Here is a 57,671-nt window from a genome sequence, read left to right as displayed (position 1 = left end):
TAATCTTTCGTACAACATTTCTCCTCGTTTCATTCTTTTTATTCCTTTTTTAATGGAAAAGACCCTCGATTGTAAGCGAGGGTCTCCTGATTTTTCAAAGATTACTGCACGTTGGTATTGCCTGCGTTTGCCAGCATCACCTGACGGAGCATGTTCATGGCTTCTGTAAACTCCTCAAGGCTTAAGCCCGGCATTTTTTCAGCCACCAGCTCGTAGCCGGCCTCAAAGGTCGGCGCCACATTGACATTCGCCATTAAATCAGGATCGCCCAAAAAGGCATCTAATATTTCTTTGAATCGTTCTTCTGTCATTTTAGTTCTCCTATTTTTTCTTTTTAAAAAGCCTTGTAAAAAAGGATTCCTTCTTGGCCGCATCGCCTTGGATCTTTGACCGGGCGGCGTCCGCCTTGTCCGGCATGTCCAGCTTCTCATAGGCGTCGGCCAGAGCGCTGTAAAGATCATTACTGCCGATGGGGCTGACCTCATGGTTTTTCAGGCGTTTTTCGCCTTCTTCCAAAATACCAGCAGCCTTTTCAAAATCCGTTTCATGCCTTATCCCATTTGTGAAGGTTTTGGCATAATCAACCCATACGGTCAGATCGCTCTCCTTGTTTTTCATCAGCTCTTTGTAAAAAGCGTCGCCCTTTTTCAGGTCACCCTTTTCCAGATATGCGGAGGCGAGGGCGTTGTTGATAATCCGGCGGCTGACATTGCTGATATCGTCATAATTTCTCAGCATGGTCTCACAATAGGTAATTCTCAGATCCAGCCGTCCATAGTTGACGAAAGCGTCCTCGAAATCAGTCATCCATGTAACGGGCGACGTATCCCATCCGGACCAGCCGTCCAGTACGCCGTAAAAGCTGCGGCTGTCATTTTTCTGGTTATAATTATTAATTTTAGTCCATACCTGCCACCAGTAGTTAACGGATTTTTCAGGGCTCTCTGAAAAAAATTCATATCCTTTTTTGATGGCGGTGTCCATTTTTCGATAATCCTTCTCAGTCCACTGCATTTTTATTCCCCACTTATACGTTATAATAGTGCTATTATAACGTATAAAGGAAAATAAATCAAAACCCAGGCCCGGAAACGGCCTGAAATCTTGAGTTTTGCTTTATTCCTTATTGGCCGGACTGTTTTCGGGATGGTAAAGCGTCCGGGCTACCACAATGGAGTCCCCACGCTCGTACAGACTGTCGAGATAGTCCAGATAGGCGCCGGGTGTGATGATCCCATTTACCCTTAACAGGTCGATCCCCGACTGGCCGACAATGCTGTCCGCAAGCTTTACGCAGTTTGTGCCTACCGCATAATAGGTTTTGAAGGGATTTCCCTTTTTAAATTTATAAAAACGTCCCTTTGAATTATGATAGGTCTGGCTGGCCACATCCTGATAGCCCTCCGGATTTCCTTCGATTTCGCCCTTTTCTGCCTGTAGTGCCAGCGGTTCCCAGGGGATCATATCGGCTTTTAATTCCGCGATGCGCTTCAATATGGCGTTTTTCTGCTCTGGCTTCAAAGCGAGGCCGTAAACCATCAGAACCTTTTTCTCAACCTCCAGCGACATGCGTATGTGCGTCTCCCGGTCCATCTCAACCATTACGCCATCGGCGAAGAAGCCTCCCATCTTCCAGGTAGCGTCATCATAGTTCCCGTAGGTGTATACCTGATCGCCAACCGCGATGTCCACGTGCCCCATACCCGGGATCAGGCCCTCGCGCGTATGAATATAGATTTCCATATCCGGCTCATGGCGCTGCGCCGGCTCCTGTACCAGCAGCAGCTCGTCAGGATCTTCCTCGACCAGACGGTTGACAGTCCTCAGCATTCTCATCGGTAAAAAAGCAGCGATAAAAGCCGGCAGCGGCACGCGGACCTTCCGTTTATATTTTTGAGCCGCGGTGTTGTTTCCCATCAAAGAAACCAGGGCATCGCCAAAAATATTAAAAGAAAAGACCACCAGATACAAGCCGAGCAGCACGCTGAACAGACGCCCTCCCGCCTCCGCAAAAAACATGGCGAAGCCGATGACCAGGTAGGCGGCCGCTGTGATCAGGGTCCCGATCCAGCCCGCACCGTCTCTGCGCAGCTTAAAAGCATTCAGCAGCACCAGCAGGCCAATGACAACTGCCAGCACAGCGGATACCAGTCCGAAGGTGCCGCCGATTAAACGTGGCATGGCAAACAGCGCGGCGCTGCCCAGAACACAAAGCACCCCCAGCCCAAAGGCCTTTAATTTCTGCTCTGTTGTCCTGATAAAAACCGAAAACAGGTAAATCAGCCCAACTGCGAGAATCAGGGCTGCGACGCTCCATTCGATAATGCTCCAGGCCAGCGTTGTGTTAAAGATAAGAACCAGTCCCGCGCACAGAACCAAAACAGCGATAATGATCCAGACCACTGGTGCGGTGTTTTTTAGTGTATGCATAATACTCCCCTTAACAATAAGTTTATCAGATTTATTATACAATAAAACCGCGCTGCCATTTCTTCAAGACTTCTTCAAGAATTAAGCGGCAGCGCGGTCGTTTTTTACTTCATTTCTCCCATGTTTTTGCCATAGGGCAGCTCAAAGGCTTCTTCCTGCGGCATCTGCAGATATTCATAGGCCATCACAGCCGTGGCGCCAATAAGCTTGAGACAGGCCTTTTTCCGGTCTTTGCTGTGCCAGTCGTCATATTTGGAACAGATTTCCCTGCAGAGCACACCGTCATTAGCTGTCTCAAAATCATGAACCATTTTGTTGTAACGGCGGTAATACTTCGCAGCGACTTCATGGCCTCTTTCCTCATCCGGCACCGCCCACGGGTCTGGCCGGCCATACACGGCGCTGTTTGCCATGACCGCACCGGATAAAGCCCCGCAGGTATAACCGCTCAGCCCGATGCCGCCGCCAAAAGCGGTGCACATCGCCCTTGTTTCCGGCGCAACCTCCAGCACCCCTGCCCTGATCAGCGCATCGTAAACACACTCCGCACAGTTCAGGCCGCTTTTAAAGTTTTCAACCGCATAACTGAAAATCTGATCCTTTTTTTCCTGGTTTTCCATTTTTCTGCTCCTTAATTAAAATTTTGTTCTTCAAAAGTAATATCCGGCACCGGTCTTCCAAAAAGATATCCCTGAATAAAATCAACACCGTGGGGTTTTGCAGCTTTGTACTCACCTTCTGTCTCCACACCCTCCAGGCAGACCTCAATGCCCACATCATGGCACAGCTCAACAATGAATTTGATAAACGTCAGATCAAAATGGCTTGTCTGAACATCTTTTACGAAGATCCGGTCAATTTTCACGATATCCGCCGGAATTTTTTTCAGAATGCCCAGTGAGGAGTAGCCCGTTCCAAAATCATCCATGGCGATTTTCATACCAAAGCTTCGGATTCGTTCAAAGACCCCCTCGATCCGGTCTATATTTGAGGCGATATAGCTTTCTGTCATCTCCACCACCACATTCGCCGGCGGAACACCGCTGTTTAACACGGTTCGCTCCATAAAATCAATGAACCCGGCATCCTCAAGCTGAACATAGGACAGGTTAATACTGATGACAAAATCCGGATCTTTTTCAATCCAGCGGGCACAGGCCTCAACCGCCTGTTCAAAGATCCATTTTCCCACCGGAATAATAAGGCCGCTTTCCTCCAGAATAGGGATAAACTGATCTGGTGGTATCTGCCCATACTTTTCACATTTCCAGCGCGCCAGCGCTTCGGCCCCCTTGAGCTTTCTGGCCGCTGCATTGACCTGAAGCTGGTAATACACCTCAAAGCCCTCAAACTGATGCTCCGCGCTTTCACGCAGCAGCTCGGTCAAATCAAGCTGGCGGGTTTTCCCGGTTAAAATGTCCTTCGTGAAAAAGGCGATCTGGTTTTTACCCTTGCTTTTAGCGTATTCCAGCGAATAGCCCGCGTATTTGATTAAATCCAGATAGGTTTCGCCGTCCTGCGGATAAAGGGTGCAGCCCGCGGAAAGCGTACAGTAAAATTTCTTGCCGTTAAACTCCTGCTGATGGTTGACAGCCTGATAAATTTTTGCATAAATGCGCTTTAGGCCCGCTACGGTCGCATCTCTGAGAATAATGCCAAACTCATCGCCGTCCATCCGGTAGACTGTGGCATCTGGCGGCAGGAAGGTCTGAATTTTCTGAGAGGTGATTCTTATAACCTCATCGCCAAAGCTGCGGTTATAGAGATCGTTAATACGCTTAAACTCGTCCATTCCCAAAACCATGATGCCGATGGGCTGCTCTGGTTCTGAACGGATCAGCCGCTCAACCTCCTCCTCGAACTCAAATTTATTGAAAAGCCCGGTCAGGTGGTCTATTTTATTTTTCTTGCCCAAATTAGTAATAATACCGGCAAAAAGGGTCGGCTCTCCGGTCTCGTCACGTTCCAGATGGCCCCTACACCGCATCCAGACCCACTCGCCCTTCCGGTTCCGGGCACGGTACTCGACGCTGTGGCAGTCTGTTCTGCCATCGGTTATTTCCTGGTTCGATTCAAGAAAGGCGTTTTTATCCAGATCGTGAACCCGGGCGCCCCAGACGGCTGCGGCATTCTCAATCACCTCACCGGGAAGATCAAACTCCTCTACCATGGCCTTTGGATAGCGGAAGGTGTTTGTCTTCATATTACACACATAAATATAGTCATCCGTACTCTGGACCAGCGCGTCGTAGAGATGCTCCTTATCATAGCTGAAGGCTTCGGCGCGGCTCTGTTTTTCGCCATTTTTTCGATACTTTTCTTCCGCCTTCCGGATATGGAACAGCCGCTTCTTCTCGTACATCTTTTCGTCGACGCCTGTCAGAATCTCTGTGAGCGTCCTCCGGTCCTGGGGTTCGACCTCTGCATAACCACAGCAGAAGTCCATCTCATAGGGCTTTTGGTGCTCCTTCCTGAAAGACTGTATCTGCTCTCTCGCATGCCGGATCTTTTTCTTGGAGGCGGCAAGGCTGGTATCCCAGAAAACAATGATAAACTCATCGCCGCTCAGTCTGAAGATATAATCCTGCGGCGCCAGGCACGCTTTAATGCTTCTGGCAATGGTCTTCAGCAAGACATCCCCCTCTGCGTGCCCGTAGGTGTCATTGACTTCCTTCAGGTCGTTAACGTCGTACATGGCCACAATCACCCGGATTTTGTCTGCCCTGGCCTGGCTCAGCGTGTGGCTCAGCGCCAGCTTCCCGGCTCTCCGGTTCAGCAGATCGGTCAGCTCGTCAATGGCCGCGGCCCTCTCGAGCTGCCTGGTCAGCGTATTGTCAACGGATTGCTGGAAGTGCACGGTCCGGCCGTCTATCCAGTGCATAAAGCTGTCATAATTTTTATAGTTTATACCGGTTAATGTGTTTTTTTCTTCCCAGGTGATGGACGGGTGCTCATCCTCATTGCTCAGCAGAGCCGGTACCGGACAGAAGGGGCAAGGGCCGTCCATTCCTTTCTGAAGCACCTGCCAGCAGATTTTACCCTCGGGTTTGTCAACTCCAAAGGTTTTCTGCATGGCCTTGTTCATAAAAAGGATCTCATTGGTCTCGACATCTGTGACATAAATATTTGTGCTGGTATTGTCCATCAGCTCATTGAAAACATAGCCCTGGAGAGCGTACTCCTCATAACGGGCGCGGTTAATCAGCGTCACGCTGATCGTGGACACCATTAATTCCAGCAGGACGATCTCCTCATCTGTCCAACGGCCGGCCCGCTCCGGCTTCTGCACCAGCAGCGCACCTGCCAGCCCATCATCACAGGTGACAGGAAACAGCGCGTAAGCAGAAGCGCTTTCGATGCCCGTCTCCGGTTTATCGGCCTCACATGCCGCGCGCTCCACAGTCTGCCACCTGTCCAGAGCATTATGAATAACAGCTGTCCAGAGCGCCCTATCCTGGCCATCTTTCCAGAAAACGCCTTCCTTTATGCCACCTTCCCGGGAGATCTGCATAACTGCCAGCTGGCTTATTGGAAAGTAACGCCTGAGAAATTCTGCCAGATAACTGACACTTTCCTTTAAAGTCTTATTGTCGATCAGCAGAGGCTTCAGCTTTAATAAATCTTGACCAATCTGTAATAAATAGTCTTTATATTTTTCTCGTTTGTCCATTGGATTCATATCCTTCATTTATCCTCATCGTTTGTCTTAATTGTTTACACTCAGATTAATTCTATTATAACATTTACTTAGAAAGAATAAAAGCTGACAATATAAAAAAGCTCTGGGCTGGCCGTTTTACCTCCCTTGTACATTCAGGGGAAAAAGGCTATAATTAAGCTTATCTTAATTAGAAACAGGTGACTATTTTGTTTATTTCCGATTTACATATACATTCCCGCTACTCAAGGGCCACCAGCAAGGAATGCACGCCAGAGCACTTGGATCTCTGGTCGAGAAGAAAAGGCATTGATATTCTGGGGACCGGCGACTTCACCCATCCTGCGTGGCGGGAGGAATTGGGCGAAAAGCTTAAACCAGCTGAATCAGGCCTCTATACCTTAAAAGATGAATTTCGTTTAAAGGATGATACCGCAGGCGTCAAAGCCGATCCACGCTTTGTGATCTCCGGCGAGATCAGCTCGATTTACAAAAAAAATGGAAAGGTCCGCAAGGTGCACAGCGTCATTCTACTGCCAAGTCTGGAATCCGCTGAGCTCTTTTCTAAAAAACTGGAAGCCATCGGCAACATCCACTCCGACGGACGGCCCATTCTGGGGCTTGACTGCCACGACCTTTTGGAAATCATGCTTGAAACCTGCCCAGAGGCTGTCTACATCCCTGCCCATATCTGGACACCGCATTTTTCGCTTTTCGGCGCTTTCTCCGGTTTTGACACCATCGAGGAATGCTTTGAGGATCTCACGCCCCATATCCGCGCCCTGGAAACAGGCCTGTCCTCCGATCCTCCTATGAACTGGCGTCTTTCCGCCCTCGATGGCTATCAGCTTATCTCAAACTCCGACGCCCACTCCCCCGCCAAGCTGGGGCGTGAAGCCAATTTAATGGACATCGACCTCAGCTATGAAGGGCTGGCGGGCGCGATCCAGGAGGGTAAAGGGTTAGCTGGAACCATTGAATTCTTCCCCGAAGAAGGCAAGTATCATTACGATGGACACCGGAAATGCCATCTGTGCTTAAGCCCAAAGGAGGCGGAGCCCTATAATGGGAAATGCCCGGTCTGCGGCAGAAAGCTGACCATTGGCGTCTCCCACCGTGTCGAGCAGCTCGCGGACCGGGACGAAGGCTTTACGCTTAAAAATGCCCGCCCCTACGAAAGCCTGGTTCCTCTGCCGGAGGTTATCGCCGCATCGACAGGACGTTCCGCGGCCAGTGTGAAAGTACAAAAAGATTACATGGAAATGCTGCAAAAGCTGGGGCCGGAATTCTCAATTCTGCGTGAAGCACCCATCGAGGAAATCAAAAAAGCCGCAGGGTTTCTTATCTCAGAGGGCATTAACCGCCTCAGAAAGGGTGAGGTTGAACGGATACCCGGCTACGACGGCGAATATGGCAAGGTCAAACTGATTGATGATTCTGAGTTAAATGCCCTGGACGGCCAGGTCAGCCTTTTTGCGTCTTCAGAACTGGCGCAGATGTCCCGGAAAGAAAAGGCCGCAAAACAGCTGCCTGCCGCAGGCAAACCCGAAGAACCCGAAGCAGCCCAGCCTCCGCATCCCATTATGACAGAATCGCTAAACGCAGAGCAGCTGGAAGCTGTTATAACCGCGCGGAGAGCCATCGCCGTCATCGCAGGTCCGGGAACCGGAAAAACAAAAACCCTGGTTTCCCGTATCCTTCATTTACTCAATGAACGGCGCGTTAAGCCAACGGAGATCACTGCCGTCACCTTTACGAACAAAGCCGCCGCCGAAATGCGTGAGCGGCTCGAGAAAGAGCTGGGAAAACGCGCTGCCAGACAGGTAAACATCGGAACCTTCCACAGCCTGTGCAATAAAATCTTAAAGGAGCACCGCGAAAGTTTTACGCTGGCCGACGCCCTTGAAACCCTTGAAACCGCAGAAGAAACCATTCGCCATTTTGGCCTGACCCTTTCCGCAAAGCAGTTTCTGAAGGAAGTCTCTCTTTTGAAAACCGGCCTGTCAAGGGAATCAAACGTCCTCTCAGAAGCTGCCTTCGATTATTACGGCCAGCAGCTCAAAGCACTGTCTGTCCTGGATTTTGACGATCTTCTCATCGAAACGCTGGCAATGCTGGAATCCGAAGATAAAAACAGCATCCGTAAAAACCACTACAGCTTTTTATTAGTCGATGAGTTTCAAGACATCAGTCCCATCCAATATGAGCTTATCAAATCATGGAACCGCGATGGCCGAGAGCTTTTTGTTATCGGTGATCCCGACCAGTCCATCTATGGCTTTCGCGGCTCAGACGCCCGATGCTTTGAGCGCCTGAGTGCAGATTACCCTGAGCTCCAGACCATCCGGCTTGTGCACAATTACCGTTCCACTCCAGAAATTGTCACCTCGGCCTGCCAGGTCATCAATCAAAATGGCTGCCTGACACGGGAGATACAGCCATTCCGGCCAAAGGGCGCTCCGCTTAAGCTGGTGAGCGCTCCCAGCGAGCTGTCAGAGGGGATTTTTGTCGCCCGTGAAATCAACCGGCTCATTGGGGGGATCGACATGCTGGACACCGAAACCGCCGATAACCGCCAGGACAGCCAGACCATGCGCAGCTTTTCAGATATTGCCGTGCTCTACCGTACGCACAGACAGGCCGAAATGCTCGAAACCTGTCTGAAAAAGGAGGGCATTCCCTATGTAATCACCGGCAGGGATGATTTTCTTACAGACCGGAGCGTCCGGGGAACCGTCTGCTTTTTCAGAACGCTCCTCGACCCCAAAGACCAGCTTTCCCTCAGACTGTGTTTGAAGCTTCTCTGGGATCTGCCGGAGGAAACAGCGGATATCCTGATTAAAGCCCCTGACCAGATTGATGCCAGCCGCTGCCCCTATGTCTATCTGAAGGAAAAATACCAGTCCAAAACAAAGCGCACAAAGCCACAAAAGCTTCTGGAGGACTGGGCTGCCGAGTTGGGCTTAAACGAGAACAAGGCCTTCACAAAATTTCTGGACATGACGGTCTTTTACAAAACGCTGACAGAGTTCATGGACACACTGACCTTTGGCGAAGAAGGGGATCTTAAAAGAAGCGCAAATAAAACCTATGCCTCAGATGCGGTTACCCTTATGACCCTCCACGGCTCCAAGGGGCTGGAATTCCCCATTGTATTTCTCTACGGCGCCAAAAAAGGGATGATGCCTCTGGAGGTCGGCAAGCTGTCCTCCGATCTTCAGGAGGAACGCCGCTTGTTCTTTGTGGGTATGACCCGGGCCAAAGATGAGCTGATCCTCACCACCTCGTCGGAACCTTCTCCATTTTTAGACGAATTGCCAGAAGCCATGCTGAAACGCCAATTGGCCGGTAAGCCGCTGAATCCAAATGAAGGCAAGCAGATCAGCCTCACCGACCTTTTATCCTGAGACAATGAATAAAGCCGATGTCTACAGACCAAACGCTGCATTCACCGGCTTATATTTTATTTCTCCTGCTGGGCAGCCGGCTTCCGTTCCTGCCTTCTCGCATAGATAAAACGGACAATGGTCAGCAACGCGCCAACAAAAACGACAAGCGCCAGCATGATATAGACAGAATGCAGACCGTATAAAAAGATATCCGGCTGACCAGGAATATAATTCGTGACCCGGTACCCTGCCATATCACTCATCCGGCTGTACAGCAGCGATGTCCCGGCGGTGATCCCCACCGACATACCCATATTCCTCACCAGGCCAGCCAGACTGCCTACCAGGCCCAGCTCGTCCCGGGAAACACTGCCCATAACCAGAGAATTATTGGGAGACTGGAACAAAGCGCTGCCCACTGCCACCACTGCCAGAAAGAGGATAATCACTGCAATGGTCGTATTAATGCCAAGCATTGTCATCAGGGCCAGCCCGACCGTCGTAAAGATCAAGCCGATCATGGTCGGCAGCTCACTGCCGATATGATCCGACATGGTGCCGCTGATGGGGCCCATGACCGCTGTGATCAGCGGGATAACCGTCATCAAAAGTCCCGCCATTCCAGGGCTGAACTGCCGGGCGTCCTGGAGATAAAAAGGCATGATAATATTGTTTGCGCCAATGGCGATAAAAGCTGTCAACATGGTAAAAAGATTCAGGGAAAACATCTTGTTTTTAAAAATACCGATGGGTACCAGCGGATCGTCCATCCGCTTTTCAACCATAATAAATAAGACCAGAAATACCGCGCCTACGATAATGCCAATGATAATCGGAATGCTCACGCCATTTTGCAGCAGCGTAGCCGAACCAAACAGCAATAGTATTGACAGCAATAACAAAACCGAGCCCTTTGCGTCCAGACGTCCCGCTTTCGCCGGTTTTTTATTCGGCAGGGTTCTCAGGCCAACTAAAAAGGAAATCACGCCAACCGGTATGTTGATCAAAAAAATATAAGTCCAGGGAAGCACTGTGAGGATCATCCCGCCAAGGGTCGGGCCAGTCATGCTCCCCAATGCTACAAAGGTACTGACAAATCCAAGGGCTTTTCCCCGCTCATCCGGCGGGAAGGACTCTGTGATGATTCCCTGGTTGTTGGCAAGCGCCGCCGCGCTGCCCAGCCCCTGCACCACCCGCGCGCCAATCAGGAGCGGCAGCGTACCGGAGATACTGCACAGCAGCGATCCGATGGTAAAAAGAATGACACCCAGCTGAAAAATCCGAACCTTGCCGATCATATCACCCAGACGGCCAAATATTAAAATCGTGGCGCAGGTTACCACGAGATAAATACTGGCCACCCACTCAATATCACCCATGCTTGCGTTTAACTCGCCTGACATAACCGGGAGCGCCACGTTCACAATACTTCCGTCCAGCGTTACCATAAAAGTCATAATCAAGACCGTGAATAAAATACTCCACTTACCGTATGTCCTGTTCTTGTGCATTTACTCATCCCTTTTCTCTTAAAATCGTGCTTTTGATTCATTCTTTTGGTTTCTTTTTTGTTTAATAATATATACCTTTTTGAAACCGCATTCTATCATACAACTTCTGAAAATATTCTGAAAAAATAAATAGTCGTCTACCATTGAGGTTTTCAGCAGACCATGTTAAAATAAGAGAAAGAAAAGTATCGCTAAACACTTTCAGGAGGTAACTTTGTGAAAATCAAAGAAAATGACACTGCCCGTCTTAAAGAAATAAATGAACATTTTGAAACCCTTGAAGCCATTATGTCCAGTCTGTCCCCGGAAACACTGGCCGCTCTCAATGCGTTTCATGATGAATCATTCTCGATTCCTTACTGTGTAAAATGGGGCGCAACCGGTATAGCCGAAGTGCTGGAAGCTGTTAAATCTGAAAACTAGTCAACTGGTCAAAAAACCCCCTGTCTTTTATCGACAGGGGGTTTTTTATAATGACTTTATAAACCTGAGTCCCTCAGCATTGAAGTTTTCACCCAGATGCTGCGTAATATCCGGTTTGTAGCCATGCTTTTTATAAAACATGCAGGCCTTTTCATTTTTTTCAAAAGTCCAGATAAACATTTCCGAATAATGCCGCTGTCCTGCCAGTGCTTCTCCGAATGCCAAAAGCTTACTGCCGATCCCCTGCGCCTGAAAAGCCGGATCAACATAAATCCGCCAAAGCTCAAAGGCCTCAGGCTTATCCGCATCCTCGCTTTTTCCACAGGAGAGAATAGCTTTTACTCCATTCTCATCAAAAACAAAATTCTCCAGCCGGTTTGTCTGGAATTCGTCCCTGATGGCCTCTCTGCGTTTGCCGCACCACACTTCACCCAGCTGTACAGGGTCCACGTAGCCCGCATAAGTAGTTTTCCAGCAATGGTTGACGATATCCGCTGCGCGGTTCATATCTTTTTGTATGAGCCTACGGACAGGGCCCTCCCTTATGGTAATCCAATAAATGCATATGGGCTTTCCATCAATATAAGGTTTTTCCTCTTTCAATACACCGCCACATTTCAGCATCGTTTTAATTGATCCCACATTATCTGCGTAGCATCCCAGCATCACTGCCTCAAGCCCCAGCTCCTGAGCCGCCTCCAGCGCCAGCGATAAAACCTGCACCGCATAGCCTTTCCAGCGCTCCGAAGGACGGACAGCATAACCAATATGTCCGCCGTATTCCGCAAGAAAAGACTGACCCAGGCTGTGGCGGAGATCAACAATCCCCACGATCCACTGATCTTGTTCACGGACTGCCAAAAACGTCGAGGACACCACCCAGTCCTCCCGCACTGTTTGAAAATCTCTATTTCTTCTAATGTTTTCCAGCCACTCCTCATAATCCATCTGATTGAGAAGCGCGCTGCCGTTGATGACTTTTTCGCCGGCTTGAAAAAATTCATTTTTGAACGCCAGTATTGCAGTTTTGTTTGCTTTGGTGGGTGGGATGAGGGTTAAGCTTTCCATGAGGTGTCCTTTCTGTTGGGTTAAGGTGTTCTTTAGACAGCATACCGTCTCCACATGTGATTGTTAGACTATTCTACACTTTAATACAATATGCGAGTTCCCCCTGTATTTAAGCGTTTTTCAACAATCTTATCAATTCACTAAAGTGATTTTTGATTAGGCTATTTTTCATTCACGGAAGCTTGTCCTCAATACAACTTTGTCATTCATCTTCCTTTTTAGTAAGCATTGTTAACCCTGTCATTGTCAAGGATTCCATCGTTTTCATCTGTTTAACCGCCAAATCACGCAACAATACCAATCGCTCTGACTGTGTTTTGCCTTGTTCAATCAACACAGCATTGCAACTTTCCATATTTGACAATACCAATAACTGATTAAGGTTCGCATCATCACGCATATTTCCTTTTTTATCAGGATTCATTTCTCTCCATTGCTTTGCAGTTATACCAAATAAAGCAACATTCAGCATATCCGCCTCATTAGCATATGTATAGGCAATCTGCTCTTTCGTTAATTTCGGCGGAATCAGATTCTCCTTAATAGCATCTGTATGAATACGATAATTTAATTTTGATATCTCCCTATTGAGATTCCAGTTTAATGACAAACGGCTGTTTTCATCTGTTTTTATTCTCTGGTAATCCTTAATAATATACAGCTTGAACTCAACAGATATCCATGATGCAAATTCAAAAGCAATGTCTGAATGTGCATATGTGCCACCATAACGTCCGGCTTTTGATACAATTCCTATCGCCGAAACATTGTTTATCCACTTAGAAGGAGACATCGTAAAAGCATTTAGACCTGCCTGGTTTCTAAACCCCTCGAATTCGAGGGGTTTAAAATCTGGATTGTGAAGGCTTTCCCACAAACCGAGAAATTCCAATGTATCCCTATTCCGCATCCAATTGCAAATCGTTGCATTCGGATCGTCACTTCGGTATTTCGCTATATCTGTCAGTGAAATGAATTCGTTTTGAAAATCATTTGTATATATCCCAATGTCGATTCCTTTTGCGTGTATTGTTTCTTTTATTGTTTTTTTAGGCATGGCTATCTCCTTCCCGTTTATTATTCCCGCTCTGAGTTCCCAAATATATCTTGCTCAAGTTCTCTATACGTTTCTGTATCAGGGGTAACAAGTGGAGCCATTGTATCCCGCATAAAAGAATCTGCATTGTTTCCGCATCGCGAAAGACTCAGAGTCCTTTTTATGGTTGTATATATTTCGCCACTTGCAGCTTTAATATCATCACTTGCTCTCCCGCGTGAAATTGCGCTTTCTATAGCATTCTCCTTTAGCATTTTGCACTCATTAAATTTATCTGGCAAACCAACTTTGTCACAAAGTTTCCTAATAATTTCATCATCAAGCAAATATGCTTCCAAATGCCGTCTAGATGTAGTTCTTATTCCCCTTTGAAACAATTCACGGACTTCTTGCTCACTTCGATCATCACGATCAACTATTTTTATCACCTTTGTATTTTTCAGTAGTGTACTCATTATTTCGCCAAGCCTATTTTCAATATTCTCAAGTTCGCTACAAGAGCCTCCTGAAATAAAGAAAGAATCCGGGTGCGTATCTCCAAACAATTGTGTAAAAATCGTCTTATCGTAATCCTTTCTAGATGTTCCATTTGGATTACCCTCACAAAAAATTATCTCTTTTGGAAGCATCAATTTCGCAAAATCTCCAAATGCTAACTCATAAAACTTGTTCATGACTGCTTTCCCAATATGAGAAGGAGAAATCAATTGCTCTTCATCAAAATTTCTCCCATCGAAATCCAAAAAAGTAACGCTTCCTGGACTCTCATTTTCTATATTCTCAGCTTCTTGAAGCATACCAATTGAATGAGTAGAGACCCATAATTGCGATGATTTGGGTGTTAAATTATATAATTCGCGAAGTACCTTTCCTTGAAGTTTCGTGTGCATATGTGTCTCTGGCTCATCGATACAATAAACTGCATCTGGATAGTAATTTGATTGAATTACCATGTCCAATATTAAATCAAATGCCGATTTTTCGCCAGCAGAAAGATTACGGTAGTGAAAATCCTCTATGTTACCCTTTGTAAAATAAAAGTTGCCATCTCGTAATGGGTCACCAATAGATGACAGTACTAAATCGTCAAAAACGCGTGACATTGCTGCCTGTATTTTCCCAACCAATTCTTCTCGCAATGCCTCAACAGTTTTACTATCGTTTTTAGAATCATAAACACCAGAAATTGTATTGGCCACAAGCCTCTGATAATTTGCTGACACTGTCTGATCATTTTGTATCAACGTCGAAAGACGTACCTCTTGGGTTGGATCGGATTGCCGTTGTAATAAATCAATTTGAAAGTCTGGTTCGTTCCTGTAAGCGCTCCTAAAGTAGAAATGTCCCTTTATATCATTATTACTCCCGATATTTTTAGGAAATGAAGCATCATAAAAACCAATATCAACTGTTTGAAGAGTTTTACTATACCACTCCTGATGTTGTAATTCCGCTTCTTTTCCAGCTTTATATAAATAATGATAGTCGCCTATATCACCATATCCAGAATACTTATAGTAATGATTTATGGCTTCCAGAAAAGAAGTTTTTCCAGAACCATTTGGTCCTACTAATACAACCAACTTTGCTGTCAAAGGAATATTTTCAACTATCAAATGAGTAAATCGTTTAAAATTGTTAAGTTCAATCCTTTCGATATGCATTATGTAATTTCCTCCAAATTGTTATCACATATTTCTCATGTTCTGTTTTAAGCAAGCTATATACTCAAATACTTTTTGAACTGTATTTCTTGCTTTTCCTCTTTTTATTATTCTTATCGGTCACAACATTACTCCGCCTTGCCTTCTCAATCTGTACCGCTTCAAATGTTTCCTTTGATATAGTCGCCGGATTATTATCTGTGGACAAATATTGTACTTCACTGTTTCCATATTTCAAAAGCTTAACATCACATGTATACTTTTCATTACTCAGCATAACATCAATCGTTCTTTTGCACCATTTTTTTCCGGTTGGTGATAGAATCTTTCTCCGTTCCAACTCTTTAATAATTCCTATAATACTCTGTCCGCTTAGATACAAATCAAATATCAGTTTCACATTCTTTGCTGTTTCCTCATCAATTATTAATCGGCTTGGAGCTATACTATAAAAGTAGACACAAATATGCATAGTCTGTTACAATAAATCATACACAAAACAGGAGGTTTCTCATGGCTACCAATAACTACACCAAATACGATGAGGATTTTAAAAAATCCCTTGTCTCCCTTCACCAAAACGGCAAAACTCAGACTCAGCTCTGTAAAGAATACGGCGTTTCTTCCTCTGCTCTTAGCAAATGGGTCAAACAGTACTCTACCCTTGAAATGGATGACGGGGAAGTCCTTACCGCTAAACAGGTGAAAGAACTTCAAAAGCGTAATGCCCAACTTGAGGAGGAAAACCTCATCTTAAAAAAGCGATTGCCATCTTCACGCCACACTCAAACAGAGATTAGACGCTGTCCATAAGCTCCGTTTTCAACATTCGATCAAAACGCTCTGCCGGGTTCTCAAGGTCAACAGAAGTACTTATTACAAACATTTTTCTGCTGTTCCTGCTCCGCGTGTTAAAGAAAATCAGCACATTGCTTCTCTGATTCTCCACATTCATGCCCTTTACAACAAACGGCTCGGCGCTTATAAAATCACTTATATCTTAATGCGTGACTATGGCATTAACATCAGCGTCGGGCGAGTGTACCGGCTGATGAAACACCTTCAGCCCCCAAAAATGTCAACGGATAAACCTTCGCTTTCCCGCTCGCATTCAGATGACGCTTCTTGCTTTAATCATCTGCAACAGAACTTTCAACAGAAAGCTCCCAATCTTGTATGGGTTAGCGACATTACCTACCTCAAAGCTGGTGGAAAGTGGTACTATCTCTGTATTGTGATGGATCTTTACTCCAGGAAAGTCCTTTCCTGGCGTCTTTCTGCCCGGGCAGACACCAATCTTGTCACCTCTGTTTTTCAGAAGGCTTACGAAAAACGCAAGACTCCTTATGGTCTGATGTTCCATTCGGATCGGGGTACACAGTATACTGCCTTTTCTTTTCGTCAGCTTCTGGATTCCCTGAACGTTGTCCAGTCTTTTTCAAAAAAAGGCTATCCCTTTGACAATGCCTGCTGTGAATGTTTCTTCAAATATCTCAAGAAAGAAGAAACAAGCCGCAAATCTTACCATTCTTTACAGGAGCTACAGCTCTCTATCTTTGAGTACATTGAAGGCTATTATCACTCTAAAAGACCGCATCTTTCTCTGAATATGCTCACGCCTAATGAAGCTGAGGACTTGTATTGGGAGCAGCTTCACTAGCCTGCTCCTCGAATTTTTTTCCTTTTTTGTGTCTACTTACTTGACTATAGTCCAATAATCTTTTAAACCCAATCATTACAGCCATTTCTACTCATCCAAACTCTTCATCGTCGAGCAAAAAATATCATCATCTACAAACTAACGCTTAGATTGCAAATAACCATTTTTGAATTATTAAAATTTCAAACGCATAAGGTAATTTTTGTTTACTGGATTAATTCTCATCAACAAATGGCATTAGGGTTGAATACCATATTTTTCAGAAATCCTTTTTAAAAAATCTTCTTGTTGTTTTGGTTTTATAAACACAAAATCAAATAATTCTTCCACTAATTCTAACATTACTTCTGCTTCACCTTTTTCTATTTCAACAATCTCGTTACTATTGGTGCTTTTTTTGGGGTGAGCACCAAAGTTTGCAATTTTACGAAAAACTTGCAACATGGCAACTAATGTAGATGGAACACTTTGTTTTTCCTCCAATTCGTTTATTTCCTCTGCTAAATTTCTTTTCTTAATTTTTAGCTCCTCATGTAGAACATTCTGTAATAAATATCGACTTAAAGTTGCACTTGCTCGTGGACTTATATTATTAACCTGAGAAGCTTCCTCATATAAATCAGCATATTTTGCAGGCACATACTGACTTAGTTGCTTAGTTTTGGGAAACTTTGGGTACAATAGTATTTCATCATCTATTTCTGACAATTCACTCCCATACTGACTAGAAACATATCCTGTTCCATGCTGTAATCTCACAATAAATTTTCGACAATCGGGGCAAAATACTGAAACCAAGTTATAACCTTCATCAAATTCTTCCTCTTCATTAGGTACCGGATAAGCTTCCTCTATCCATTCATCCCAATCTATACTAATTCCAATACCACAATATGGACATCTCATATTTCTTTCTCCCTAGTTTTTATTTTATATAGTTCCAAAATACCTCAATGCTTCCTCTATGGCCTTTACCTTCTCTTCCGGGCACCCCGGGTATTCCCTTTTCGGCACATCTACCTTATTTGGTGCGTCATGCATAGGCAATCCATGTTTTCTCTTCACTTCCGCAATATACTTCGTATGCACATTCAGCCCGTACTTTTCCTTCACATACTCCTTAATCTTCTGATACGTGGCTTTCTCCGTTACATCTTCCTTGTCCACAGTCATTTCAATGTCGATTCTTTCTACATCCTTTTTACGGGTTAAGAGCGCAACCGTCTCCACATGCCCCGTCCCGGGAAACAAATCCACTGGCTGAACTTCCTGCACCTGATACCCGTACTCACGCAGAATTTTCAGGTCTCGGGCCAGGGTGGAGGGGTTACAGGAAACGTAGACGACCTTGGGGACGGCCAGGTCTTTGATCATTTCCAGAAGGGCGGGGTCGCAGCCTTTTCTGGGCGGGTCGAGGACAATGACATCGGGGTGGACGCCTTCATTTGCCAGTTTTGGGGCTTCGGTTTCAGATTTCCCTTGAATGAAGCGGATATTTTCAATCTGGTTGCGCTTGGCGTTCTCCTGGGCGTCGAGGACGGCGTTTTCCACGATCTCGATGCCATAGACCTGGGCGGCTTCGCGGGCCAGGTACAGGCCGATGGTGCCTGTGCCGCAGTAGAGGTCGAAAAGTGTTTCGGCACCGGTTAAGGCGGCCATCCTTTTCACCAGATCATACAGCACCTTTGTCTGGCGGGTATTGACCTGGAAAAAGGAATTGGGCGAGATCAGAAAGCTCAGGTCACCAATGCGTTCCTCGATCTGCGGTGTGCCCAGCAACAGGTGATTTTCTCTGCCCAGCACAGCGTTCCCTCTGGTGGTATTGACATTCAGGTAGACGGAGCGTACGTCTGGAATTCTCTCGGTAATGGCCTGAAGAATTTTATCTTTATGCTTGAGTTTTTTTCCGTTTCCTACGATGACAATCATATTTTCGCCCTGCTCGTTGGTTCTCTGGACAATCCCTCTCAGAAAGCCGGTATGCTTCTGCTCGTCATAAAGCTCAAAGCAGCCGTCTTTCAGCAGCGCGTTGAAGGTTTCAATAACCTGTACACAGCTTTCGGGCTGGGTCAGGCAGTCTTCAATGGGCACGATCTGATGGCTTCTCTTGGCGAAAAAGCCCATGCCTTCTCCGCTGATTTTAAACTGGGCTTTATTGCGGTATCGGTATGGCGTCTCCATGCCGATCACGGCATTTACCGGGACGTCCTTAATCCCGCCGATTCTTTCCAGGACGTCGGTGACGATTTTATGCTTGATGGCAAGCTGCGCATCATACTGCACCTGCAATATCTGGCAGCCGCCGCAGCGCCCAAAGTACGGACATGGCGGCTCCTGCCGTTTCTCGGAGGGGGTAATCAGTTTTAACATTTTTCCGGTCATATAGGTTTTTTTGATGGCTGTTATCTCTATTTCTTCGGTATCACCCGGCACGCCGCCGTCCACAAATATGATCATATTGTCGATCCGGCCAACGCCCTCGCCGCTGTGGGTAATATCCTCTAAGGTGATGGTAATTCGGTCTTTTATCTTCAATGGTTTCTTTTCCTTTCTTAGTTAGGCTTATTGTAACAGAAAATGGCTGGTCTGTCATATAAAAAACCGCGCCGCTCTCGGTGAACGGCACGGTTTTTTTATTCGTTATCCTTCAGATAGGTCTTCATCTTTTCAAAGGTTTCATCACTGATAATATGCTCGATGCAGCAGGCGTCATTTTCGGCCACCTTTGGGGTGACATCCAGAACCTGATTTAAGAACTTGGTAATGATACAGTGCTTTTCATAGATTTTGATGCCCATGGCCTCGCCGCTGTCGGTCAGATAAATCTGGCCGTAGCGCTCATGCTCTACATAGCCCAGGGATTTCAGCTTTTTGACGGCGTCGTTGGCGCTGGCCTTGCTCACTCCCATGGCCTGGGCAAGGTCGGTGATGCGGACACCCCGGTTGTCCTGTGAAAAATCCAAATATATGGTTTCAATATAATCTTCAATTGATTCGGTTAGTTTTTTTTCTATTTCCATTTCTACCACCATTTTTTCTTTTATTTTTACCCTTGGTTCCCAGCTTTTTCCCGGGATCTTTTCCCTCAGCCTTTTTTATACCCCAGGGCTTCTCAGGGATCAACGCCCCTTTGTGGCTGCCGATCAGGTCGCGCCGTCCGGCCTTTAGCAGGGCCTCGCGGACGAGCTTATAGTTCTCGGGCCGGTTGTACTGGATCAGTGCGCGCTGCATCAGCTTTTCCCTGTCCTTTGGAATGTGCATGGACTCCATGGTAAAGGGATTATAGCCTGTATAATACATGGCTGTGGCGATGCTGCCCGGCGTTGGATAAAAATCCTGCACCTGCTCGGGCACTGCGCCGTGATCCCGGATGTACTCGCTCAGGGCGATGGCGTTGCTCAGGGTACAGCCTGGATGGCTGGTTATAAAATAAGGAACCACAAATTGATTGGTCTTGAACTGTTTATCGTACTGGACAAACTCCCGCCGGAACCGCTCGTAAGCCGAAAAGTCCGGCTTGCCCATATTATGGAGCACAGAACTGACCACATGCTCTGGCGCTACCCTCAGCTGTCCGCTGACGTGGTATTTCACCAGCTCTTTAAAAAAGCTTTTATTTTTGTCCTTCAAAAGATAGTCGTAACGAATGCCGGAACGGACAAACACTTTTTTGACGCCCGGCAGCTGTCTCACAGCGCGCAGCACCTCCAGATAGTCGCTTTCATCCGTATTCAGGTTTTCACAGGGTTCGGGAAACAGGCACTCCCTGTGCGGGCAGACGCCCTTTGTTTTCTGTTTCTCGCAGGCCGGATTCCTGAAATTAGCGGTCGGACCGCCAATATCGTGGATATAGCCCTTGAAATCCGGATCCTTGATCATGCGCTTGGCCTCGTCCACAATGGAGGCCTTGCTCCGCTTTTGGATATACCGCCCCTGATGAATGGCAAGGGCGCAGAAATGACAATTTCCAAAACAGCCCCTGTTGGCTGTAATACTGAATTTTATTTCCTCGATTCCCGGAATTACACCGTCCCCCAGCGAGCTTTCGCACTGGCGGAAAGTATAGGGCAGTCCGTAGATTTCATCCATCTCTGCCTCAGTCAGCGGCATCTGCGGCGGATTCTGGCACAGGTACCGGTTGCCGGTCGGCTGGATAAAAGGCTTTGGGTTGAAGGGATCATTGCTCCCATGAATTTGTCTCGCGGCTTCGGCATAAGTTTTTTTATCCGCTGTCACTGCTTCACAGCTTGGCAATTCCACACAATCCGAAAGTATTTCTCTAATGATACAGGCTGTACCTTTAATGTAGTTTAATTCCGCTGCCGGAATACCGGCATTTAGGCTGTCGGCAATCTCGACAATGGCTTTCTCGCCCATGCCATAGACCAGCAGATCGGCCCGGCTGTCAAAGAGGATCGAACGCCGCACCTTATTCTGCCAGTAGTCGTAATGGGCAAAACGCCGCAGGCTCGCCTCGATTCCACCGATGATCAGTGGAACATCCTTGTAAGCCTCCCGTATTTTACCGCAGTAAACAATGGTGGCCCGGTCTGGCCGGAGGCCGGCCGCTCCTCCCGGCGTATAGACGTCTTTTTTTCGCCTTTTTTTATTGACGGTATAGTGGCTGACCATGGAATCGAGATTTCCGGCGGTCACCATAAACCCGAGGCGCGGGCGGCCAAAGACCTCAAAGGCCCCGGTGCTGTGCCAGTCAGGTTGGGCGATGATGCCCACCCGGTAGCCGTGGCTTTCCAGCACCCGTGAGATCACCGCCGCCCCGAAGGAGGGGTGATCCACATAGCCGTCTCCTGTGACCAGGGCAAAGTCGACTTCGGGCCAGCCCCGGTCACGCATTTCCTGCCGGTTGGTCGGTAAGCATTGGTTTCTCATATCCGTCACGCTGCCAGAAGCATCCAATTCGCCTGGATAACGGCCAGAACCACCAGGAAAATCGTCTGGGTCAGTTCAATGGTCAGGCCAATGGTATCGCCGGTGATTCCGCCGATTTTGCGCTGCAAATAGAACATGAGCACAAAATTGATGAGCATGGTTCCCAGCGCTGCAAAGAAGGCCACCGGCCCGATGGCAAACCAGGCAAAGGGCAGGATCAGAAGCAGATAGACAAGCACATGCCAGGGCTTGGTCATCTCGACAATCCGGCGTCCCAGTCCGCCGCCGCCCTCGGCGTAGGTGGAAAAGCAGCAGGTCTGTATGGCGCAGTAGCGTCCGATGACCGGCATGAGGATCAAAATCAGCAGGTTTTCCGGCAGAATGACCGTGTAGCAGGACCAGATGGTCAGAAACAGCAGGATCAGCCCGATGGCACCAAAGGACCCCAGACGGCTGTCCTTCATGATCTCCATCATTTTCGCGTGGTCTCTGGCTGAAAACAGGGCGTCCACCGTATCGGCAAAGCCGTCGAGATGCAGGCCGCCCGTAATCCAGATATAGACGATCATGGTAAAGAGGGCCTGGAGCTGGATAACATGAATATAGGATAATACCCAGGAGACCGCGAACAGAATCGCCCCAACCAGCAGACCCACAAGCGGCATGAAAATCATTGAATTATAAAATTCTTCCTCGCTCACATCCTTCAGCTTTATGGGAAAGCGGGTAAAGAAGGAAATGGCGATCAGTATCTTGCGCATAAAAACTCCTTTGTTGTCATAAGATCGTAAAAAGCGCGGTAAACGCCGTGTGAACAAAAGAAAAGTATGAATGAACCCATCCATACTTTTCTCAGTTTACATTTTGTTAAGATTCATCGGGCAGACCGAATTTATTATTAATGAGTTCTATTAACTTTTCGACCGCGAGCTTTTCATCATCGCCCGAGGCTTCGATTACGATCTCATCGCCCTTTTGAACAGCTAAAATCATTACTCCCATAATGCTTTTAGCGTTTACACGTGTTGAGCCTTTACTGATGTAAATTTCGCTCTTGAACTTATTGGCCGTTTGTACAAATAAGGATGCTGGTTTTGCATGGAGTCCAGCACGGTTTTGTACCACTACTTTGTCGGTTATCACATTATACACCCCTTTATAGAAAATTCCCCTATCGTTTATATTATACAACGGCCTCTTATTTTTTTCAAGTAATTGCCTTTCTTTTTTCTTTATACTCTTGCCAAAATCTTTTTCAAACTATATAATAGGGGTATAGTATGATTATCATAACCATTTGGAGGTGAATAATATGGATAAAGTAACAAAAGATATGGGCATCTTAGAAGCCGTTGAAAAATATCCTGATTCTGTGCCGGTTTTCCAGGCATACGGAATGCACTGCTTTGGCTGCATGGCTGCCCGCTTTGAAAATATTGAACAGGGCTGTCTTGCCCACGGCATTGATCCGGAAGCAATGGTCCGTTCCATTAACGACGCGTTAAACGCTGTTGATGCGACCAAATAATTAAATTCTTAAGAAAAGCGACGTTCTTTTAAGGACGTTGCTTTTTTATTTCAGGTTATCCCGGAATTTATTAAAATCACTTGTCATTTTCTTAGTTTTAAGGGAAAATAAGGTTAGTTCTATTTAGAGGGAGGTAAGCATGAGTAAAAACGAAACCAAAAAAATGTTTAATGAGGAATTGACGGAGTCCTTTGACGGGATTGTGGATATTTCCAAAGGAAGCCTTCAAACTCTGACCGATACCGATGAAAATATGTACCTCAGCTTTTATACAGACAGCCTGCTGTGGAGCTGCGGTTATAATAACCCCACCATTAACCGGGATATTAACGCCATGGTTAAGGATTATCAAAAAGAAAACAGGCCAGTGGACCTGGCGTCTCTCCTGAGCGACCTGGACGCGCAGCTTAAGCCGCACCTGCCTAAAAAGCTGGCTGTAACCTATTTCAATTCTGAAAACCCTTACCCGCGTCTGCTCAAGGCACTGTCCTCCAAGCGCGGCAAGACGGAGTTTCTCTGTCTGGAAAAGCTCCCCGGTATTTTCCCTGAGGAATTTGCCGACCGGATTTTCTCATTCGAGGAGCTCATCGCCGATGACCCCAAGGTCAATATCGACGGCATCAAAAACACGGTGTTTCCCGAGCTCAAAACCATCAAGCTCATTCTCAAAAAACACCGGAGCGCCCTGGCGGGCTGTATTATTAACCCCATTGTCACAAGCGACGCGTCCATCGCGAAAAAAGACCTGCTGGAGCCCATTCTGGACCTGCTGGCCAAGTTTAACATTCCCATTATCTGGGATGACTCCACCGCCGGCTTTTACCGCATGGGGCCAATCTTCTCCTACAAGCTTTACGAAATCCAGCCGGATGTACTTATCTACAATGGCAGCCTGTACAACCACCGCACCGTGCACTTTATGTCCATGACCAAGCGGATCAACAAGCTCTTTGCCATTCAGGAATCCCGTGTCGTTCTGGAGGATGTGCCCAACTACATCATGCTGAAGGTTATCCTCAGCTTTATGGAGTCCTCAAACCTGTCTAAAAAAATCCAGGCGCTGGGCACCCGGTTCCAGGGCAAGCTGCGGGCCCTTGAGGCCAACTGCGGCCGGAAGTTCAGCATTAAGGGCAAGGGCCTGATTCTGTTCATTGATTTTAAAAAGGAAGCTGTGTGTGACAGCTTCGTGCAGTTTATGAAGGAAAAGGGTATTCTCATAAAGAAATTTGCGGCCGTTCCGCAATTTGTAATGATTTATCCGCCGCTCATCCTTACCGAAAAAAACATTGATGAGATTGTCGAAAACTTTAAACGCTTTTTCAACCAGCCCGCATAATCCGAGCACGGCGCAAAAATGTGCCGTGCTCGCTTCATTTTACACCCTGCTCAGGATTTCCGGCACATAACTGCCGTATAGATCAGGTTCAGGCCCACCCCGTTGGTGTTGACCTGTATGCCGTCCTTGTTGATGTGGTAGCCCTCCTCATGGGCTTCATTCAGCTGCTTTTCAAACGACTTGCGGTCGTTGGCCGTCACTACCTTGTAAAAATCCATGGTTTACCTCCTGCGATTATCCTATATTTTCACCAATTTTCACAGCCCGGCTCGTTGGAAGGGCTGGCAAAAAAAGAACCTCCACCTGTTTTCGGTGGAGGTTGTTCAAAATTTACCGCTTTGATGCTTCCACGCGAAACTGGCAAAACACGTATCTGACTTTCACAGTTGCGGTGGAGCAGTCTGCCCGGGGCATTCTTCCGTTGGTATGCTTTGCTTGAGGTTATTATAGCAAAATCCGGGTAAAATTTCAATGTTAAATGATATTTTTTTGTTTTTTCTTAATAAACCTTCTGAATGTTGACCACCATGGCCTTTGGCCGGGTCATGGCCTCGATGGAATATTTGACACCCTGGGTACCCATGCCTGAGGCTTTTACACCCAAAAACGGGAAATGGTCTGGCCCGCGCTCGGTTTTATTATTGATCTGCACGGTTCCCACCTCCAGATGGTTGGCGATGTAAAAGGCATGGTTGATATTATTGGTAAAAACCGAGGACTGAAGGCCATATTCCGAGGCGTTGGCGATCTCGATGGCTTCCTCAACACTGTTTAAGCGGATAATGGGTAAAACAGGGCCAAAGGGCTCTTCCCATGCGATTTCCATGTCTCTGGTTACATGGTCTAAAAGAGTTGGGTAAAACAGGTTTTTCTCACGTTTATTGCCTGTCAGCAGTTTGGCGCCTTTGTTCAGCGCGTCATCCACCAGTCCCTGGACAAAATCCGCGGACTTATCGTCGATGAGCGGAACCACTGCGGCGTTTTTCCAGGGGTCGCCCACAACTAGCTTTTCGACACGCGCCTTCAGCTTTTCGGCCAGAGCATCTGCCACTTCTTCCTGTACCAGAATCCGCTTGACCGCAGTACAGCGCTGGCCTGAGTAGGAAAAAGCACCGGATACAATATTATCCGCCGCAAAATCCAGGTCCGCGTCGGGCAGAACCACGGCGGCGTCCTTGCCGCCCAGCTCCAGCAGCAGCGGCACCATCTCGGATATTTTTGAGATATGGCGGCCCACTTCGGTGCTCCCGGTAAAGTTGATAAAGTTAATGCCCTTGTGCGTAACCACATAATCGCCGATTTCACTGCCCCGGCCGGTTACGGTGTTCAGCACACCGGTTGGCAGGCCGGCCCGGTTGAGGATTTCCACCAGGTGCAGTGAGCTGATGGCTCCCTGGGTGGCGGGTTTTAAAATCACGGTATTGCCGCCGATGAGCGCCGGAGCGATTTTGGACATGGCCAGGTTTACCGGATAATTAAAGGGTGAGATGGCCAGAACCGTGCCGAGGGGCACCCTCGTGACATAGGAAATTTTGTTGCGGGTACCGCCGGGGAAATTGTCCCCGCTGATGGCTTCACCGGCCATGCTTTTCCCCACATCGGCCGTATATCTCAGAAAGTCCGCGGTGCGCTCAATCTCAGAGCGCGCTGACGCCAGATCCTTTGCGACCTCCCGGACCAGCACCTCGGCCATCTCGTCCAGATGCTTCTCAAAAAGATCCGCTGCGGTATAGAAGATTTCAGCCCGCTCATAGATGGGCATCTCGGCCCATTCCTGGAGGCTGTCCTTTGTGCTGGCAATGGCCTCGTCCACCTCTTCCCTGCTCATGGCCGGGATCCGGCCCACCAGCGAACCGTCAATGGGCGATTTAATAGCAAGGGTCTGTCCCTCGTCCTTGCCGCCTGTCCATTCGCCATTGAGGTAGCGCCTATAAACGCGTTCGTCCTTTTCATTTATATCAAAAATTCTGTCAAAAAACATGTTTGCTCTCTCCTTTCGGTATTTCTTCTTATAAGATACCCTCTTGGAGAATGGACAAACGCAAAACTTTATCTGCAGCGGCAATAACCATAAAAAAGCCCCCGGATTCCATATGGAGTCCGGGGGCTTTGTGTGTTTTAGCTTGGATTAGAATTCCTGAGAAGCCATGCGTTTGTAACCTGCGTAACGTTCTTCGGCTTCTTCCTGTGCTTTTTCATATAACTGATCTGCAACTTCTGGGAAGCTTAAACGTAATGAGGTGTAACGAACTTCACTGTTGATGAAATCCTGGAATTTGCTGAAATCTGGTTCTTTAGAATCCAGTGTGAATGGGTTCTTGCCTTCGGCTTTCAGCATTGGGTTGTAGCGGTATAAGTGCCAGTAGCCGCATGCAACAGCATCTGCTTCATGAGACTGGGTACGGCCCATGCCGCCCTTAATACCGTGGTTGATACATGGTGCGTAAGCAATGATCAGGGATGGACCCGGATAAGCTTCTGCTTCCTGTAATACCTTCATGTACTGGTTCTTGTCAGCACCCATGGCAACCTGGGCAACATATACGTAGCCGTAGGTCGCTGCCATCATGCCAAGGTCTTTTTTCTTGATTCTTTCGCCGGAAGCCGCGAACTGCGCTACCGCACCGGTCGGGGTAGATTTAGAAGCCTGGCCGCCAGTGTTGGAGTAAACTTCTGTATCCAGAACGAATACGTTGATGTCTTCCTTGGAGGCTAATACATGGTCTAAACCGCCATATCCGATATCGTAAGCCCAGCCGTCACCACCGAATACCCATACGGATTTCTTGACATAGTGATCTGCGTTGTCCTTAACGAATTTCAATTTATCTGCCAGTACCTGGTCGTCTACAGAGTAGCCTTCCAGAGCGGCTTTTAATTCAGCAGATGCTTCCTTGGAGCCTTCTGCATCTTCTTTGTTTTCAATCCACTTGTTTGCAGCTGCTTTAACTGCTTCTGGCGCCGTTTCTGCGATGGCTGCCAGGTAGTTCGCAAGGGTTTCTCTGATCTTGTTGCTGGCCTGTAACATACCAAAGCCATATTCTGCATTATCTTCGAACAGGGAGTTTGCCCATGCAGGACCCTGGCCCTTAGCGTTCTTGCAGTATGGTGTGGACGGTGTGGATGCACCCCAGATTGAGGAACAGCCGGTAGCGTTGGCGATCATCATGCGGTCACCGTATAACTGGGTAACAGCCTTGATGTATGGTGTTTCACCACAACCAGCACAAGCGCCGGAGAATTCAAGCAGTGGCTGGCAGAACTGGCTGCCCTTAACGGTGTATTTATTCATGCGGTCATCTTTAACCGGAACAGTTGTGGCATATTCCCAGTTAGCAACCTGATTTTCCTGAGTTTCAAGAGGTTTCATTTCCAGCGCTTTTGTCTTAGCCGGACATGCGTCAGCACAGTTGCCGCAGCCTGTACAGTCTAATACACTCACCTGGATTCTGTACTGTAAGCCATCGAACTGTTTACCGTTCGCTTTGATGCTGTCAAATCCTTCGGGAGCCGCTGCTTTTTCAGCTTCGTCCATTAATACCGGACGGATGGCAGCGTGCGGACATACGAAGGAGCACTGGTTACACTGAATACAGTTTTCCGGAATCCACTGTGGTACATTTACAGCGATCCCACGTTTTTCATAAGCGGAAGAACCAGCCATGTAAGTACCGTCTTCATTGTCGACGAAAGCGGAAACTGGAATGCTGTTGCCTTCAAAACGGTTAACCGGACGCAGGATTTCCTTAACGAATTTTGGTTCGTCTTTGGCTTCTGCCGCTTCGTCCTGTGCGTTTGCCCAGTCAGCAGGAATGTCTACCTTGGTTAAGATATCCGGGTTGATACCAGCGTCAACAGCTTCGTAGTTCATATTGACAATCTTGTCGCCCTTCTTACCGTAGGATTTCATAATCCCTTCCTTCATGAACTTAACCGCGTCGTCAATTGGGATGATGTCGGCCAGCTTGAAGAAGGCTGCCTGCATGATGGTGTTGGTTCTGCGGCCAAGACCGATTTCTTCCGCAACCTTGGTGGCGTTGATGATGTAGAACTGTGTATCATTTTCAGCCATGTAGCGTTTCATGCTTGCTGGTAAACGTTCGCCCAGTTCATCGACTGACCAAACCGTGTTCAGTAAGAATGTGCCGCCTTTTTTCAGACCATTTAACAGGTCATACTGGTGTACATAAGCCTGTGTCGAGCAGGAGATAAAGTCAGAGTTAACGATCAGGTATGGTGATTTGATCGGCTGTTTACCGAATCTTAAGTGAGAAACGGTGATCCCGCCGGATTTCTTGGAGTCATAGTCAAAGTAGCCCTGAGCGTATAAGTCGGTGTGGTCACCGATGATTTTGATGGAGTTTTTGTTGGCGCCGACAGTACCGTCAGAACCCAGACCCCAGAATTTACAGCCCTTGGTTCCTTCTGGAACAGTGTGGATATTGTCGGTTACTTCCAGGCTGGTGAAGGTAACATCATCGACGATACCGATGGTGAATTTATCCTTAGGTGTGTCTAATTTCAGGTTGTCATAAACAGCCTTGATCTGGCCAGGAGTGGTATCCTTGGAGCTTAAGCCGTAGCGGCCAGCGATGATTAAAGGCGCGTTTTCCTTGCCGTAGAAGATGGTGCAGACATCCTGGTATAAAGGATCGCCGAGTGCGCCTGGTTCTTTGGTTCTGTCTAAAACGCAGATACGTTTAACATTTTTCGGTAATGCTTCAAAGAAGTATTTTTCAGAGAAAGGTCTGAACAGGTGTACCTTCAGTACGCCGACCTTTTCGCCCTGTGCAGCCATGTAGTCAATGGTTTCTTCGATACAGTCTGTAACAGAACCCATTGCAACAATGATGTTTTCAGCATCCGGATCGCCGTAGTAGTTGAACGGATGGTATTCTCTGCCGGTTTCTGCGGAGATTTTGTCCATGTATTCTGCAACGATGTCTGGAACAGCGTCGTAGAATTTGTTGCAGGCTTCACGTGCCTGGAAAAAGACGTCGCCGTTCTGGGCAGTCCCTCTTGTTACAGGATGTTCCGGATTTAAAGCATGGTCTCTGAATGCCTGAATCGCATCCCAGTCAACCATTTTCTTGTACGCTTCATAATCCATGACTTCAACCTTCTGAACTTCGTGAGAGGTTCTGAAGCCGTCGAAGAAGTGTAAGAACGGAATTCTTGATTTGATGGCAGCTAAATGCGCAACGCCGCCTAAATCCATGACTTCCTGTACAGAACCGGTAGCCAGCATAGCAAAACCAGTCTGGCGGCAGGCCATAACGTCGCCGTGGTCGCCGAAAATAGATAAAGCGTGAGCAGCCAGTGTACGGGCAGATACATGGAATACGCCTGGCAGTAATTCACCGGCGATTTTATACATATTCGGGATCATTAATAAAAGACCCTGAGAAGCTGTAAAGGTTGTCGTTAAAGCACCGGCAGCCAAAGAACCGTGGACCGTACCAGCGGCGCCCCCTTCAGACTGCATTTCGGATACTTTGACGGTTTCTCCAAAAATGTTTTTTCTTCCCTGTGCAGACCAGGCGTCAACGTGTTCAGCCATCGGGGAAGACGGGGTGATTGGGAAAATACCAGCTACTTCAGTAAAGGCGTATGCCACGTGAGCAGCAGCCTGGTTCCCATCCATTGTCATCATTGTTTTGGACATGATATTCCTCCTTAGAAATTAAGCATTTAAAAATGGATTAATTGTGTATAACAAATTTTTACCTTTAACGATTATAACACAATTCAATTAGGGTGTATACACACCTTTTCGGATAATTTTTTGTCCAATTTTCCGCCCGGAAATCTCTGTTAAAAATATGACAGGTAAAATTTTGATTCCGGGTATTTTTTGGACAAATTTTAACCGCTCTTTACGTTCCTGAACAGGTTTTCAGCGCCATTCTTTACATATTATATGGACAGCGACGTTTTTTTGAGGCCTCAGCCATCGAGCTCAGCGATTTTCTTCTCGATGGCCCCGATCACGGTTTTCAGCACCTTGACGCGGGCGTAATACTTATCATTGCCTTCCACCACAATCCAGGGCGCGTTTTCGGTGGAGGTTTTTAACAGCATCCGGTCAACGGCCACCACATAGGCGTCCCATTTTTCACGGTTTCGCCAGTCCTCGTCGGTGATCTTCCACTGCTTGTCCGGGTCGTTCTCCCTTTCCTTAAAGCGCTTTTCCTGTTCGTCCTTGCTGATGTTCATCCAGAATTTGAGTGCCACTGCCCCAAAATCGGTCAGCTGCTTTTCAAAATCGTTGATCTCCCGGAAGGCCCGGCGGTAGTCATCGGCTGTGCAGAAGCCCTCGATGGGCTCCACCATTACCCGGCCGTACCAGGTGCGGTCATAGATGCTGAAATGCCCGCGCTTGGGCACCGTTTTCCAGAAACGCCAGAGCCAGTTATGGGCCAGTTCCTCACTGGTGGGCGCGGCGGTAGGATATACACGGTAGCCCCTGGGATCCAGGTTTTCACAAAGGCGTTTGATGGCCCCGCCCTTGCCTCCGGCATCCCAGCCCTCAAAGCCGATTACCACCGGTATACGGCGGCTGTAAATCTGATACTCGAGATCCCGCAGCTTTTTCTGGCATTTTTTCAGCTCTTCCTTGTAGGTCTCCCGGTCCATGCACTTGTCCATGTCCACGGATTCCAGCACCGCGGTGCGGTAAGGGTCGTCCTCTGCCGAGATGAGGGGGTGCAGTGCCGGCTTTTCCGCATTTTCCGCCTTCTCGATTTCTTTTTGGAGCCGGCTGGCAAGGGTGTTGTAAATTTTCAGGCAGGCGTAGTCCTTATTGTGGCCCTCTACCAGCGTCCAGGGGCCGCAGTCGGTGTCGGTGGCCTCCAGGGTGTGGTTGAGCGTTTTATAAATTTTGTCATAGTTTTTATTCTCGCGCCAGTCCTCCTCGGTCACACGCCAGCTGGTGGACGGGTTTTCCTCAAGCTTCTCAAAACGCTTTTTCTGTTCCTTCTGGCTGATGTGGATGAAAAACTTGATGATAACCGTTCCGTTTTGTGCCAGAACCTTCTCAAAATCATTGGCCTGGTGCAGAAGCAGCTTCAGCTCACCCTTGTCCAGCTTTGACCTGTGGGCCAGGTCGCTGTAATAGCTGCGGTCAAACAGAACCATACGGCCCTTTTCCGGCGTTTTGGTCCAGTAGCGCCACAGCAGCGGACGGTTGATTTCATCATCGCTTGGTTTGATGGCATTGTAAACCACAAAGCTTCTGGGATCCAGCGGAATCATCAGGTCGTTGATCAGCGTCCCTTTACCCGCGGCGTCCCAGCCCTCAAAAATAATCAGCACCGGTATACCCAGCTCCTTTATCCGGCGCTGCAAAGCGCCCAGCTTAAGAGACAGAGCATCCTTTTCTTCCTTATAAACCGCTTTTTCAACTTCGACATCAAGATTTAATTTTTCGAGCATAGACATCGCTCCTTCATCTGGATTTTATTACACGATTATTTCCATTATACACCGGTAACCTAAATTCTATATAAAAACCGACTAAAAAAGACCTGTCTGTAAAAACAAGTCTTTTCTCAAGTGCTGATTTATTTTTGATAGCGGTTGAATACTTCCTCCAGATTATCCTGGGAAAGGGTAGTCATCAGGTATTCGGCATATTCTGCGCCGGTGGCCCCGGTATCTCGGCCGGTGATCTCCAGCTTCTTTTCAAAATTGCCGCAGATGTCAAGTGCCATCTGGAGCTTTCTGGCTTCGTCCATGTAGCCGATATGCTCCAGCAGCATGCCGGCTGCGCGGATAATGCTGCACGGATCGGCGTACTGGCCGCGGCCCTCGTCCACCATTCTTGGCGCTGAGCCATGGATGGCTTCAAACATGGCGTAGCGTTTGCCGATATTGGCGGAGCCCGCGGTGCCGACACCACCCTGGAACTCGGCGGCTTCGTCAGTCAGGATATCGCCGTACAGGTTTGGCAGCACCATCACCTTGAACTGGGAACGGCGTTTCTCATCCACCAGCTTGGCGGTCATGATGTCAATATACCAGTCGTCCATTTCCACTTCCGGGTATTCCTTAGCGATGGCTTTGGCCGTATCTAAAAACTTGCCGTCGGTGGTTTTGATGACATTGGCTTTGGTGACCACGGTCACCTTGTTCTTGCCGGATTTCTTCGCGTAGTCGAAAGCCGCGCGGATAATCCGTTCTGAGCCCTCCTGGGTGGTGACGGTAAAGTCAATGGCCAGATCGTTGTTGACATGGACACCCTTGCTGCCCACGGCATAGCCGCCCTCGGTATTCTCACGGTAGAAGGTCCAGTCAATATCCTTTTCGGGAACAGAAACCGGTCGCACGTTGGCGAACAGGTCCAGCTCGCGGCGCATGGCCACGTTGGCGCTTTCAATGTTCGGCCATTTATCCCCTTCTCTCGGGGTGGTGGTTGGTCCCTTTAATATAACATCACATTCCTTTAATTCTGCCAGGACATCGTCCGGGATGGCCTTGCCGCAAGCTGCGCGGTTCTCGATGGTCAGGCCGTCGATTTCCTTAAAGACAACGCGTTTCTTTTCGACATCATCCTTTAGCAGGAACGCCAGAACCTTTTCGGCCTCCGCGGTGATGAAAGGGCCGATTCCGTCGCCGCCAACGATCCCGATGACGATCTGTTCTTTAGACGCATAGTCGACGAACGCACTCTCAGCCTTCATGCGGTCAATGCGTTCAAACTGCTCTTCCAGAATTTTACCAAAATGTGCTTTTGCTTTTTCAATCTCTTCTAAATGTTTTAAACCCAATGTCTTCCTCCAGAATCTCTATTTTATTTAAAAAACTAAGCCAGGCTAGTCTTGAAACCTTAACTTGTAGTACAGCTTGCGCGGAGTATGCTCGCAAACCATCTCTTTAATGGCAACACCCTTGTCCACCGCTGTCACCACCCAGCTTTCACGGTGCATGGGCGGGGTGATGGTGAGCGGAAACATGTGCTTGACAATCATGTCTGCCTCTTTATCATTGATATTAAAATATTTCCTCGCGTTTTTCAGGGCTGTCTTGGGATGGCTGAAGCCATGCATCTGGCGGATGCGGTCCAATCCCTTTCCGTCCTTCTCATTGTCGCGCCAGTCCTGAAAAAAGAAGTCGTGCAGCAAAGCGCCGCGCGCCACCGAGACATAGTCAAGGCCCAGCTTTTTGGCAATGAGGTATGAATTGTATCCAACCGCCACCGAATGGGCGTACAGCCCGTTGCCGTGGTGGTCGATGTCTCTCAGCTCCTGAAATTTCGGATGATCCATAATGTCGCCTACGATTTCCAAAAATTCTTCACTGTATTTTCTTTTATAAATATATTCCAAATGTTCTGCATCTCACATTCTTTGTTAATTTCCTCTACTCACTCTGAGTAAAGCTTTGCCCTTATTATACCACACTTTTTTAATTTTAGATTAAAAATTGTATACATCAACGTTTTCATAATCATCTTCGCTTAAATCGGTTAAGAATCCTGCCGGTCTATTTTATTTTAAAGAAAAAGGTGCTATGATTAATCGTAACATCATATGCAAGGAGATTTAACATGAAATTCAAGGACCTATTACTCGGCACCGCGGCCTTTACCTTTGCCGCCTCCACTGCCTTTTTCGCCTGTGTTCTGAAAAAGGGCCACGACTTTGAGGAAAGCATGGATAAGACCGGGAACGCGCTGGACCAGTGCGTCATCTGCGGCGGCAAAAACAAAATCGTGGGCGACGTGCCCATGCAGGATATGAAGATCGGCGTTTTCTGCGGCGGCATGAGTGTTGACCTTTCCCAGGTAAAAGCCGATAAAAAGCAGTATGATCTGGATATTGAGGTCCGCAGCGGCGGTGTCAATGTCATTATACCGGAAAACTTCAAGCTGAACGTGACAGACCGCTGCCGCATGGGCGGCATCTGCGATGATACCAGACATCCCGAGGGCGAGGGCATGGTCGTGCTGACCGTCTATGCCGATGTCTGCGGCGGTGCACTGCACTTTGAAAACCCCATCAGCGTCAGCGAAACCATTGAACCGGACGACGAAAGGCTGACCGCCTGTCCCTGCGCACCGCTGGCCTGACTGAAATGAATCGGAAATGGTTATAAATTGTTAGAAAGTAATTTTTAAATGGAGAATGTATAATTCCATTCTCCATTTGTCTATCCCAACAGACGGAGCCTTTTTTCTTATCTGGATAAAAGGCGCAGTCTCGGCTACGCCGCTTCATATCACTTCTACTCCACCCCACTTTTCGATAAGATAAAAATAGCAATTTTTTATACTTGACTATTTTTATCCACATTGATATAATGGATTTATAAAATTGAAAGGATTACATTTGTGCTGATTACGAGAGAAACCGATTATGCCCTGAGGCTTGTCCGTTCCCTGGCCGACGGCGAACGCCGTTCTGTGAGCCAGCTTTCTGATGAGGAACAAATTCCAAAGGCTTTTGCCTACAAGATCATCAAAAAACTGGAACGCGCAGAGCTGGTGAGCATTGCCCGCGGCAGCGAAGGCGGATGCAGCCTTAACAAGCCCACCAGTGCCATAACCCTTTATGACCTGATGTGCGCCATTGACGGAAGCTGTTCCCTTTCTGCCTGCATAGAATCGGGCTACCGCTGCGAATGGTGTAAAAAACACGGCAGCTGCTGTTTTCATAATCACCTCATGGTTATCCAGGAAGAGCTCAACGACCGATTAAAGGCCAGCAGCTTAGAAGAAATTTTAAAATGCGGGTGACCGCATCGTTTTTTCGGCAATATTGGACCATTTTTATCCAATATATGGTATTGATTCGTTTATATTTCAAGGAGGATCTACGATGTTATTTAAAACAACGGAACAGCATGAAGCCCTGCGTAAGAAAATTCGTGAGTTTGCTGAAAAAGAAGTGAAGCCCCATGCTTTTATGATGGACAAGGAAAATATGTTTCCGGACGAAGCCGTCAGGCAGCTTGGCGAAATGGGTGTAATGGGCATTCCATTTGAAAAGGAATACGGCGGACAGGGCCTGGACGTTTTAAGCTACGCCATCGCCGTTGAGGAGCTCTCCCGTGTCGACGGTGGGACCGGCGTTATTCTGTCGGCGCATACCTCATTGGGGACCTGGCCCATCGCCGCTTTTGGAAACGAAGCGCAGAAGCAGAAATATTTAATTCCTCTGTGTAAGGGTGAAAAAATCGGCGCCTTTGGCCTGACAGAGCCAAACGCGGGCTCCGACGCCGGCGGAACCGAAACCACCGCCATCGACAAGGGCGACCATTACCTGCTCAACGGCAATAAAATTTTCATTACCAACGCCCCAAAAGCGGATACCTACGTTGTTTTCGCGGTCACCACACCCGATATCGGAACCCGCGGCATCTCTGCCTTTATCGTCGAAAAAGGCTTTGAGGGCTTTACCTTCGGGGACCACTACGACAAGCTGGGGATCCGCTCCTCCTCCACGGCCGAGCTGGTCTTTAACGATGTGAAGGTGCCCAAGGAAAACCTTTTGGGTGAAGAAGGTCAGGGCTTTAAAATCGCCATGGCCACCCTGGACGGCGGCCGGATCGGCATTGCCTCCCAGGCGCTGGGCATCGCCCAGGGCGCTTTCGAGGAAGCGGTCGCATATGCCAAGGAACGTGTCCAGTTTGGCAAGCCCATCGGCTTCCAGCAGGCCATCTCCTTCAAAATCGCGGACATGGCCACCAAGCTGCACACTGCCCGCCTGCTCATCTATCAGGCTGCCGAGCTGAAGGAACACCATGAGCCCTACGGCATGGAATCCGCCATGGCCAAGCAGTACGCCTCCGATATTGCTCTGGAGGTCACCAACGACGCTCTGCAGATTTTCGGCGGCACTGGCTATCTGAAGGGCATGGAGGTTGAGCGGATGTACCGCGACGCCAAGATCACAACCATCTACGAGGGCACCAACGAGATCCAGCGTGTGGTCATCGCCTCCCATATTCTGGGCAAGCCCCCAAAAAAGGCCGGCGGCTCCGGCAGCGCGCCTAAAAAACCCGCGCCCGTCACCGGTGTCCGCAAGCATATTATTCTGAAGGACGGCGATATTCAGGCAAAGGTCGACGCCCTTGTGGCAGCGCTGGAAAAAGACGGCTATGATTTCTCAGTGGGCATTCCCATAGACACCCCCATTGTCGATGCTGAACGTGTGGTTTCGGCCGGCGTGGGCATTGGCGACAAGAAAAACATGAAGCTCATCGAGGATCTGGCAAAGGCCGCCGGAGCTGCCATTGGCTCCTCCCGCCCGGTGGCTGAGACCTTAAAATATGTGCCCCTCAACCGCTATGTGGGAATGTCGGGACAGAAGTTCGCAGGCAACCTGTACATCGCCTGCGGTATCTCCGGCGCGATCCAGCACCTCAAGGGGATCAAGGACGCTTCCACCATTGTGGCCATCAACAGCAACGGCAACGCGCCCATTTTTAAAAACTGTGATTATGGCATTGTGGGCGACATCAACGAGGTGCTGCCTGTCTTAGCCAAGGCCCTGGACACCGGCGAGAAAAAGCCAGCCCCTGAAATGGTCAAGATCAAACGGCCAAAGGCGCCAAAGCCAAAGCCGGCAGGGCCAACCTATATCTGCGGCGGCTGCGGCTATGAATATAATCCCGATCTGGGCGATCCGGAAAACGGCGTCGCTCCGGGAACACTGTTTGAAAATGTTCCGGAAGACTGGGTCTGCCCGCTATGCGGCGCTGAGAAATCTGAATTTATTATCGCCAAGAAGGAGGACTAATCATGTATGCAGTTAGAAATGTAACCGAGGATTTAATCTGGGTTGGCGCCAATGACCACCGCCTGGCCCTGTTTGAAAATGTTTATCCCATTCCGCGCGGCGTCAGCTATAACGCTTATGTGCTGCGCGATGAAAAAAACGTGCTCTTTGACACGGTGGACTGGTCGGCCTGCCGCCAGCTCCTGGAAAACCTTGATTTTGTTCTGGACGGCGAATCCCTGGATTACCTTGTGATCAACCATCTTGAGCCCGACCATGCAGCCAGCATTGAGGAAATCCTGATCCGCTACCCCGGAATTAAGATCATCAGCAATGAGAAAGCCTTTTTGTTCATGCGCCAGTTCGGCTTTCATGTCGACGACCATGACTGCATTGTCGTAGAGGAGGGCGATACCTTTTCCTTCGGCCAGCACACCGTCACCTTTGTTTTCGCCCCCATGGTGCACTGGCCCGAGGCCATGGTCACCTTTGACGTGACCAACGGCGCCCTGTTCTCCGCCGACGCCTTTGGTACCTTTGGCGCTCTGGACGGCAAGCTTTTTGCCGACGAAGTGGATTTTGACCGCGACTGGCTCGATGACGCCCGCCGCTACCTGACCAATATCGTCGGGAAGTACGGCCCCCATGTACAGCTGCTGCTGGGCAAGGCCGCCGGCATTCTGGACAAGATTAAATTCATCTGTCCGCTCCATGGGCCGGTCTGGCGTCAGGATTTGATGTATTTCATCGAAAAATATGATTTATGGAGCCGCTACGTGCCAGAGGAAAAGGGCGTGATGATCGCCTACGCATCAATGTACGGCAATACGGAAAGCGCTGCCCAGGCTCTGGCCGCCCGCCTCTGCGACAAGGGCATGACCAATGTGGTCATGTACGATGTGTCCTCCACACATGTATCCCAGCTCATTTCCGAAAGCTTTAAGTACAGCCACCTGGTTCTGGCCTCTACCACCTACAACCTCGGTATTTACCCGGCCATGCACAACTTCCTCATGGATATGAAGGCCCTGAACGTGCAGAACCGTACAGTTGCCATTGTGGAAAATGGGTCCTGGGCCCCCTGCTCCGGCGATCTGATGCAGGCCTTTGTCGAAAATGAATTAAAGGACATGACTGTCATCAACGACCGCCTGTCCATGGCCTCTGCCCTCCACCCTGAAAAAACAAAAGAGCTCGACATGCTTGTGGACGCGATCCTTGAATCCATGGAAGCACCCGAAGCATAGACACACAAACAAAAGAGACCGGCGCAAAATTGCGCCGGTCTCTTTTGTTTCGATCCCCTATACCATGGCGACGGCTCTTGCCGGGGCGCCGCCAAAGCCCTGAAGCTTGAGCGGGAAGCAGCAGAAATAAACCCGTTCGTAATCCATCACTTCATCCGGAAAGTCGATTTCCTCCAGAAGCCATACTTCCTTTGAGAGCAGGACCACATGGGGCTGCGGCCCTTTATCCGGCCCCCATCCGCCAATGCTCAGGCCGTCGATGCCAACGCCCTTTACCCCTTTTTCGTAAAGCCATTCCGCGCCTTCGCCGGTGAGGTAAGGCCACTGGTAGTAATATTCCTTGGTCATGGCTCTCTTCTTGCACCAGCCCGTGTTCATGAGGACAATGTCCCCTTCCTTGATCTTGTCCGCGCAGGGCTTAAGGTGCTCGCTGGTAATGCCCGTATCCGGCGCGATGCCCCGGAGGTCAATGATCACCGCTTCACCCTGGAAGCCCTCAATGGGCATTTCATCAATCTTTTTTCCTTCCGGGAAGAAGTGGAAGGGCGCGTCCAGATGGGTGGCGGTATGGGCGTTCATCTTAAAGACTTCTGCCGTGAAACCGTCCTTTGGGTTGATGGCCTCATAGGTCACCTCTGTGAGATCATAGGTGGGCCATCCCGGACAATTGTGAAATACCGGCTGTGACATGTCAAACACTTTTTCAAACTTCTGCATCATAAATACCCCCGTATTTTAATATATTTTTGCAATGCTTACATTGCCTGCAAACTCTGGGATTCGCGCTTAAAATTGGGCGCGTACTCTACCGCCAGGCGGATAGCCTCGACCATGCTGACCGGGCTGGCAATGCCCTTGCCCGCGATATCGAGCGCGGTGCCGTGATCCACCGAGGTTCTCAGGATGGGCATTCCGTTGGTGATGGAGATGGTGCGCTCAAAGTCCACCATCTTGGTGGCAATGTGCCCCTGGTCGTGATAAAGGGAAAGCACCGCGTCGTAGCGTCCGTTCAGGGCCTGGTAAAAGACTGAATCGGCGCCGATGGGGCCTTCAATGTCAATACCGCTGGCCTTTGCCTCCTGGACTGCCGGGATCACATGGTCTACCTCCTCGGTTCCGAACAGGCCGTGCTCACCGCTGTGGGGATTTAAGCCCGCCACGGCGATTTTTGGGTTCTCGACGCCCAGCACGTCCAGCGCCTTCACGCAGTCGCGGGTAAAGGTGAGCAGCCTGTCCTTTGTCACCAGGTCACAGGCCTTTCTCAGAGAAACGTGGCGCGTGAGAAAGAACACCCGCAGGCTCCGGACCTGGAACATGGTCAGCGGATTCTTTGTCCCGGTCAGCGCACCCACGATCTCGGTGTGCCCGATATAGGGCACCTCCGCCAGCTTTAGCGATTCCTTGTTGATGGCGGTGGTGGACAGCACGTCGGCCTTGTGCTCAAGGCACAGCTCCGTGGCTTTTTTGATGTATTCGTAGGCCGCCTGTCCGGTCATGGCCTGGATTTCCCCGATTTTAAGCGCGTTCATATCAATGTTGTCCAGGTCGATCAGGTTTAAAACACCCGGCTCGTAATCGCCGTCCTCTGGCTCCCCGATACATTTGATCCTTAAATCCACTCCGCTGAAGCGGATCGCGTCCTCCAGGACGTCCTTATCGCCCACGACCACACAGCGGGCAATGTCCTGGATCATTTTATCGGCCAGGGCCTTAACGGTAATCTCCGGGCCGATGCCTGCTGCATCGCCCATGGGTATTGCAATGATTGGTTTCATATTCTTACTCCTTTTCGGCTAGTTTTATCTGTAAATAGGACATGGCGTTCCGCAGTGTCTCCACTTTTCCGGCCAGTCCGCCTTTTGTCACAATGGGCAGGCCGCTGTACCGGCCGCCGATCAGCTCCCCGTACATGGTAAAGGGCTCGATCTCATCCAGTACGCAGATACCTGCGCTCTCCAGCGCTTCGCACACGCCCAGGGTAATGTCCCCTCCGCTGGTGTAAAGGGCCTGTATCTCGTGGCTGTGGGCCTTGAGATAGGCGGCGGCCAGTGAGGCGATGGCCTGGCTGATGCGCCCGGACAGGGTCTCGACATCACAGCCGAAGTACTCGGCAGTCTGCCGGAGGTCCAGCACATCAGCTTCATGTTTAGCGGTCATGATGCCCACAAAATCACTGTGCCCGGCACATTTGTCCAAAGCTGTGAAAATGCGCTGCCTCTCGGCGGCACAGCGGTTTTCATCCAGCAGGGCCAGTACATCGGCCTGCACCAGCTCAGTTTTGAAAAAGGCTTCAAAGGCCTCTGCCTGCTGCCTGACAATAGGCACCACACTGCCGATGGCCATGAGCACCTGTTTCCGGGGGCGCTGTTTTTTCCCCACGTTCAGGCAGGCCAGCGTCAGCGGCCCCGGATCCACCGTGATAAAGGGATGGCCAAGGGCTGTGCCTGCCTGAGCGATGGCAGTGATGTCGCTGCCCGCCACTGCGTCGAAGCTGATAATCCTGACGCCCTGCCGGATAAGCTGCACTGCCGCCGCCCTGATGGCCTCTGCTCCCTGGGCCACCACATCCATGCAGATTGTCCCCACCGGGTAGCGGGTCTGCTTTTCCAGAATGGCCCGGACTGACGATTGGGTCACCGGGCATTTAGGGTCTCTGCTCACGCCGGTGCGCTCCAGCAGCTCCCCCTCGACTAAGAGGTAATCTCCTGCCACCCGCTTATCCACATCCGGATAGGCTGCGCAGACAAGGGCAACGGCTTCGCCGCCAAGGGTGTCCAGCAGCCCGTCAATTTCCGCGCCGATGTTGCCCCGCAGGGTACTGTCGATCCGCTTTTGGTAAAAGCCGTCCTCTGGCAGCGGAAAGGCCCGGGCCGTTTCGCTCACAGCCGCCCAGGCCGCCCCGGGCGTGATGCCCCGGCTGTCGGTGCTGACGGCTACGGCGTCATAGTCCGACAAAACCTCCGGCCCGACGGACGCGCTGCGCCGAAAGGTCGCAAAGCGGTAGCCGTTTTTTCTCAGCAGCGCGCCGGTGACATTGGCCCCGGTCAAGTCGTCTGCGATGATTACTGCCCTTGCCATTTGCTTTCCCCCTTAAGCTTTAATCACATCAATTTCCATTTCCAGAAGGCGCGCTTCACTCTCAGGCTCCAGTCCCGCATCGGTGATGATCCGGTCGAAACGGTCGATGCCGCAGATCTTGGCAAAGCTCACCCGCCCGAATTTTGAGCTGTCGGACAGCAGCACCCTTTCTCTGGCGCATTCCAGAATCTGCTGCTTGAGCGCCGCCTTTTCAAGCGACGGCGAGCTCACGCCCTTCTCCACATCCACCGCGCTGGCGCCCAGAAAAGCGATGTCGGCGTTAATGCCCTCAAAAAAGGCTTCGGCGTGGCCGCCGAGGCACACCCCCACATGCTTCTGGACATGGCCGCCGGTGCAGTGGACATCCACAAAAGGCGCTTCCAGCAGTCTGGCGGCAATGAGGATATCATCGGTCACCACGCTGATCTGCCTGGTTCCCTGGGCCAGCAGCAGAGCCAGCTCCATGCTGGTGGTACCCGCGTCCAGCACAATGGTCTGTCCGTCCTCGATCAGCTTCTCGGCGGCCTTTGCGATACGTTTCTTTTCGGCCTGGTAGGCGCTGGCTTTTTTGGCGACAGCGATTTCCTCCACCAGCCCCTCCTTCACCACTGCTCCGCCAAAGGTGCGGGTAATGCGGTCGTTATCCTCTAGGTATTTCAGATCCCGGCGGATGGTGGTAGGCGTAACCTTGAGCTTCTGCGCCAGCGCCTCGACGGTGATGCTGCCATTCTTTTCAAGGTTTTCGATTATTTTTTCTCTTCTCTCTATTGGAAACATGTCCTGCCTCATTATTCAAACAAATTTAAACAGATTTTTTGTTTAAATAGGTTTATTTTCGTTTTATATTGTTTATCATAGCGTGTTTTCAAGACTTTGTCAATCAAAAAAGAACTCAATTGATCATTTTTAAGCAAATTCAAACACATCTAAACGCAAAAAGGCGATATACCTCCCGGTATATCGTCATCCTTACTATGTCACGATTGCTGCACCTGTTCCTTGTCCGCTTTATACGCTTCGTGGATCAGGTAAATGCCGTAAAAACACAGGGCTATTGCTGAAAACATACTCATCCCTCCTTTTCGGCTTTAAAACATGGCAGCACTGGCAGGCTGCCGGATTACTCGTCCTCCGGGTCATTCGGCCGGCCAAAGCCGCCGAAGGGCCCGAAGCCTGGTCCACCCTGCCCAAAATGGTTCCCGAAGGAATGGGCGCCCATCCGCATATTCATAAGCCGCTCAAACTGGTCCCTGCCCATACGCTCACAGGCACCGCGCATCCATTCTCTGGCGCCATCGTCCATGCCGTCTCCGTATTTTTTCTCAAAGGCTGCGAGCATCCGGTCCAGGTATTCGTTAAACTGTTCCCGCTCCCCGGACGACAGGCAGTCAAAAATTCCCACGTCTTCCGTTTCGCTGTCCTGCTCCTGAGCCTGCTTTCCCTGCTCGGTCAGACGGACAAGCATGACCCGCCTATCTGTCTCGGAGGGCACGCGGGTTACATAGCCCTTCTTTTCCAGCTTGTTCAAAAGCTCATTGAGGGACTGCTGCCGTATGCCCAGCAGATAGGCCAGATCCTTGCTGCTGATTTCGGGCTGTATCTTAAGCATGGCCAGCACTCTGCCCTGCCCCCGTGTCGGGTCTCCCACCGAACCGTTTTTAACATGATTTTTCAGGCGGCTGCGCTGCATGAGCCACTGAAGCCTTGACAGCTTTTCATATAATTCCATATCTTTTTCGTCCATTTTTTTGCCTCCTTTATTTTATAACAGGTACCTTATGTTTTTTATTATACAGGTACCTGTTTTATATGTCAAGTTTTTTGTACAGGTACCTTAAATATTTTAAGGACATTAAAAAAACGGCTGTCTGCCAGCCGTTTTTTTCGTTATTTTATTCAGCCCTGATGGCTTTCATTTCCTCGAGCACCTCGTCAAATTCTGCCTCTGCGGTTTTGTCCGCCTTGGAGAAAGCGTTGACGATCAGAATGGTGATCACATTCAGGCAGAAGCCCGGCACGATCTCGTACAGGGTGTTGCTCAGCCCGGTCTGCTTCCAGATAATCACGGTCAGCGTCCCGACCACCATACCGGCCAGGGCTGCCTTCCAGCTTGTTTTCTTAGAGTACAGACCAAAGAGCACCAGCGGGCCAAAGGCCGCGCCAAAGCCGCCCCACGCGTAGGAGACCAGTCCCATAACCGTGGAGTTTGGCACCAGCGCCATAAACAGGGCAATGATCGCGATGATGATGACCGATAAACGTCCCAGATTCACGCTCTGCTTTTCCGTCAGCTCCTTTTTAAGGAAGATACGGGCCAGATCCTCGGTGAGCGCGGAGGAGGAAACCAGCAGCTGTGAATCAATGGTGGACATGATGGCTGCCATGATGGCTGCCAGGAAAATCCCCCCGATCCACGGCGGGAAGAATTTGCGGATCATAAGCATAAACACGGTTTCCTGGGCACCGTCTGTGAGGCCCGGAAACAGCGGAATGGACAGCAACGCCACAAAAATGGCGCCGGTCAGGGCGATGATCACCCAGATGATGGCAATGGTCATGGATTTTGGCAGATCCCGGATGCTTTTGATGCCCATAAAGCGGACCAAAATGTGGGGCTGTCCAAAATAGCCGAGGCCCCAGGAGGCAGCGGAGATAATGGCCATGACCGAGATGCCCCCACCCAGCAGGTTCATGCTCAGCCCCTGGGTCGCCATGGCGTCCAGCGTGGGCTGCATGCCGCCCAGGTGGCTCATGGCCAGAATCGGCACCACCACGATGGCAATGATCATTAAGACCCCCTGGATCAGGTCGGTCCAGCATACTGCCAGAAACCCGCCAAGGAAGGTGTAGGCCACAATGACCAGCGCACCGATGAGCACCGCAGTGGTGTAGTCAATGCCGAACATCATCTGGAACAGCTTGCCGGAGGCCACCATACCAGAGGATGAATAAATGGTAAAGAAAATTAAAATGATCAGTGCGGAAATCACACGAATCGCGCCAGTCGGGTCCTTGAACCGCCGCTCAAAAAAAGTGGACAGGGTCAGGGAATCGGTTTTTTCCGTGTAGGTCCGCAGACGCGCGGCCACAAACTTCCAGTTTAAAATCGTGCCCACACACAGGCCAATACCGATCCATACCTCTGGCATGCCGCCCAGGTAAATGGCGCCCGGCAGGCCCATCAGCAGCCAGCCGCTCATGTCGCTGGCCTGGGCCGAAAAGGCGGTAACCCAGCTGCCCAGACCCCGGTCTCCCAAAAGAAACCCCTCAATACTCGAGGTCTTTTTGTAAAAATAGAGTCCTATGCCAACCAGCATGATGAGATAGATCACAAAAATAATAAATTCAGGATTTAATATCGTACTCATAACTCCTCGCTTCCTTAAAAAAATATTAATGTACTTATTTTATTAGAAAACTTGAGTAAAGTAAAGCGATTTTGCATATTCTTTCATTTTTATGTATAAGTCCTCAAAAATAAAAGCCGGAGAAACTGCCATTCTCCAGCTTATAAAAGAATCAGCCAATACCGCCATAGACGAGGCCGAGGATGAATACCACCACCGCCAGCGGCACATAGACATATTTTGCAAGCGGGCCGAAATAAGCACCCAGGGGCTTTTCTCTGCCCAGCTCCAGCTCCTGCTTGATGTCCTTGTAGCCCAGGATATAATAGATGGATACCGCGCCCAGCACAGCGCCGAAGGGCACGACAATAATGGTGATAAAGTCCATCCAGGAGCCCACGTTCGGCTCCGCCTCGAGGAAAATCCCGACGAGCAGCGCCACGCCGGCACACAGGGCCACCGCGGCCTTGCGCGGCAGCTCAAAGCGGTTCTGGAGCGATTCACTCACAGCCTCAAACATATTGATAAGGCTGGTGATGCCCGCAAAGGCCACCGACAGGAAGAACAGTGCCGCGAACAGCTGGCCAAAGGGCATCTGCTTAAAGATGCTGGGCAGCGTGATAAAAATGAGCGGCGGGCCCGCGTTGGGCTCGATACCAAAAGCGAACACCGCCGGCATAATGGCCAGTGCTGCCAGCATGGCCGCCAGCGTATCAAACATGGCCGTCCGCATGGAGGCCTTTGGGATATCCTCAGATTTGTTCAGGTAGGTGCCGTAGACAATCATGCCTGAGCCGGTAATGGACAGCGAGAAAAACGCCTGACCCATGGCCATAACCCAGGTGTCCACCTTCAGCAGGTCGCTCCACTCCGGCATGAACAAAAACTTGTAGCCCTCGACCGCACCGGGCAGAAAAGCCACACGGATGGCCAGAATGGCAAAGAGAATGAAGAAGGACGGCATCAAAACCTTGTTGATCTTCTCGATCCCCTTGGTAGCCCCAAACATGAGGATACCCGCCGCAATGACAATGACCAGCACATGCCAGGGCACACTGCCGAAATTGCCTGTGGCCTGGCCAAAATAAGCCGCCGCGTCCGTGTTGAGGATCGCGCCGGTGACCGACCCGGCCAGCGAGCGGATGATCCAGCCCACGATAATGGCGTAGCCGATGGCAATGCCCAGAGACCCCAGCAGCGGAATCCAGCCCAGAATATAACCGAGCTTTCCTTTTCCGATTTTATTAAAGCAGTACTCGTAGGCGCCCAGGGTTCCGGTTTTGGCGCGCCGGCCAATGGCGAACTCCGCAGAGAGGCCCACCAGACCGAAAATAACAATAAATAAAATATAGGGCACTAAAAACGCGCCGCCCCCGTACTGTCCCACACGGTAGGGAAACATCCAGATATTGCCGAGCCCCACCGCGGAGCCGACACAGGCCAGCACAAACCCCAGGCTGTTGGTAAAGCCGCCGTTCTGATGGATATGCCTGCTGTCAGACGTATGCTTTTCGTTTTTTTCCATAATTCCTCCTTTTGCTTCCAATTTGTTTATCTTACCATAATCCACCCGTTCTGCCAATGGTCATTTTTGCGGGTAATGGACACCCCTTTCGTCAAAAAAAGACCAGCGCGAAGCAGCGCCGGTCCTGGCATGATATTTTATTTATTGGGAAGTCTCTTTTCCAGTTCTTCGGTCAGTTCTTCATAGCCTGGCTTGTGCAGCAGGGCAAACATGTTTTTCTTGTAGGCTTCGACCCCTGGCTGGTTAAAGGGATTAACGCCCAGGAGGTAGCCACCGAGGCCGCAGGCCTTTTCAAAGAAATAAACCAGTTTGCCGACGTGGAAGGCATCCAGTTTGGACAGGTAGATGATGCCGTTTGGCACATCGCCGTCGACATGGGCCAGCAGGGTACCCAGAAAAGCCTTTTCATTGACATCCTGCATGGTGCGGTTTTCCAGGTAGTTGAGGCCGTCCAGGTCCGTCTCCTCATGCTTAACCGTCATATCGCCGTCCAGCTCATCCACTGCCAGAATGGTTTCAAAAATATTCTTATGGCCGTCCTGGATAATCTGTCCCACGGAGTGCAGGTCGGTTGAGAAATGAACCGATGCCGGGAACAGGCCCTTGCCGTCCTTGCCGTCGCTCTCGCCGTAAAGCTGCTTCCACCACTCGGAGAAATAGCGCAGGGAGGGCTCGTAGTCCACCAGAATCTCGATGGCCTTGCCGCGGTTGTACAGGCAGCTTCTGTAAAGGGTGTACTGGTAGCAGGCGTTATCGGCAATGGCGTCCACGCCATAGTCCTCATAGCCGGATTTGGCCCCGTCCATGAATGCGTCGATGTCGATCCCCGCAACGGCGATGGGCAGCAGGCCCACAGCGCTGTAAACCGAGTAACGGCCACCCACATCGTCCGGGATCACAAAGGTTTCGTAGCCCTCCTGGTCAGCCAGGAACTTCAGAGCGCCCCGCTCCTTGTCGGTGGTGGCGAAAATACGGTCCTTTGCGCCGTCCTTTCCGTATTTCTTTTCCAGCATTTCCTTGAAGAAACGGAAAGCGATGGCCGGCTCGGTGGTGGTGCCGGATTTGGAGATCACATTGACGCAGATGTCCTGATCCTTGACCAGCTCAATGAGGTCTTTCATATATTTGCCGCTGATGTTTTCGCCGGCAAAGTAAATTTTAGGCGCTTTTCGGTCTGTTTCTTCGTTGAAGAAGGTACTGGTAAGCGCGGTGATCACCGCCTTGGAGCCGAGATAAGAGCCGCCGATGCCGATCACGATAAAGGCGTCGCAGGAGCCCTTGATTTTTTCCGCCGCTTTTTTGATACGGGCATATTCTTCCTTATCATAAGCCACCGGGTAATCATACCAGCCTAAGAAATCACTGCCGGGGCCTGTTTTTTCCTTTAGCATTTTGTCCGCCAGGCTGATCTGTGCCGCCTTGTTGTCCAACTCTTCCTGAGACAGTCCCGCATAGGAATAATCAAATCGAATACTCATATTTTATCCTCCTGATAAATAATTAATTTAAACATTGGCTTTCACTATTTGTACAGTTACCTTATAATTGTAATATAAGCAGCGAAAAGATCAAGCAAAATCACCGAATTTACAATTATTTAATTTAGCACAAGATAGTAATCGTTTTACATGCTTATTATAGCATAAATTTCATCTGATTTAAAAGCCTTTCTTTAAAAAATATACCCGCCGCGCTGCTTTTTATTGACAGCGCGGCGGGCAGACCGGTATTCCTTTAATTTTCAGCCGGCGCACCGCTTGGGAATCACATACTGTTTATCCTGATAGGCGGCAAACGCGACCCGGACGTCAAAAATGCGCTCCAGGCTCTCCGTGTTCAGAATGTCATCGGGATGGCCGGTGGCGTGGATGTTTCCGTCCTTCATGAGCACCACCTGGTCGGCAAAGGTGACCGCTGTGTTGACGTCGTGGATCACCGCCATAATCGTCATGCCCTTATCCTGGCAGAGGCCTTTTACGATCTCCATGGTTTCCAGCTGGTAACGCAGGTCCAGGTTGCTGGTCGGCTCGTCTAAGAGCATGACCACCGGCTCCTGGGCCAGCGCGCGGGCGATAAAAACCCGCTGGCGCTCACCGCCGCTCAGCTGGTTCAAAAGCTTGGTGCTGTAAGCGGTGAGGGACATCTTTTCCAGAACTGACCGGACAATCTCATAATCGGCATCCTTCATTTTTCCCTTCATATGGGGCACGCGGCCGGACAGCACCATCTCAAAGACATTCAGGCCGCTGTCCTCCACCTCAGTGCTCTGGGGCACATAGCCGATGAGCTTGGACTTTTCCTTTTGCGGCAGTCTGAGAAGATCGGTGGTATCCAGGCGGATCTCGCCCTCTTCAGGCTTCAATATCCCGTTAACACACTTGATCAGCGTGCTTTTGCCTGCTCCGTTGGCCCCCAGCAGCACGCACAGCCTTCCCGGCTCCACGTCGATGCTGACCCCCTTTAAAATCCTGGCCTTTCGATAGCCAAAGCTTAAATCTCGAATTGTCATTTTCATCAGACCAACCGCTCTTTCTGTTCTTTTACAATTAAATAGATAAACACCGGCACCCCGATAAAGGAAACCACAATGCCCACCGGAATGATCACCGGCGAGACCACCACGCGGCCCACGGTGTCCGCCGCGATGAGCAGGATGGCGCCCGAAAGCGCCGTCAGCGGTATGAGCGCCCGGTAGTCGCCGCCGATCAAAAGCCTGGCGATATGCGGCGCCACCAGTCCCACAAAACCGATAACCCCGGTAAAGCTGACAATGGCCGAGGAAATAAGCGTGACCGCAATGCCCGAAAGCAGCCGCAGCCGCATGACATTAACGCCCAGCGCCACCGCGCTTTCATCGCCGGTGGACAACAGGTTGTAATGCCATGCAAACCGGATGATAAACGGAAAGGTCAGGAGCAGAATGACCGAGACCACGATGATCTGCTCCCAGGTGATCTCCGAAAGGCTGCCGAAGGTCCAGTGGACAATGGCGGACAGCTGCTGCTCGTTGGACACATACTGCATGCTGGCGTTCAGGGCTGAAAAGAAATAGTTGAGGGCAATGCCGATCAGGATGATCGTTGTCTTGCCCATGCCCTTGGCCGAGGCGATGCCGTACACCATGGCGGCGCAGATAAAGGAAAATACAAAGGCCATCAGGACTGTGCCCACCTGGTTGCTGCCAAAGGGCATAAAGCCAAAAATAATGGCCAGCGAAGCCCCAAAGGCCGCGGCGTTTGAAAGCCCGGTGGTAAAAGGGCTTGCCATCTTATTGCCCGTGATGGCCTGCATGACCAGCCCGCTGATACCCAGGCCCACGCCGGAAACCAGCGCCATGGTGATGCGCGGCAGGCGCAGCTGCATGAGCACGGTGAGCTCGGTCTGGTTCAGGGCCGCCGCGCCCATAAAATGGCCGCCGGGCAGCAGGGTGGCCAGCACCCGCCCCACGGTCACATTGGCAACGCCGACAAAGCAGCTGGAAAAGGCAGCAATGACCAGAAGGATCACCGCTGCCAGCATCAGAGCCGCTCGTTTTTTGTGATAGGCCTTTAACGATGGCTGCTTTTCCATAGCTATTGATGCTTAACCTGGAAAACGTGTCCCTCTACCGGATCAACTCCCTGGATTTCCATCCATTCGTCAAAGATCGCGTCGGGGTCAACATCCTTCATCTGTTCGGGATACAGCCATTTCGCGGTATAAACGGTTCCGATCATCTTGCCCAGTCCGCCGGCGCAGAAGCCAGTGGTCACATAGAAATCGTCATTCTGGACGGCCTTTAAATCGGACCAGCCCGCGCGGCTCAGCATTTCGCTGGAGATGGTGCTGTAATCCTCAGCTGTCGGCGGCGTGTAGACACCGGTATTTTTGAGGGCCGGGCCGGACGAGGTCTTGATGATGAGGTCCGGATCCTCCAGCAGGATCTTTTCCGGGTCGATGGTCTTTCCGGTAATGGTAGGATCGCCGAAAATATTGACACCGCCGGCGTTGACCAGCATGCTGTTCCAGCCGTCATTGCTGGTTCCCGGGATACAGGTGGTATTCGGGTCGCCGTATTCCCAGTACACCTTTTTGCTTCCCTTGACGTCCTTGATTTTTTCCGCCACCAGATCCATATTATCCTGGTAGAATTTGGTAAGCTTTTCGGCTTCCTTTTCCTTGCCGAACAGCTTGCCCAGAATCTCGATTTCCTTTGGCAGCTCGGCGTTATTATAGCCGGATACCACGACCACCTGAATGCCGAAGGGCTCCAGTTTTTTAATGTCCTCTTCCCAGGTGCCGTTGTCCGGAGTAATGAGTACCTGAGCGCCCAGCTCAGCGATCTTTTCATAGTTCAGCTCGCTCTGGCCCTTGCCGATGACATTTTCCGGGTCGAACTGACTCCAGTACACTCGGTCCTGGGCCGTATTCTTATCCACGGCCACCACCTTGTCAATGGCGCCGATCCCACGGATCAGCTCAGAATTGTAGCGGTTGGCCACCACCACCTTTTCAAGGGGCTGTGGAATGGTTACCTCACGGCCTGTATCGTCCACCACGGTAATGCTCTCCGCCTTTGCTGAATCCCCGTTCTGGCTGCACCCGGCGAATACCGGAACCAGCAGAAGCAGCGCGCACATCAGCGCAATCACTTTCTTTTTCATCTTTTCCTCCATTAAACTGAAATTTTATGTCAAATCCTTTTGGATATGAACATCTCCCCGTGGAAAACAGGCCCGCCCGGTTTTTGGTAAATAAAAAAACCGATAAGCACTCTGCTCATCGGTCCCATTTTCCGAGATTTCGTTTATTCAAACACGCCGCTGCATTATCCCCCTGCACGCATTTCTTCTTTAAGGCAGGTCTCCTGGCTTACAGCTCGTCCGCGGCCCGCCTTCCCGGATTGCTCCAGTGGCTTTCAGGCTTTGTCCCTGTTTACAGTGATGGGTTCGCACCGGATTTTCACCGGTTTCCCTATTCTCTTATTGCTAAGCACCTCAAAGGTTATTCATTTTTTATCATTATACCTGCTTCCACCATGCTTGTCAATATCCAATCGGCCGGATTTATTTTCGGACCATAAGGCTCCAGTGGGTGCTGTAGTCCTGCGGGGCCTCAAGGTTATGGACACAGGACTCTCTCAGGCTGTCCTCAAGCTGCCAGTCCTTAAAGAAACGCTGGATGTCTGCCAGATCCACATAGAGGTGGGGCACGCCCGTCTCAGTACCGCTCTTTTCCGACAGCAGGGTGTTGGCGTCAATGCGCCGGCTGCTGTCTGCATGCTCGTAGCCGTAGCTGCTCTTGGAAATGAGCGTGAGGAACAGCTCGCCGCCCGGTCTCAGCACCCGGCGGATTTCCGCCAGAGCGACCTGAAAGCCCGCAATATCCGTATGGTAGATGACATTGTAGGCCAGGGCACAGTCAAAGGTGTTGTCCTCAAAGGGCAGGTCGAGCATATCGGCCACGCAGGCCGTGAGGGGAACCTGCTCCTCCCCGGCCCATTTTTGGGTGTGCGCAACGCCGCACTCGGACAGGTCGGCGGCGGTGACCTCAAAGCCTTTTTGAGCCATGTAAACCGCGTGCCGCCCAAGGCCGCAGCCCAGATCCAGAAAACGCAAAAAGCCCCTGCTCTGCCAGCGCTCCGCGAGATAGGGACTCTCCACACAGGGGGTAAGCCAGTAATCCGACTGGTTTTTCTCCCAGTCCCATGCTTTTGATTTCATTGGTTTTAACCTCCTCACATCTGTTTTAACTTAAAGGATTCCTGTAATCTTCAACAGGCAGCAGTCATGCCCCTGCTTGATGGTCTGGAGCAGCTCGACCTCTACCGGCCGCTCAAATACGGCTTCAAAGAAGGCTTTGCTGTACCCGGCGGTGCAGTAGCACCAGGTCAGGGACGGGGAGGGCTCTGCCTTTTCCAGCATGGGGCACTCACAAGTAAACATTTTGGTATACAGCGCGTCTCCCTTGATGCGCCAGCCCGCGCCGCTCTTGTTGAGGTGGCTGACAAAGCGTTCCAGATTCTGGCCGTTGGACTGGTACAGCGCTCTGAAAGCCTCAGCGGTTTCCTCCAGCCGGCCGTTTTCGTTGCAGTGGCAGCCCATTCTTATTTTGATAATGGTCTCCCGGTCAAAGCTTGCCTCCAGCTCCTCCGACAGGCGGTTTACCCACTCGGCCCTCTCTTTGGGCGTTGCTCCCGGCCGCAGCGGGACACGGCGGACCAGCGCCTCTGCCGCTTCCCGGGAGACGTTTTTCTCAAGACTCTGGCTTAACCGTTCCAGCTCCTCCTGCTCCAAAAACGGACTGACCGTTTCCGGCATACTAAAATTTTTCATGCTTCACCTCGCTTGAATTATTTCTGTTTGATTTTGACTATCATTATAGTACAGGTTGACCTGAATAACAACAAATGCGCAGAGAAAGGCAATTTTTAAGAATTTATTAAGCCCAATAATATTTCGTTAGCCGACGCTTTTTGACCGACTGATAAACCAGAGCAGCAGAAACAGGAAGCATGATTAACAGAATCGTAAAAAAATCATGAACCGGCGAATGGGAGGAGCCTGTCAGCCCCAAGACGCGCCCAGAAGCAAAATCTTACAAAAATTAAAAAAGAATCTCAAAATAATGAGATTCTCTGCTGTCTTACTCAAAAACAGCCTTTAGCGAAACACTCAGATCCTCAAACACTTTGGATTCCAGGGTATCCTCTGCAGTGAATTCTGCAGCGGTTTCATGCTCAAAATAATGAACGGTGACAGCCTTTACCTTAGGGTTCACGATCCAGTATTCCCGAACGCCGGCCAGCTGGTACTTATTGAGCTTGACGAAAAGATCGTTGCGGTAGGTAGCGGGGCTCAGGATTTCAATGACAATGGCAGGCGGGCCCTCATAACGCTGGTCGGTGAATTTATCCGGGTCGCACAGCACGCTGAGATCCGGCACCAAAACATCTTTATTCAGGCGTATTTCCAGTTCGTTGTACACTTTGCATTGTTTTCCTGTCAGGTAAGTCTTTAACGCAAAGTAAAGATTTCCTGAAATATCATGGTGCGCGACATTTGGCCGTGGTGTCATCATCACCATTCCGTCGATGAGCTCATAAACCTTTTGCTCGTCGGCCGGAAGCTTTTCAAACTCCTCCAGACTTATGGGCTTTTCGGTGTAATCTTCTTTTAATAAAGGCATTTTCAGACCCTCCTTTTGTTCTTAAGTTTATTATATCCTGGAATGCACTGGCCTGTAAATGTTTTACAGGCCTTTTAAGACTTAGGGAAGTAAAAGCCGAACCGAAGCGCCGGGCTGCCTCCTCACATAGGCTTCAGATTTTTTTCCAGCCGTCCGGTCATCCACGCCAGGCGTTTGGTCCGGCCGGCCTCTGTTTTGGCGTCGAGATAGGCTCTTGTATAGGTCTTTTTCACAGAGGGCGGCATGTTTTGAAAATTGGCATAGGCCAGTTCGTTTTCCCGCAGCAGTCCGCCCACTGCCTCGATCTGTCCGGCGGTGATGGCGGTGGGCCCTGCGGCGCTGGCCCACTGGCCGTTCTTTTTGGCCTCCTCGATCTTTTCTCTGCCGAGATCTGTCATCTGTCCGCTTTTTTCCAGCCTTTCGACCAGGGCCTTGTTCTTTTCGGACCATTGACTGTTCTTTCTGCGCGCGGAAAAATACTTGATATAGGACTGGTCGTCTACCCGCTTCATCTGGCCGTCGATCCACCCAAAGCACAGGGCTTCCTCCAGCGCTTCGCTTGCTTTTAGCGTCACAAACGCTTTTGTTTTTCCAAACACCAGCCAGACGCCCTCGCTGGACTGGCTGTTATCCTCCAGCCAGCGTCTGAACGCGTCGCGGGTCTTAAAATGCAATGGCTCACTCATCGTCGTTCCTCCACAATATTGAATGTTCTTTTTCACAGTGCCTGAAAACAAATATGGCCGTCCGGCGCACTGTTCCCGGTGGTATATGACGATTATAGCATGCTTTCCGCCTCTGGTCATTTCTTTTTATGCCGGATAAAGCTTTTGTCTGCCGTTTTGTTTGTAAAAAAAGATCGGCGCAAATCTGCGCCGGTCTCAACGTATTAAAAACTTCAAGAAACGAAGTCTTTTACCTAAGGAAGAAAAAGCCGTCCTGCGGGCACTGCCCATTTTCCTGCATCTTTTTCACTAAAGTCTATACGATATATCACCAATGTCCGGCTGTTCTGATAAAGCAGCTCGACTCCTGGCCGTTATTCACAGCGCCTGGACACTTTTTCTTATCTGGATAAAAGGCGCAGTTTCGGCTGCGCCACTTCTTTGACAGTATGAGACCAGTGCGTATCTGCACCGGTCTCACATGGGTTTTCATTATTTTTCAATGACAAAGTGGCCGTCTCTAAAGTCGACGGTGACCACCTGGTCCTCATCCAGGTTGCCCCGGATGATTTCCTTGCCGATCATGGTTTCAATGTTTTTCTGCAGGAAACGCTTGAGCGGGCGGGCGCCATAGCTGGGGTCGTAGCCCTGGTCGATGACAGCCTCCTTGGCGTCTTCGCTGAGCTTCACCACGATGCGCTTGTCGTCCAGGCGTTTCTGGAGCTCGGCCATCATCAGATCGACGATTCTGCCGATGGAGCCCTTGGTGAGCGGCTTATACAGCACGATCTCATCAATACGGTTGAGGAATTCTGGCCGGAAGTAATTTTTCAGGGAATTCATAACCGCTTCCTCGGTTTCAATGAGAATATTGCCCTCGGCGTCGATGCCCTCCAGCAGATATTCGGAGCCGATGTTGCTCGTCATGATGATGATGGTGTTCTTAAAGTCGATGGTCCGCCCCTGGGAGTCGGTGACACGGCCGTCGTCCAGAATCTGGAGCAGCACGTTGAACACGTCCTTGTGGGCCTTTTCGATTTCGTCGAGCAGGATGACCGAGTAGGGTTTACGCCGCACGGCCTCGGTGAGCTGTCCGCCCTCCTCGTAGCCAACGTATCCCGGAGGTGCCCCGATCAGGCGGCTCACGGAGAATTTTTCCATGTATTCGCTCATGTCGATCCGGATCATGTTGTCCTCGGAGTCGAACAGGTTGGCGGCAACGGCTTTGGCCAGCTCGGTTTTACCAACCCCGGTCGGTCCTAAGAACAGGAAGGAGCCAATGGGGCTGTTGGGGTTTTTGATGCCCGCGCGGGAGCGGATAATGGCGTCGACCACCTTTTCGATGGGTTCTTCCTGGCCGACCACGCGTTTTCTGAGAATATCCTCCAGGTTCAGGAGCTTTTCCCGTTCGCCTGCCATCAGGCGGCTCAGGGGGATACCGGTCCAGTTGGAGATCACCTCGGCGATTTCGTCCTCGGTCACGCTCTCACGGATCAGGGATTCGCCTTCGCCTCTGGCTTCGGCGGCTTCCTCCATTTCCTTCATTTTCTTCTGTAATTCGGGCAGCCTGCCGTAGGTCAGCTCTGCGGCCTTGTCATAGTCGGACTCGCGCTGGGCCAGCTCGATCTGGTGGTTGACCCGGTCGATTTCTTCCTTGATCTTCTGGACGGATTCCACGGCGTTCTTTTCATTATCCCACTGGATTTTCATTTCATTGAAGCGGTCGCGGTATTCGGCCAGCTCCTTCTGGATCCGTTCCAGGCGCTCCTTGCTGAGCTTATCTTCTTCCTTCTTGAGGGCGGTTTCCTCTATTTCCAGCTGGATCATCTTGCGGTTGACCTCGTCCATTTCCTCAGGCATGGAGTCAATTTCGGTACGGATCATGGCGCAGGCCTCATCCACAAGGTCGATGGCCTTATCCGGGAGGAACCGGTCCGTGATGTAGCGGTTTGACAGCACCGCGGCGGAGACCAGGGCGTTATCCTGAATCTTGACGCCGTGGAAGATTTCATAGCGTTCCTTTAAGCCCCTGAGGATCGTGATCGTATCCTCCACGGTGGGCTCGTCGACCAGCACGGACTGAAAACGCCGTTCCAGCGCCGGGTCCTTTTCGATATACTGGCGGTACTCGTCCAGTGTGGTGGCGCCGATACAGTGGAGCTCGCCCCGGGCCAGCATAGGCTTGAGCATATTGCCAGCATCCATGGAGCCCTCGGTTTTCCCGGCGCCCACGATGGTGTGGAGCTCATCAATAAACAGGATGATACGCCCGTCGCTGTCCTTGACTTCCTTTAAAACGGCCTTGAGCCGTTCCTCAAACTCGCCCCGGTATTTGGCGCCGGCCACCAGCGCACCCATATCCAGCGAGATGATGCGCTTGTCCTTTAAGCCCTCGGGCACATCGCCCTGCACAATACGGGCGGCCAGACCCTCGACAATGGCGGTTTTACCAACGCCGGGTTCCCCAATGAGCACGGGATTGTTCTTGGTCTTTCTGGACAAAATACGGATGGTATGCCGGATTTCGGAGTCACGCCCGATGACCGGATCCAGCTTGTTGTCGATGCAGTCCTGCACCAGGTCGTGCCCGTACTGGGTCAGGGCCTCATAGGTGCCCTCGGGGTTGTCGCTGGTGACCCGCTGGCCGCCGCGTACATCCTTTAAGACCTTTAAGACCTCGTCCTTTGTAACGCCGTGGCGGGTGAGCAGCTCGAGGGCTGCGTTCTGCCTGCTCAGGCTGTAAAAGCCCAGCAGCAGGTGTTCGACGGAGACGTACTGGTCCTCCATCTTTTTGGCTTCCTTATAAGCCTCGTTCATGACTTTGTCGGTGTCGCGGCTGATATAGACCTTTCCGGGCTCGCGGCCCGGGCCGGTCACGCTGGGCATGTTGTCAATATCGCCCTTTAGTTCTTCAATAATCGGATAGGTATTTTTACCCAGCCGCTCAAAAAGTCTTCCGACCACGCCGTTTTCCTGGGTTAACAGCGCCAGCAGCAGATGCTCGGGCTGTATCTCCATGTGGTCATGGTCTATGGCAATCTGCTCGGCGTTTTTGACCGCTTCGATTGATTTTTGTGTTAACATGTTCATATCCATTAATATCACCTACTTCTCTTAAAATTTTATATGTAAAGCCGTCTGGCGGCCTGATTGGAGCGCACCCAAACCGCGCTCCGGTATATTTGCTTGGGGCCCGCGCCCTATTTCTCTGGCTCGGGCCCGCCTAAAAACTGGTCGTATAAATCCTCGAGCTCACGGTCCAGATCTTCGTCCTCGCTGCTCTCGAAATACAGGTTCATGGCAGAATCG

Annotated in this window: 49 protein-coding genes and 1 riboswitch (2 of these 50 only partly in view); of the genes, 9 read left to right on the top strand and 40 right to left on the bottom strand. The window is 50.1% G+C overall.

Going from position 1 to position 57,671, the window contains the following annotated elements; genetic code table 11:
- The 6 genes from I2B62_RS01865 to I2B62_RS01840 all read right to left on the bottom strand — a co-directional run.
- A protein-coding gene (locus tag I2B62_RS01865; protein ID WP_243259391.1) for a class I SAM-dependent methyltransferase crosses the window boundary here: on the bottom strand, window positions 1–33 show its start. It extends 819 nt beyond the left edge of the window; 33 of the gene's 852 nt are visible here — the first part of the coding sequence; its start codon is at window positions 31–33; its stop codon lies off the left edge, out of view.
- Between the two features lie 68 nt (window positions 34–101).
- Complete coding sequence (locus tag I2B62_RS01860; protein ID WP_195267274.1) at window positions 102–311, bottom strand: hypothetical protein; 210 nt, start codon at window positions 309–311, stop codon at window positions 102–104.
- A 10-nt stretch (window positions 312–321) separates the two neighbouring features.
- The gene (locus I2B62_RS01855; protein ID WP_195267273.1) at window positions 322–1,014 is read right to left on the bottom strand and encodes a hypothetical protein; all 693 of its coding nucleotides are present in this window, start codon (window positions 1,012–1,014) and stop codon (window positions 322–324) included.
- 102 nt (window positions 1,015–1,116) lie between these two features.
- A complete protein-coding gene (locus I2B62_RS01850; RefSeq protein WP_243259390.1) occupies window positions 1,117–2,430 on the bottom strand; it encodes an MFS transporter in 1,314 nt (437 codons plus the stop codon).
- A 104-nt stretch (window positions 2,431–2,534) separates the two neighbouring features.
- Window positions 2,535–3,050, bottom strand: coding sequence for a C-GCAxxG-C-C family protein (locus tag I2B62_RS01845; protein WP_195267271.1), 516 nt, complete (start codon window positions 3,048–3,050; stop codon window positions 2,535–2,537).
- 11 nt (window positions 3,051–3,061) lie between these two features.
- The gene (locus tag I2B62_RS01840; RefSeq protein WP_243259389.1) at window positions 3,062–6,118 is read right to left on the bottom strand and encodes a diguanylate cyclase; all 3,057 of its coding nucleotides are present in this window, start codon (window positions 6,116–6,118) and stop codon (window positions 3,062–3,064) included.
- Window positions 6,119–6,297: 179 nt separating this feature from the next.
- Here I2B62_RS01840 and I2B62_RS01835 point away from each other — a divergent pair, with 179 nt between their 5' ends.
- The gene (locus I2B62_RS01835) at window positions 6,298–9,495 is read left to right on the top strand and encodes a UvrD-helicase domain-containing protein (protein WP_195267270.1); all 3,198 of its coding nucleotides are present in this window, start codon (window positions 6,298–6,300) and stop codon (window positions 9,493–9,495) included.
- Window positions 9,496–9,551: 56 nt separating this feature from the next.
- On the opposite strand, the gene I2B62_RS01830 is transcribed toward I2B62_RS01835, so the two are convergent.
- The gene (locus I2B62_RS01830) at window positions 9,552–10,988 is read right to left on the bottom strand and encodes an MFS transporter (RefSeq protein ID WP_195267269.1); all 1,437 of its coding nucleotides are present in this window, start codon (window positions 10,986–10,988) and stop codon (window positions 9,552–9,554) included.
- Between the two features lie 216 nt (window positions 10,989–11,204).
- Here I2B62_RS01830 and I2B62_RS01825 point away from each other — a divergent pair, with 216 nt between their 5' ends.
- Window positions 11,205–11,411 (top strand): hypothetical protein, encoded by a 207-nt coding sequence (locus I2B62_RS01825; RefSeq protein WP_195267268.1) that lies wholly within the window; start codon window positions 11,205–11,207, stop codon window positions 11,409–11,411.
- A 45-nt stretch (window positions 11,412–11,456) separates the two neighbouring features.
- Here I2B62_RS01825 and I2B62_RS01820 read toward each other — a convergent pair whose 3' ends face one another.
- The 4 genes from I2B62_RS01820 to I2B62_RS01805 all read right to left on the bottom strand — a co-directional run bounded on the left by I2B62_RS01820 (window position 11,457) and on the right by I2B62_RS01805 (window position 15,672).
- Window positions 11,457–12,479 carry a GNAT family N-acetyltransferase gene (locus I2B62_RS01820; protein WP_195267267.1) on the bottom strand — a complete coding sequence of 341 codons (1,023 nt, stop codon included), beginning with the start codon at window positions 12,477–12,479 and terminating at the stop codon, window positions 11,457–11,459.
- A 202-nt stretch (window positions 12,480–12,681) separates the two neighbouring features.
- Window positions 12,682–13,536 carry a KilA-N domain-containing protein gene (locus I2B62_RS01815; protein ID WP_195267266.1) on the bottom strand — a complete coding sequence of 285 codons (855 nt, stop codon included), beginning with the start codon at window positions 13,534–13,536 and terminating at the stop codon, window positions 12,682–12,684.
- Window positions 13,537–13,556: 20 nt separating this feature from the next.
- Entirely contained in the window at window positions 13,557–15,200 is a 1,644-nt protein-coding gene (locus tag I2B62_RS01810; RefSeq protein ID WP_195267265.1) for an ATP-binding protein, read from the bottom strand.
- A gap of 64 nt (window positions 15,201–15,264) precedes the next feature.
- Window positions 15,265–15,672 carry a recombinase family protein gene (locus tag I2B62_RS01805; RefSeq protein WP_195267264.1) on the bottom strand — a complete coding sequence of 136 codons (408 nt, stop codon included), beginning with the start codon at window positions 15,670–15,672 and terminating at the stop codon, window positions 15,265–15,267.
- Window positions 15,673–15,713: 41 nt separating this feature from the next.
- Between I2B62_RS01805 and I2B62_RS01800 the strand changes: the two genes are divergently transcribed.
- A protein-coding gene (locus I2B62_RS01800; RefSeq protein WP_243259388.1) for an IS3 family transposase occupies window positions 15,714–16,860 on the top strand; the annotation gives its coding sequence in 2 pieces (ribosomal slippage) (window positions 15,714–15,964 and window positions 15,963–16,860; 1,149 coding nt in all).
- Window positions 16,861–17,097: 237 nt separating this feature from the next.
- Here I2B62_RS01800 and I2B62_RS01795 read toward each other — a convergent pair.
- The 6 genes from I2B62_RS01795 to I2B62_RS01770 form a co-directional block, all read right to left on the bottom strand.
- A complete protein-coding gene (locus I2B62_RS01795) occupies window positions 17,098–17,766 on the bottom strand; it encodes a DUF4145 domain-containing protein (protein ID WP_195267263.1) in 669 nt (222 codons plus the stop codon).
- Between the two features lie 24 nt (window positions 17,767–17,790).
- Window positions 17,791–19,395, bottom strand: coding sequence for a 23S rRNA (uracil(1939)-C(5))-methyltransferase RlmD (rlmD, locus tag I2B62_RS01790; RefSeq protein ID WP_243259387.1), 1,605 nt, complete (start codon window positions 19,393–19,395; stop codon window positions 17,791–17,793).
- Between the two features lie 98 nt (window positions 19,396–19,493).
- The gene (locus tag I2B62_RS01785; protein WP_195267262.1) at window positions 19,494–19,880 is read right to left on the bottom strand and encodes a metal-dependent transcriptional regulator; all 387 of its coding nucleotides are present in this window, start codon (window positions 19,878–19,880) and stop codon (window positions 19,494–19,496) included.
- On the bottom strand, window positions 19,846–21,750 hold the full coding sequence (locus I2B62_RS01780) for a YgiQ family radical SAM protein (RefSeq protein WP_195267261.1): 1,905 nt from the start codon (window positions 21,748–21,750) through the stop codon (window positions 19,846–19,848). Before I2B62_RS01780 ends, I2B62_RS01785 begins: the two co-directional genes overlap by 35 nt.
- A 5-nt stretch (window positions 21,751–21,755) precedes the next feature.
- Window positions 21,756–22,511 carry an adenosylcobinamide-GDP ribazoletransferase gene (gene cobS / locus I2B62_RS01775; protein WP_195267260.1) on the bottom strand — a complete coding sequence of 252 codons (756 nt, stop codon included), beginning with the start codon at window positions 22,509–22,511 and terminating at the stop codon, window positions 21,756–21,758.
- A 106-nt stretch (window positions 22,512–22,617) separates the two neighbouring features.
- Complete coding sequence (locus I2B62_RS01770; RefSeq protein ID WP_038354235.1) at window positions 22,618–22,893, bottom strand: HPr family phosphocarrier protein; 276 nt, start codon at window positions 22,891–22,893, stop codon at window positions 22,618–22,620.
- A 169-nt stretch (window positions 22,894–23,062) separates the two neighbouring features.
- Between I2B62_RS01770 and I2B62_RS01765 the strand changes: the two genes are divergently transcribed.
- Complete coding sequence (locus I2B62_RS01765) at window positions 23,063–23,278, top strand: DUF1858 domain-containing protein (protein ID WP_013379838.1); 216 nt, start codon at window positions 23,063–23,065, stop codon at window positions 23,276–23,278.
- 139 nt (window positions 23,279–23,417) lie between these two features.
- On the top strand, window positions 23,418–24,614 hold the full coding sequence (locus tag I2B62_RS01760) for an aminotransferase class III-fold pyridoxal phosphate-dependent enzyme (RefSeq protein ID WP_195267259.1): 1,197 nt from the start codon (window positions 23,418–23,420) through the stop codon (window positions 24,612–24,614).
- Between the two features lie 50 nt (window positions 24,615–24,664).
- Here the strand turns inward: I2B62_RS01760 and I2B62_RS01755 are convergent, their stop codons facing one another.
- The 6 genes from I2B62_RS01755 to I2B62_RS01730 form a co-directional block, all read right to left on the bottom strand.
- Window positions 24,665–24,832: a hypothetical protein gene (locus tag I2B62_RS01755; protein WP_013379836.1), complete on the bottom strand. Its 168-nt coding sequence runs from the start codon at window positions 24,830–24,832 to the stop codon at window positions 24,665–24,667.
- Between the two features lie 281 nt (window positions 24,833–25,113).
- Window positions 25,114–26,595 carry an NADP-dependent glyceraldehyde-3-phosphate dehydrogenase gene (locus I2B62_RS01750; RefSeq protein WP_195267258.1) on the bottom strand — a complete coding sequence of 494 codons (1,482 nt, stop codon included), beginning with the start codon at window positions 26,593–26,595 and terminating at the stop codon, window positions 25,114–25,116.
- A 147-nt stretch (window positions 26,596–26,742) separates the two neighbouring features.
- Window positions 26,743–30,279, bottom strand: a complete 3,537-nt coding sequence (gene nifJ, locus I2B62_RS01745; RefSeq protein ID WP_195267257.1) for a pyruvate:ferredoxin (flavodoxin) oxidoreductase — start codon at window positions 30,277–30,279, stop codon at window positions 26,743–26,745.
- Window positions 30,280–30,560: 281 nt separating this feature from the next.
- Window positions 30,561–32,048, bottom strand: coding sequence for a polyphosphate:AMP phosphotransferase (pap, locus tag I2B62_RS01740; protein ID WP_195267256.1), 1,488 nt, complete (start codon window positions 32,046–32,048; stop codon window positions 30,561–30,563).
- 128 nt (window positions 32,049–32,176) lie between these two features.
- Window positions 32,177–33,382 carry an isocitrate/isopropylmalate family dehydrogenase gene (locus I2B62_RS01735; RefSeq protein WP_195267255.1) on the bottom strand — a complete coding sequence of 402 codons (1,206 nt, stop codon included), beginning with the start codon at window positions 33,380–33,382 and terminating at the stop codon, window positions 32,177–32,179.
- 45 nt (window positions 33,383–33,427) lie between these two features.
- A complete protein-coding gene (locus I2B62_RS01730) occupies window positions 33,428–33,880 on the bottom strand; it encodes an HDIG domain-containing metalloprotein (RefSeq protein WP_243259386.1) in 453 nt (150 codons plus the stop codon).
- A 281-nt stretch (window positions 33,881–34,161) separates the two neighbouring features.
- On the opposite strand from I2B62_RS01730, the gene I2B62_RS01725 reads away from it, so the two are divergent.
- From I2B62_RS01725 to I2B62_RS01710, 4 genes are all read left to right on the top strand, one after another.
- Window positions 34,162–34,683, top strand: a complete 522-nt coding sequence (locus I2B62_RS01725) for a hypothetical protein (RefSeq protein WP_195267253.1) — start codon at window positions 34,162–34,164, stop codon at window positions 34,681–34,683.
- A 261-nt stretch (window positions 34,684–34,944) separates the two neighbouring features.
- Window positions 34,945–35,349, top strand: a complete 405-nt coding sequence (locus I2B62_RS01720) for an Rrf2 family transcriptional regulator (RefSeq protein WP_195267252.1) — start codon at window positions 34,945–34,947, stop codon at window positions 35,347–35,349.
- 82 nt (window positions 35,350–35,431) lie between these two features.
- Window positions 35,432–37,354: an acyl-CoA dehydrogenase family protein gene (locus I2B62_RS01715; protein WP_195267251.1), complete on the top strand. Its 1,923-nt coding sequence runs from the start codon at window positions 35,432–35,434 to the stop codon at window positions 37,352–37,354.
- 2 nt (window positions 37,355–37,356) lie between these two features.
- Window positions 37,357–38,580 (top strand): FprA family A-type flavoprotein, encoded by a 1,224-nt coding sequence (locus tag I2B62_RS01710; RefSeq protein WP_195267250.1) that lies wholly within the window; start codon window positions 37,357–37,359, stop codon window positions 38,578–38,580.
- A 57-nt stretch (window positions 38,581–38,637) separates the two neighbouring features.
- On the opposite strand, the gene I2B62_RS01705 is transcribed toward I2B62_RS01710, so the two are convergent.
- The 17 genes from I2B62_RS01705 to I2B62_RS01625 form a co-directional block, all read right to left on the bottom strand.
- Window positions 38,638–39,300: a cyclase family protein gene (locus I2B62_RS01705; RefSeq protein ID WP_195267249.1), complete on the bottom strand. Its 663-nt coding sequence runs from the start codon at window positions 39,298–39,300 to the stop codon at window positions 38,638–38,640.
- A gap of 35 nt (window positions 39,301–39,335) precedes the next feature.
- Complete coding sequence (gene pdxA / locus I2B62_RS01700; RefSeq protein WP_195267248.1) at window positions 39,336–40,355, bottom strand: 4-hydroxythreonine-4-phosphate dehydrogenase PdxA; 1,020 nt, start codon at window positions 40,353–40,355, stop codon at window positions 39,336–39,338.
- 4 nt (window positions 40,356–40,359) lie between these two features.
- Window positions 40,360–41,658, bottom strand: coding sequence for a four-carbon acid sugar kinase family protein (locus I2B62_RS01695; protein ID WP_195267247.1), 1,299 nt, complete (start codon window positions 41,656–41,658; stop codon window positions 40,360–40,362).
- A 12-nt stretch (window positions 41,659–41,670) separates the two neighbouring features.
- Window positions 41,671–42,435 carry a DeoR/GlpR family DNA-binding transcription regulator gene (locus tag I2B62_RS01690; RefSeq protein WP_195267246.1) on the bottom strand — a complete coding sequence of 255 codons (765 nt, stop codon included), beginning with the start codon at window positions 42,433–42,435 and terminating at the stop codon, window positions 41,671–41,673.
- A 343-nt stretch (window positions 42,436–42,778) separates the two neighbouring features.
- Entirely contained in the window at window positions 42,779–43,402 is a 624-nt protein-coding gene (locus tag I2B62_RS01685; RefSeq protein WP_195267245.1) for a MarR family transcriptional regulator, read from the bottom strand.
- 148 nt (window positions 43,403–43,550) lie between these two features.
- The gene (gene putP, locus I2B62_RS01680; protein WP_195267244.1) at window positions 43,551–45,026 is read right to left on the bottom strand and encodes a sodium/proline symporter PutP; all 1,476 of its coding nucleotides are present in this window, start codon (window positions 45,024–45,026) and stop codon (window positions 43,551–43,553) included.
- 151 nt (window positions 45,027–45,177) lie between these two features.
- Complete coding sequence (locus tag I2B62_RS01675) at window positions 45,178–46,530, bottom strand: sodium-dependent transporter (protein WP_195267243.1); 1,353 nt, start codon at window positions 46,528–46,530, stop codon at window positions 45,178–45,180.
- 137 nt (window positions 46,531–46,667) lie between these two features.
- Window positions 46,668–48,008, bottom strand: coding sequence for a glucose-6-phosphate isomerase (locus tag I2B62_RS01670; RefSeq protein ID WP_195267242.1), 1,341 nt, complete (start codon window positions 48,006–48,008; stop codon window positions 46,668–46,670).
- Window positions 48,009–48,271: 263 nt separating this feature from the next.
- On the bottom strand, window positions 48,272–49,045 hold the full coding sequence (locus I2B62_RS01665; protein WP_195267241.1) for an ABC transporter ATP-binding protein: 774 nt from the start codon (window positions 49,043–49,045) through the stop codon (window positions 48,272–48,274).
- Window positions 49,045–50,100 (bottom strand): iron ABC transporter permease, encoded by a 1,056-nt coding sequence (locus I2B62_RS01660; RefSeq protein ID WP_195267240.1) that lies wholly within the window; start codon window positions 50,098–50,100, stop codon window positions 49,045–49,047. The genes I2B62_RS01665 and I2B62_RS01660 overlap by 1 nt, the downstream gene beginning before the upstream one ends.
- Before the next feature lie 2 nt (window positions 50,101–50,102).
- Window positions 50,103–51,173 (bottom strand): ABC transporter substrate-binding protein, encoded by a 1,071-nt coding sequence (locus tag I2B62_RS01655; RefSeq protein ID WP_243259385.1) that lies wholly within the window; start codon window positions 51,171–51,173, stop codon window positions 50,103–50,105.
- Between the two features lie 175 nt (window positions 51,174–51,348).
- A riboswitch (cobalamin riboswitch) is annotated at window positions 51,349–51,524 on the bottom strand.
- 51 nt (window positions 51,525–51,575) lie between these two features.
- Window positions 51,576–52,232 (bottom strand): class I SAM-dependent methyltransferase, encoded by a 657-nt coding sequence (locus I2B62_RS01650; protein ID WP_195267238.1) that lies wholly within the window; start codon window positions 52,230–52,232, stop codon window positions 51,576–51,578.
- 30 nt (window positions 52,233–52,262) lie between these two features.
- Window positions 52,263–52,844: a DUF6144 family protein gene (locus I2B62_RS01645; RefSeq protein WP_195267237.1), complete on the bottom strand. Its 582-nt coding sequence runs from the start codon at window positions 52,842–52,844 to the stop codon at window positions 52,263–52,265.
- A gap of 310 nt (window positions 52,845–53,154) precedes the next feature.
- Window positions 53,155–53,697, bottom strand: coding sequence for a Uma2 family endonuclease (locus I2B62_RS01640; protein ID WP_195267236.1), 543 nt, complete (start codon window positions 53,695–53,697; stop codon window positions 53,155–53,157).
- A gap of 122 nt (window positions 53,698–53,819) precedes the next feature.
- Complete coding sequence (locus I2B62_RS01635) at window positions 53,820–54,383, bottom strand: YdeI/OmpD-associated family protein (protein ID WP_195267235.1); 564 nt, start codon at window positions 54,381–54,383, stop codon at window positions 53,820–53,822.
- Window positions 54,384–54,854: 471 nt separating this feature from the next.
- Window positions 54,855–57,458 (bottom strand): ATP-dependent chaperone ClpB, encoded by a 2,604-nt coding sequence (gene clpB / locus I2B62_RS01630; RefSeq protein WP_195267234.1) that lies wholly within the window; start codon window positions 57,456–57,458, stop codon window positions 54,855–54,857.
- Window positions 57,459–57,562: 104 nt separating this feature from the next.
- Window positions 57,563–57,671 carry the end of a hypothetical protein gene (locus I2B62_RS01625; RefSeq protein WP_195267233.1) on the bottom strand. The gene runs 539 nt beyond the window's last position, so only the last 109 of its 648 coding nucleotides appear in the window; its start codon lies off the right edge, out of view; its stop codon occupies window positions 57,563–57,565.

The sequence above is a fragment of the Eubacterium sp. 1001713B170207_170306_E7 genome, assembly GCF_015547515.1.
GTDB lineage: Bacteria > Bacillota > Clostridia > Eubacteriales > Eubacteriaceae > Eubacterium.
This window is presented reverse-complemented; position numbering and strand designations above follow the sequence as displayed.

Coding starts and splice junctions, on each gene's coding strand:
- I2B62_RS01840 (WP_243259389.1), bottom strand. CDS start 6,118: ATGAAGGATATGAATCCAATGGACAAACGAGAAAAATATAAAGACTAT.
- I2B62_RS01845 (WP_195267271.1), bottom strand. CDS start 3,050: ATGGAAAACCAGGAAAAAAAGGATCAGATTTTCAGTTATGCGGTTGAA.
- I2B62_RS01810 (WP_195267265.1), bottom strand. CDS start 15,200: ATGCATATCGAAAGGATTGAACTTAACAATTTTAAACGATTTACTCAT.
- I2B62_RS01785 (WP_195267262.1), bottom strand. CDS start 19,880: ATGGAAATAGAAAAAAAACTAACCGAATCAATTGAAGATTATATTGAA.
- I2B62_RS01760 (WP_195267259.1), top strand. CDS start 23,418: ATGAGTAAAAACGAAACCAAAAAAATGTTTAATGAGGAATTGACGGAG.
- I2B62_RS01670 (WP_195267242.1), bottom strand. CDS start 48,008: ATGAGTATTCGATTTGATTATTCCTATGCGGGACTGTCTCAGGAAGAG.
- I2B62_RS01710 (WP_195267250.1), top strand. CDS start 37,357: ATGTATGCAGTTAGAAATGTAACCGAGGATTTAATCTGGGTTGGCGCC.
- pap (WP_195267256.1), bottom strand. CDS start 32,048: ATGCTCGAAAAATTAAATCTTGATGTCGAAGTTGAAAAAGCGGTTTAT.
- I2B62_RS01660 (WP_195267240.1), bottom strand. CDS start 50,100: ATGGAAAAGCAGCCATCGTTAAAGGCCTATCACAAAAAACGAGCGGCT.
- I2B62_RS01715 (WP_195267251.1), top strand. CDS start 35,432: ATGTTATTTAAAACAACGGAACAGCATGAAGCCCTGCGTAAGAAAATT.
- putP (WP_195267244.1), bottom strand. CDS start 45,026: ATGAGTACGATATTAAATCCTGAATTTATTATTTTTGTGATCTATCTC.
- I2B62_RS01850 (WP_243259390.1), bottom strand. CDS start 2,430: ATGCATACACTAAAAAACACCGCACCAGTGGTCTGGATCATTATCGCT.
- I2B62_RS01750 (WP_195267258.1), bottom strand. CDS start 26,595: ATGTTTTTTGACAGAATTTTTGATATAAATGAAAAGGACGAACGCGTT.
- I2B62_RS01645 (WP_195267237.1), bottom strand. CDS start 52,844: ATGAAAAATTTTAGTATGCCGGAAACGGTCAGTCCGTTTTTGGAGCAG.
- I2B62_RS01815 (WP_195267266.1), bottom strand. CDS start 13,536: ATGCCTAAAAAAACAATAAAAGAAACAATACACGCAAAAGGAATCGAC.
- I2B62_RS01855 (WP_195267273.1), bottom strand. CDS start 1,014: ATGCAGTGGACTGAGAAGGATTATCGAAAAATGGACACCGCCATCAAA.
- cobS (WP_195267260.1), bottom strand. CDS start 22,511: ATGCGCAAGATACTGATCGCCATTTCCTTCTTTACCCGCTTTCCCATA.
- I2B62_RS01795 (WP_195267263.1), bottom strand. CDS start 17,766: ATGAGATGTCCATATTGTGGTATTGGAATTAGTATAGATTGGGATGAA.
- I2B62_RS01675 (WP_195267243.1), bottom strand. CDS start 46,530: ATGGAAAAAAACGAAAAGCATACGTCTGACAGCAGGCATATCCATCAG.
- I2B62_RS01730 (WP_243259386.1), bottom strand. CDS start 33,880: ATGGATCATCCGAAATTTCAGGAGCTGAGAGACATCGACCACCACGGC.
- I2B62_RS01635 (WP_195267235.1), bottom strand. CDS start 54,383: ATGAGTGAGCCATTGCATTTTAAGACCCGCGACGCGTTCAGACGCTGG.
- I2B62_RS01860 (WP_195267274.1), bottom strand. CDS start 311: ATGACAGAAGAACGATTCAAAGAAATATTAGATGCCTTTTTGGGCGAT.
- I2B62_RS01780 (WP_195267261.1), bottom strand. CDS start 21,750: ATGAGAAACCAATGCTTACCGACCAACCGGCAGGAAATGCGTGACCGG.
- I2B62_RS01690 (WP_195267246.1), bottom strand. CDS start 42,435: ATGTTTCCAATAGAGAGAAGAGAAAAAATAATCGAAAACCTTGAAAAG.
- I2B62_RS01665 (WP_195267241.1), bottom strand. CDS start 49,045: ATGAAAATGACAATTCGAGATTTAAGCTTTGGCTATCGAAAGGCCAGG.
- I2B62_RS01695 (WP_195267247.1), bottom strand. CDS start 41,658: ATGGCAAGGGCAGTAATCATCGCAGACGACTTGACCGGGGCCAATGTC.
- I2B62_RS01705 (WP_195267249.1), bottom strand. CDS start 39,300: ATGATGCAGAAGTTTGAAAAAGTGTTTGACATGTCACAGCCGGTATTT.
- I2B62_RS01755 (WP_013379836.1), bottom strand. CDS start 24,832: ATGGATTTTTACAAGGTAGTGACGGCCAACGACCGCAAGTCGTTTGAA.
- pdxA (WP_195267248.1), bottom strand. CDS start 40,355: ATGAAACCAATCATTGCAATACCCATGGGCGATGCAGCAGGCATCGGC.
- I2B62_RS01820 (WP_195267267.1), bottom strand. CDS start 12,479: ATGGAAAGCTTAACCCTCATCCCACCCACCAAAGCAAACAAAACTGCA.
- I2B62_RS01650 (WP_195267238.1), bottom strand. CDS start 52,232: ATGAAATCAAAAGCATGGGACTGGGAGAAAAACCAGTCGGATTACTGG.
- nifJ (WP_195267257.1), bottom strand. CDS start 30,279: ATGTCCAAAACAATGATGACAATGGATGGGAACCAGGCTGCTGCTCAC.
- clpB (WP_195267234.1), bottom strand. CDS start 57,458: ATGGATATGAACATGTTAACACAAAAATCAATCGAAGCGGTCAAAAAC.
- I2B62_RS01685 (WP_195267245.1), bottom strand. CDS start 43,402: ATGGACGAAAAAGATATGGAATTATATGAAAAGCTGTCAAGGCTTCAG.
- I2B62_RS01805 (WP_195267264.1), bottom strand. CDS start 15,672: ATGCATATTTGTGTCTACTTTTATAGTATAGCTCCAAGCCGATTAATA.
- I2B62_RS01725 (WP_195267253.1), top strand. CDS start 34,162: ATGAAATTCAAGGACCTATTACTCGGCACCGCGGCCTTTACCTTTGCC.
- I2B62_RS01655 (WP_243259385.1), bottom strand. CDS start 51,173: ATGAAAAAGAAAGTGATTGCGCTGATGTGCGCGCTGCTTCTGCTGGTT.
- I2B62_RS01830 (WP_195267269.1), bottom strand. CDS start 10,988: ATGCACAAGAACAGGACATACGGTAAGTGGAGTATTTTATTCACGGTC.
- I2B62_RS01765 (WP_013379838.1), top strand. CDS start 23,063: ATGGATAAAGTAACAAAAGATATGGGCATCTTAGAAGCCGTTGAAAAA.
- I2B62_RS01640 (WP_195267236.1), bottom strand. CDS start 53,697: ATGCCTTTATTAAAAGAAGATTACACCGAAAAGCCCATAAGTCTGGAG.